Annotated in this window: 44 protein-coding genes and 1 pseudogene (2 of these 45 running past the window's edge); 16 read left to right on the forward strand and 29 right to left on the reverse strand. The window is 66.0% G+C overall.

Features of this window, described 5'->3' with window-relative positions:
* Nucleotides 1–369: the end of an NAD(P)(+) transhydrogenase (Re/Si-specific) subunit beta gene (locus tag EYW47_RS18395; protein ID WP_133196328.1), read on the forward strand. Its footprint begins 1,086 nt before the window's first position; the window shows 369 of its 1,455 coding nt (coding positions 1,087–1,455); its start codon lies off the left edge, out of view; the stop codon is at nt 367–369.
* Between the two features lie 77 nt (nt 370–446).
* Here the strand turns inward: EYW47_RS18395 and EYW47_RS18400 are convergent, their stop codons facing one another.
* Both EYW47_RS18400 and EYW47_RS18405 read right to left on the reverse strand, forming a co-directional pair.
* Complete coding sequence (locus EYW47_RS18400; RefSeq protein WP_133196259.1) at nt 447–1,133, reverse strand: helix-turn-helix transcriptional regulator; 687 nt, start codon at nt 1,131–1,133, stop codon at nt 447–449.
* Between the two features lie 213 nt (nt 1,134–1,346).
* Entirely contained in the window at nt 1,347–1,736 is a 390-nt protein-coding gene (locus tag EYW47_RS18405; RefSeq protein WP_133196260.1) for a VOC family protein, read from the reverse strand.
* A 316-nt stretch (nt 1,737–2,052) separates the two neighbouring features.
* On the opposite strand from EYW47_RS18405, the gene EYW47_RS18410 reads away from it, so the two are divergent.
* A complete protein-coding gene (locus EYW47_RS18410; protein WP_133196261.1) occupies nt 2,053–2,847 on the forward strand; it encodes a glycosyltransferase family 2 protein in 795 nt (264 codons plus the stop codon).
* A gap of 75 nt (nt 2,848–2,922) precedes the next feature.
* On the opposite strand, the gene EYW47_RS18415 is transcribed toward EYW47_RS18410, so the two are convergent.
* The 8 genes and pseudogenes from EYW47_RS18415 to EYW47_RS41905 form a co-directional block, all read right to left on the reverse strand.
* Complete coding sequence (locus EYW47_RS18415) at nt 2,923–4,257, reverse strand: THUMP domain-containing class I SAM-dependent RNA methyltransferase (protein ID WP_133196262.1); 1,335 nt, start codon at nt 4,255–4,257, stop codon at nt 2,923–2,925.
* Between the two features lie 59 nt (nt 4,258–4,316).
* Complete coding sequence (locus tag EYW47_RS18420; protein WP_133196263.1) at nt 4,317–4,604, reverse strand: HigA family addiction module antitoxin; 288 nt, start codon at nt 4,602–4,604, stop codon at nt 4,317–4,319.
* Between the two features lie 10 nt (nt 4,605–4,614).
* Nucleotides 4,615–4,893: a type II toxin-antitoxin system RelE/ParE family toxin gene (locus tag EYW47_RS18425; RefSeq protein WP_133196264.1), complete on the reverse strand. Its 279-nt coding sequence runs from the start codon at nt 4,891–4,893 to the stop codon at nt 4,615–4,617.
* A gap of 194 nt (nt 4,894–5,087) precedes the next feature.
* A complete protein-coding gene (locus EYW47_RS18430; RefSeq protein ID WP_133196265.1) occupies nt 5,088–7,268 on the reverse strand; it encodes a site-specific recombinase in 2,181 nt (726 codons plus the stop codon).
* 296 nt (nt 7,269–7,564) lie between these two features.
* Nucleotides 7,565–8,287, reverse strand: a complete 723-nt coding sequence (locus EYW47_RS18435) for a PqiC family protein (protein ID WP_133196266.1) — start codon at nt 8,285–8,287, stop codon at nt 7,565–7,567.
* The gene (locus EYW47_RS18440) at nt 8,284–9,936 is read right to left on the reverse strand and encodes a PqiB family protein (protein WP_133196267.1); all 1,653 of its coding nucleotides are present in this window, start codon (nt 9,934–9,936) and stop codon (nt 8,284–8,286) included. Before EYW47_RS18440 ends, EYW47_RS18435 begins: the two co-directional genes overlap by 4 nt.
* Complete coding sequence (locus EYW47_RS18445; protein WP_133196268.1) at nt 9,929–10,591, reverse strand: paraquat-inducible protein A; 663 nt, start codon at nt 10,589–10,591, stop codon at nt 9,929–9,931. The genes EYW47_RS18440 and EYW47_RS18445 overlap by 8 nt, the downstream gene beginning before the upstream one ends.
* A 459-nt stretch (nt 10,592–11,050) precedes the next feature.
* Nucleotides 11,051–11,648, reverse strand: a pseudogene (locus EYW47_RS41905) (paraquat-inducible protein A); the annotation flags it as partial.
* 490 nt (nt 11,649–12,138) lie between these two features.
* Between EYW47_RS41905 and EYW47_RS18455 the strand changes: the two are divergent.
* A complete protein-coding gene (locus EYW47_RS18455) occupies nt 12,139–12,708 on the forward strand; it encodes a YceI family protein (protein ID WP_133196329.1) in 570 nt (189 codons plus the stop codon).
* Nucleotides 12,709–12,810: 102 nt separating this feature from the next.
* Nucleotides 12,811–13,380, forward strand: a complete 570-nt coding sequence (locus tag EYW47_RS18460) for a YceI family protein (protein WP_133196330.1) — start codon at nt 12,811–12,813, stop codon at nt 13,378–13,380.
* A gap of 67 nt (nt 13,381–13,447) precedes the next feature.
* Here EYW47_RS18460 and EYW47_RS18465 read toward each other — a convergent pair whose 3' ends face one another.
* From EYW47_RS18465 to queA, 7 genes are all read right to left on the reverse strand, one after another.
* Nucleotides 13,448–14,254 carry a hypothetical protein gene (locus EYW47_RS18465; RefSeq protein ID WP_133196270.1) on the reverse strand — a complete coding sequence of 269 codons (807 nt, stop codon included), beginning with the start codon at nt 14,252–14,254 and terminating at the stop codon, nt 13,448–13,450.
* Nucleotides 14,251–15,309, reverse strand: a complete 1,059-nt coding sequence (locus tag EYW47_RS18470) for a DUF6402 family protein (protein WP_133196271.1) — start codon at nt 15,307–15,309, stop codon at nt 14,251–14,253. Before EYW47_RS18470 ends, EYW47_RS18465 begins: the two co-directional genes overlap by 4 nt.
* Nucleotides 15,310–15,470: 161 nt before the next feature.
* Nucleotides 15,471–16,421: a protein translocase subunit SecF gene (gene secF / locus EYW47_RS18475; protein WP_133196272.1), complete on the reverse strand. Its 951-nt coding sequence runs from the start codon at nt 16,419–16,421 to the stop codon at nt 15,471–15,473.
* Nucleotides 16,422–16,436: 15 nt separating this feature from the next.
* Nucleotides 16,437–18,488: a protein translocase subunit SecD gene (secD, locus tag EYW47_RS18480; protein ID WP_133196273.1), complete on the reverse strand. Its 2,052-nt coding sequence runs from the start codon at nt 18,486–18,488 to the stop codon at nt 16,437–16,439.
* Nucleotides 18,489–18,642: 154 nt separating this feature from the next.
* On the reverse strand, nt 18,643–18,972 hold the full coding sequence (gene yajC, locus EYW47_RS18485; RefSeq protein WP_028216134.1) for a preprotein translocase subunit YajC: 330 nt from the start codon (nt 18,970–18,972) through the stop codon (nt 18,643–18,645).
* 382 nt (nt 18,973–19,354) lie between these two features.
* Nucleotides 19,355–20,554 (reverse strand): tRNA guanosine(34) transglycosylase Tgt, encoded by a 1,200-nt coding sequence (gene tgt / locus EYW47_RS18490; RefSeq protein WP_133196274.1) that lies wholly within the window; start codon nt 20,552–20,554, stop codon nt 19,355–19,357.
* Between the two features lie 96 nt (nt 20,555–20,650).
* Nucleotides 20,651–21,724: a tRNA preQ1(34) S-adenosylmethionine ribosyltransferase-isomerase QueA gene (queA, locus tag EYW47_RS18495; protein ID WP_133196275.1), complete on the reverse strand. Its 1,074-nt coding sequence runs from the start codon at nt 21,722–21,724 to the stop codon at nt 20,651–20,653.
* A gap of 327 nt (nt 21,725–22,051) precedes the next feature.
* Between queA and recG the strand changes: the two genes are divergently transcribed.
* Nucleotides 22,052–24,424 (forward strand): ATP-dependent DNA helicase RecG, encoded by a 2,373-nt coding sequence (gene recG, locus EYW47_RS18500; RefSeq protein ID WP_133196276.1) that lies wholly within the window; start codon nt 22,052–22,054, stop codon nt 24,422–24,424.
* A gap of 199 nt (nt 24,425–24,623) precedes the next feature.
* A complete protein-coding gene (locus tag EYW47_RS18505) occupies nt 24,624–25,583 on the forward strand; it encodes a hydrogen peroxide-inducible genes activator (RefSeq protein ID WP_133196277.1) in 960 nt (319 codons plus the stop codon).
* 61 nt (nt 25,584–25,644) lie between these two features.
* Here the strand turns inward: EYW47_RS18505 and EYW47_RS18510 are convergent, their stop codons facing one another.
* A complete protein-coding gene (locus EYW47_RS18510) occupies nt 25,645–26,436 on the reverse strand; it encodes a hypothetical protein (RefSeq protein WP_133196278.1) in 792 nt (263 codons plus the stop codon).
* Between the two features lie 500 nt (nt 26,437–26,936).
* On the opposite strand from EYW47_RS18510, the gene EYW47_RS18515 reads away from it, so the two are divergent.
* The 4 genes from EYW47_RS18515 (at nt 26,937) to ubiA (ending at nt 30,715) form a co-directional block, all read left to right on the forward strand.
* A complete protein-coding gene (locus EYW47_RS18515) occupies nt 26,937–28,394 on the forward strand; it encodes a catalase (RefSeq protein WP_133196279.1) in 1,458 nt (485 codons plus the stop codon).
* A gap of 318 nt (nt 28,395–28,712) precedes the next feature.
* Nucleotides 28,713–28,889, forward strand: coding sequence for a hypothetical protein (locus EYW47_RS40930; protein WP_165976603.1), 177 nt, complete (start codon nt 28,713–28,715; stop codon nt 28,887–28,889).
* A gap of 174 nt (nt 28,890–29,063) precedes the next feature.
* Nucleotides 29,064–29,552 (forward strand): Dps family protein, encoded by a 489-nt coding sequence (locus EYW47_RS18520; RefSeq protein WP_133196280.1) that lies wholly within the window; start codon nt 29,064–29,066, stop codon nt 29,550–29,552.
* Nucleotides 29,553–29,851: 299 nt separating this feature from the next.
* Nucleotides 29,852–30,715, forward strand: coding sequence for a 4-hydroxybenzoate octaprenyltransferase (gene ubiA / locus EYW47_RS18525; RefSeq protein WP_133196281.1), 864 nt, complete (start codon nt 29,852–29,854; stop codon nt 30,713–30,715).
* A 162-nt stretch (nt 30,716–30,877) separates the two neighbouring features.
* Here the strand turns inward: ubiA and proC are convergent, their stop codons facing one another.
* The 6 genes from proC to EYW47_RS18555 all read right to left on the reverse strand — a co-directional run bounded on the left by proC (nt 30,878) and on the right by EYW47_RS18555 (nt 38,346).
* Nucleotides 30,878–31,693 carry a pyrroline-5-carboxylate reductase gene (gene proC, locus EYW47_RS18530; protein ID WP_133196282.1) on the reverse strand — a complete coding sequence of 272 codons (816 nt, stop codon included), beginning with the start codon at nt 31,691–31,693 and terminating at the stop codon, nt 30,878–30,880.
* A gap of 22 nt (nt 31,694–31,715) precedes the next feature.
* Nucleotides 31,716–32,414: a YggS family pyridoxal phosphate-dependent enzyme gene (locus tag EYW47_RS18535; RefSeq protein WP_133196331.1), complete on the reverse strand. Its 699-nt coding sequence runs from the start codon at nt 32,412–32,414 to the stop codon at nt 31,716–31,718.
* 211 nt (nt 32,415–32,625) lie between these two features.
* Entirely contained in the window at nt 32,626–33,855 is a 1,230-nt protein-coding gene (glcF, locus tag EYW47_RS18540) for a glycolate oxidase subunit GlcF (protein WP_133196283.1), read from the reverse strand.
* Nucleotides 33,856–33,873: 18 nt separating this feature from the next.
* Complete coding sequence (gene glcE / locus EYW47_RS18545) at nt 33,874–34,962, reverse strand: glycolate oxidase subunit GlcE (protein WP_133196332.1); 1,089 nt, start codon at nt 34,960–34,962, stop codon at nt 33,874–33,876.
* Between the two features lie 348 nt (nt 34,963–35,310).
* The gene (locus EYW47_RS18550) at nt 35,311–36,816 is read right to left on the reverse strand and encodes an FAD-linked oxidase C-terminal domain-containing protein (RefSeq protein ID WP_133196284.1); all 1,506 of its coding nucleotides are present in this window, start codon (nt 36,814–36,816) and stop codon (nt 35,311–35,313) included.
* Nucleotides 36,817–36,930: 114 nt separating this feature from the next.
* Nucleotides 36,931–38,346 (reverse strand): FAD-binding oxidoreductase, encoded by a 1,416-nt coding sequence (locus EYW47_RS18555; RefSeq protein WP_133196285.1) that lies wholly within the window; start codon nt 38,344–38,346, stop codon nt 36,931–36,933.
* 262 nt (nt 38,347–38,608) lie between these two features.
* Between EYW47_RS18555 and EYW47_RS18560 the strand changes: the two genes are divergently transcribed.
* Together EYW47_RS18560 and hmpA are read left to right on the forward strand one after the other, a co-directional pair.
* The gene (locus EYW47_RS18560; protein WP_133196286.1) at nt 38,609–39,214 is read left to right on the forward strand and encodes a cob(I)yrinic acid a,c-diamide adenosyltransferase; all 606 of its coding nucleotides are present in this window, start codon (nt 38,609–38,611) and stop codon (nt 39,212–39,214) included.
* A gap of 169 nt (nt 39,215–39,383) precedes the next feature.
* The gene (gene hmpA, locus EYW47_RS18565; protein WP_133196287.1) at nt 39,384–40,589 is read left to right on the forward strand and encodes an NO-inducible flavohemoprotein; all 1,206 of its coding nucleotides are present in this window, start codon (nt 39,384–39,386) and stop codon (nt 40,587–40,589) included.
* A 155-nt stretch (nt 40,590–40,744) separates the two neighbouring features.
* Here the strand turns inward: hmpA and aroG are convergent, their stop codons facing one another.
* From aroG to EYW47_RS18585, 4 genes are all read right to left on the reverse strand, one after another.
* Nucleotides 40,745–41,818 (reverse strand): 3-deoxy-7-phosphoheptulonate synthase AroG, encoded by a 1,074-nt coding sequence (gene aroG / locus EYW47_RS18570; protein ID WP_133196288.1) that lies wholly within the window; start codon nt 41,816–41,818, stop codon nt 40,745–40,747.
* Nucleotides 41,819–42,226: 408 nt separating this feature from the next.
* Nucleotides 42,227–43,693 (reverse strand): metalloprotease TldD, encoded by a 1,467-nt coding sequence (tldD, locus tag EYW47_RS18575; RefSeq protein WP_133196289.1) that lies wholly within the window; start codon nt 43,691–43,693, stop codon nt 42,227–42,229.
* 105 nt (nt 43,694–43,798) lie between these two features.
* Entirely contained in the window at nt 43,799–44,668 is an 870-nt protein-coding gene (locus tag EYW47_RS18580; RefSeq protein ID WP_133196290.1) for a carbon-nitrogen hydrolase family protein, read from the reverse strand.
* Between the two features lie 190 nt (nt 44,669–44,858).
* The gene (locus EYW47_RS18585) at nt 44,859–49,385 is read right to left on the reverse strand and encodes a YhdP family phospholipid transporter (RefSeq protein WP_133196291.1); all 4,527 of its coding nucleotides are present in this window, start codon (nt 49,383–49,385) and stop codon (nt 44,859–44,861) included.
* Between the two features lie 220 nt (nt 49,386–49,605).
* Between EYW47_RS18585 and glnE the strand changes: the two genes are divergently transcribed.
* The 4 genes from glnE (at nt 49,606) to EYW47_RS18605 (ending at nt 56,851) form a co-directional block, all read left to right on the forward strand.
* Nucleotides 49,606–52,428, forward strand: a complete 2,823-nt coding sequence (glnE, locus tag EYW47_RS18590) for a bifunctional [glutamate--ammonia ligase]-adenylyl-L-tyrosine phosphorylase/[glutamate--ammonia-ligase] adenylyltransferase (protein ID WP_133196292.1) — start codon at nt 49,606–49,608, stop codon at nt 52,426–52,428.
* A 516-nt stretch (nt 52,429–52,944) separates the two neighbouring features.
* Nucleotides 52,945–53,679 (forward strand): gluconate 2-dehydrogenase subunit 3 family protein, encoded by a 735-nt coding sequence (locus EYW47_RS18595; RefSeq protein ID WP_133196293.1) that lies wholly within the window; start codon nt 52,945–52,947, stop codon nt 53,677–53,679.
* Between the two features lie 6 nt (nt 53,680–53,685).
* Nucleotides 53,686–55,461 carry a GMC family oxidoreductase gene (locus EYW47_RS18600; protein ID WP_133196294.1) on the forward strand — a complete coding sequence of 592 codons (1,776 nt, stop codon included), beginning with the start codon at nt 53,686–53,688 and terminating at the stop codon, nt 55,459–55,461.
* 16 nt (nt 55,462–55,477) lie between these two features.
* Nucleotides 55,478–56,851 (forward strand): c-type cytochrome, encoded by a 1,374-nt coding sequence (locus EYW47_RS18605; RefSeq protein WP_377785278.1) that lies wholly within the window; start codon nt 55,478–55,480, stop codon nt 56,849–56,851.
* Nucleotides 56,852–56,979: 128 nt separating this feature from the next.
* On the opposite strand, the gene recN is transcribed toward EYW47_RS18605, so the two are convergent.
* Nucleotides 56,980–57,671, reverse strand: partial view of a DNA repair protein RecN gene (gene recN / locus EYW47_RS18610; RefSeq protein WP_133196295.1) — the 3' portion only. The gene runs 988 nt beyond the window's last position; 692 of the gene's 1,680 nt are visible here — the last part of the coding sequence; its start codon lies beyond the right edge, outside the window; the stop codon is at nt 56,980–56,982.

The following is a 57,671-nucleotide window of genomic DNA, read 5'->3' on the forward strand; positions in this document are numbered from 1 at the left end:
TACGCCATTCACCCGGTGGCGGGCCGCATGCCGGGGCACATGAACGTGCTGCTCGCGGAAGCCGAAGTGCCGTACGAGATCGTCCATGAGATGGAGGACATCAACAGCGAGTTCGGTCAGGTCGACGTAGTGCTGGTGCTCGGCGCGAACGACGTGGTGAATCCGGCAGCGAAGAACGATCCGAAGTCGCCCATTGCGGGCATGCCGATCATCGAGGCGTACAAGGCGCGCACGATCATCGTGAACAAGCGCTCGATGGCGGCGGGCTACGCGGGTCTCGACAACGAGCTGTTCTACATGGACAAGACGATGATGGTGTTCGGCGATGCGAAGAAGGTGATCGAGGACATGGTCAAGGCAACGGAATAAGCCTTACCGATCGCCGGAGTCTTCCGGCCCCGTGAAAGCGCGCAGCGATGCGCGCTTTTTTTCGCCCGCATGCGGCGTTATTTCGATGGCGCTTCCACGCGCCGCAGGTAATCGGCGAGGCGCCGTCCGCTCACGTCGGGAAACGGCTCGAGCACTTCCACGTCGTTCATCCGCGCGATGTTGAAGTTGCGGAAGTCCTCGCGCATTTCGCACCACGCGCCCACCGTCCACTGCGCGCCCCAGTACACGAGCCCGAGCGGCCAGATGCGCCGCTCCGTATGCGCGCCGATCCGGTCGCAATACGCGAAGCGCACCACGAGCCGCGAGTCGACGGCGCGATGCAAGGCGTCCACTTTCTCCGAATAAGCCGGGTCGACGTGGTACGACGGCGCGAACACGGCGATGCGCTCGAGCACGGCCCGTTTCTCGGCGGGCATGGCGGCGGCGATCTTCGCCAGCGCGCCGCGTGCGCCGCCCGCCAGCACGGCGCCGCCCCAGGATTCAGCCATGCGCGCGCCCACCGCGAGCGCGGTGAGCTCATCGGCGGTGAAGGTGAGCGGCGGCAGGCTCGCTGTGCGCGCGAGCCGGTAGCCGATCCCCGCTTCGCCTTCGATCGGCACGCCCGAGAGCTGCAGGTCGCGCACGTCGCGATAGACGGTGCGCGGCGATACCTCTAGCCACTGCGCGAGTTGCTGCGCGGTGGTGAGGCGGCGGCCGCGCAGCAATTCGGCGATGCGGAACAGGCGGTCGGCTCGGCGGGTCATGGTTGGGCGGGCCAGAACGGTGGACTGGGTGCGCACTGCGCACTGAGCGCGCCGCGGGCAGAGCCCAGGCGGGCGCGCCAGCGCCGATGCGCCAGCGCCAATGCGTCAGCGCCGATGCACCAGCGCCGATGCACCAGCGCCAATGCGCCAGCGTCGATGCACCAGCGCCAATGCGCCAGCGCAGATGATAGCGCTGCGCGCGTGCCGCAACGCTCAGCCGAGCTTGGCGGCGTGCAGGCCGACCCGGTTGCCTTCGGTATCGATGAAGAAGCCGATATACCCGTAATTGTTCGGCAGCTCCACCGCCGGCCCCTGTTTCTTGCCGCCGGCCTTTTCCACGCGGTCCAGCACGGCGGTGACCGACGGCTGCGCGTTCAGATACACGAGCACGCCTTTCGGGTCCGGCTTGGCGTCATGCGGATTGAACACGATGCAGCCGCCGGTCTCGGCTTCCGTATGGGCGAACAGCGCCATCGGCACCCCGCCGACGACTTCGCGCTGCAACGGCATATCGAAAGCGGCTTCGTAGAAAGTTGCGGCGCGGTCCAGATCGTGCGCGGGGATTTCGAACCACGAGATGACACGGGAAAGTTCGGTCGACATGATGCGCTCCTCGGATGCCAATAGTGTCGATGGCGGATGCGGTGGAATGGCGGCTGCTGGCGGAATGCCGTGGCGCCGGCCGGCCCGCTGCGCGCTTCGCGCCGCGCGGGCTGGCGTAGAGACAGTGTGCGGTGGGGCTACTGACAGCGTGCTGTCAGTAGCCTTGGCAGGACGTTCGCAGGATCGTGGCTTTCGGGTGGAGCATCGGGCAGCCGCAGTGTTTGTGTACGTTTTCGAGAGAGAGGCACGCGCAAATCTGCTGTAATCGACGGGTCTATTCTTTCGAGCCGGTGGCCTGCTGCCAGCCTTGCGCTTCATGTCTCCAAACGTATCCATCATCACGCCCACGGCCAACCGCGAGGCCTTCCTGCCTGCGATCGCCCGTTGCGTGGCGCGTCAGCAAGTCGACTGGGAGTGGCTCGTGCTCGACGACAGCCCGCAGCCCAGCGCCTTCATGCGCCAGCTCGCCGACACCGACCCGCGTGTGCGCTACTACTGGTCGAAAGCGCGCATGTCGATTGGCGCGAAGCGCAATTTCCTCGTGGGCGAGTCGCGCGGCGAGCTGATCGCCCACTTCGACGACGACGATCACTACGCGGCGCACTATCTCTCGGGCATGGTGCGGCTGTTGCGCGAGAGCGGCGCGCAGCTCATGAAGCTTTCGACGTTCTGGATGTATGCGCCGCATACGCAGTTTTTAGGCTACATGGACCTGAACGCGCGCGTCGGCCTGCACTACGTGCTCAAGGGCAAGGAAGTGAGCACGGTAACCTTCCACGAGAAGATGCAGATTGGCGCCGATTTCATCCTCTTCTACGGCTTTGCCTACGTGTACCGCAAGGCGCTCTTCGACCTCGCGCGCTTCGACGACGTCGATCTGGGCGAAGACGAGAGCTTCATCCGCCGCGTAGTGGAGGCGGGCCAGAAAGTGCTTGCAGCCGAGGACACGCAGGCGAGCTGCCTGCATCTGATCCATCCGGCTTCGACCTCGCGCTGTTTCTCGCGCCATTCGCTGCCGGTTTTCCTGCTGCCCAGACTCTTTCCGGAGTACGAAGGATATCCGCTGCCCTTCGAGCCGGGCGGCGAGGCCGTCGGGCCTGCGCGCGTCTGATCGAGGCGCGCGGCATGGAGGCCGCGCCGCCACGAGCGGCCCACGCGCACTGCGGCGCCTGGGCTCGGTTGCGAGTCAGCCGTTGTTCTCGGCGCTGCCTGGGCCCTTGGCCGCTGCGGCGTCCGGGCTGGCGCTCGCGGGACGCTGGCGCACGCTGCCCGCGATCAGGTCGAAGCGGAACAGGCGGCATTCGAGCGCGCCGTTAAAGAGCGGCGTCTTGGCTGCTTCGCGCAGACGCAACTGGCCTGGCAGCTTGCGGTCCGAGGTGAGGAAGAACGCGCGCCAGCCGGTGAAACGCTGCTTGAGCGCGTCGCCGAGCGCCTGGAAGAACTCGGCGTCGGGGGCGTCGGTATGGACGCGGCGGAAGGCTTCCTGCGCTTCGTAGTCATCGCGCATCTCGCGGGGCGCACGGGCCTCGCCGCGCGCATTGCGTCCGCGCACTTCGATACGCTCGCCGTACGGCGGATTCGCCACGAGGATCCCGTTGCCCTCGGCGGGCGGCGTCATGTTGCGCGCGTCGAGCTGCTTGAGCGGCACATTGCCGAGACCTGCGCGCGCGAAGTTGGCGCGCGCCTTCTCGAGCATGACGTCGGAAATGTCGCTGCCGAAGATGCGCAGCTCCGTCGCGCGGCTCATGGCGGTGTTGCGCGCCGTGTTCGCCTCGCTTTTCAGATGGCGCCAGGCGGCGGTATCGGCCTGCTTCAGACGCTCGAAGCCGAAGCTGCGCGACAGACCCGGCGCGATGTCGAGCGCGACCTGCGCGGCTTCCGCGAGAAACGTGCCGCTGCCGCACATCGGGTCGTAGAGCGGCATCTCGGGCGTCCAGCCCGTGAGGCGCAGGATGCCGGCGGCGAGATTCTCGCGCAGGGGCGCTGCGCCCTTGTCCAGACGCCAGCCGCGCTTGAACAGCGGCTCGCCCGAGGTGTCGAGGTAGAGCGTGCAGTCGTTCGCGGTGAGGAAGGCGAACACGCGCACGTCGGGATAGGCGGTATCGACGCTCGGACGCGCACCGGCCTTGTCGCGCATGCGGTCGCAGATCGCGTCTTTCACGCGCAGGGTGGCGAATTCGAGGCTGCGCAGCGGCGATTTGATCGCGGTGATGTCGATGCGGATCGTCTCGTTCGGCGAAAACCACTTTTCCCACTGTTGCTCGCGCGCGAGCGCGTAGATGTCCTGCTCGCCGCGATAGGGCCGCTGGGCGATCTTCAGGAGCACGCGGCTCGCGATGCGCGAATGCAGGTTTGCGGCCATGCCGCCGGCCCAGTTGCCGCGAAAATGCACACCGCCGGGCACTTCGGCGCCGACTTGGAGCGCGCCGGGCGGCAGGCGCAGCTGCGCGGTTTCGGCCAGTTCGGCGGCGAGCGGGGCTTCGAGGCCGCGCGGGCAGGGAGCAAAGAAGTCGAGGGACATGAGGAGAGTGGTGACGCTGCGGGGAAGGCGCTATTGTACGCGGGTTGGCGCCACGGCCTTCAGGCGGCTTGCCGTGCAAGCGGCTTGATTCTCGGGCGAGGCTGCTGGCGGGCTTGCCAGAGATCCCACTGGGTTTGCAGGCCGAGCCAATGCTCCGGCGTCGTGCCGAGCCACGCCGACAGGCGCAGCGCGATATTGGCCGTCACACCGGCCTTGCCGTTCAGCAGATTGGAGAGCGTGACGCGGTTGATCTGCAGGGCGTGCGCGGCTTGCGTCACGTTCACGTCCGGCGGGATCCACTCCCGCAACACTTCGCCCGGATGTGGCGGGTTGTGCATTCTGCTCATGTTCGTTCCCTTAGTGGTAGTCCTGATAATCGACGAGGATGGCATCGGTGCCGTCGAATGTGAACGTGAGACGCCAGTTGCCGTTCACCCAGACCGCCCAGTGCCCGACAGGATCGCCGTGCAGCGCGTGCAATCGCCAGGGCGGGGCGTTCATGTCCTGCGGGCCACGCGCCTGATCGAGCGCACCAGGCAGGATGCGCAGCCGGCCCGCATGATGCGCGAGAATCCCGCCTTTGCTGCCTTCCAGAAAAAACGATGCAAGACCTTTGTGCCGAAAGGTTTTGATCATGATGAACTGTAGCCTATATGACTACACTCTACAACGGCCTGTGGCGGCGTGTCGCGGTGTAGAAAATGATGAGGGACGCCCCGCAATCGAGCGGGTGCGAGCGTCCCTAACCTTGGCACTATGGCTTTGCGCGCTTGCTGGATGACGTCAAATTTGCGGCATCGTTGGCCGAACGAAGTATGGAATCGGCCCGGTCAATCGGTGTCTTCGCGCAACTTGCCTTGCCGGATCGGCCACACGAGATCGATCGGATGGCGCGTCACGCGCCGCCAGAACGCGCGCATGAGCGGGCGCACGTCCTGGCGCCCGAGGTCGCGCGAGCGCAGCGCCATGTGTAGCGCGAGCGCGAAACTCACCGTCACATTGAGCACGGCCATGCTTGCCACGCCCGCCACGGCCCACCAGAGCTCGCCGCTCTTGAGCGTAGCCGTGCCGAGCACACCGAGCGCCACGCCGATCGAGCCCGACGAGAGCGTCACGTGCCGCACCTCGAAGTGGAACGCGACGGCCGAGACGATTGCCGGCACGAGACCGAGCAACATGCCCAGCACGAGGTTGCCCCACACGCCCGCCACGTTCGTGCGGCAGAAGTGCGCGAGGCGCGCCGCGCCCGCGGCCCCCAGCGTCATGCGCAGGCGCCGGTTCCACGCGAGCGCGTCCCCGACGCGGTGCAGCACGAACCAGTTGTCGGCCCAGCCCGCGAACAGGCTCGACGCCCACAGCAGTACGCCCGTCAGCGCGGCGTAGAACGGCGTCGGGCCGATGAGCGAGAACGATTGGAGCGTGGCGTGCGCCTTCGCTGGCGTGATCAGGTTCGTGTGAAAGAGCCAGCCGCACACGAGCTGGATCGTGAGGCAGGCCGGAAACACGAGCAGCACGTTGCCGAGCACGGCGGCGGCCTGGGTGCGGATCAGCGCCACCACCGACGACACGAAGCGCGCGCGCCCCGCGCTCTCGTTGGCGCCGTCGAGCTCGCGCGCGAGCGTGGGCGCCGTCATCGCGGGCTGCTTGGTCGCGAGCGAGAAGTGGCAGAAGTGCATGACGAGGAAGCTCAACGCGTAGTTGATGCCCGCGAAAAGCCCTTCGATCATCGAGGGCAGGTGCGCGCCCGTAATGCCGAATTTCACGTAGACCGTGACGGCCGTGACGAGGCCGCCGCCCGCCGCCATGCGCAGCATCGTGAGGTATTCGGCGCGGTCGCGGGCGATATAGTGCTCGCCGGTATCGGCGGAGAGCTCCACCACCTTGCGCGAGAGCAGCGCGAAATTGCTGCGCATGAGGTACGCCACGCTCTGGCTCTTCTGGTTAGCCTTGACGAGCTCGGCGACGAGGCGCGCCTGCGTCGAGGGATCGTCGGCGGCCATCCACGCGTCGAGCAGACGCTCAGCGCGCATGATGCGCATGCGCATGCGCTCGACCTGGAACACCGTGTCCACGCGCACCCCGTGGCGGTAGAGGTGCGCGAAGACGTCGTCGGTGGCCTTGCGGCAGTCGTCGAGCAAGACGCGCAGCCACGTCACTTCCTGCAGCAGGCGCGCGGGCTCGCCCGCATCGCGCGCGTCCTCTACCGCGAGCATCGCGCGGGTGAGGCGGAAGAACGACAGCTTTTCGACGGCCACGCGCGCGTCCTCGCTGGACAGGCGGCTGCGCACCGTCGGCGAGAGCCCCGTCGAGCTGATCTGGCAGGTCAGGTTGTGCAGCGCCGTGAGCAGGCCGAGCGAGAACTCGTTGGGCAGCGCCGCGGGCGCAGCGGCGCGCGCGCCTGGCGCGCTGTCGTCGGCGGGGCTGCAAGCGGATACGGCGGCGGCATCAGCGCCAGGATGCACCGCGTCGGGCTCGGCGATCAGGGCCTGCAGGCGCGCGAGCAGGTCGCGCGGCAGCGTCGCGATCCACTCGGGATCGTGGGTGGCGGGGAACATCAGCGTGACGAGCGCCGCCAGGTCGCGGCGGTTCGGCGCCGGCGGGATCAACTGCGCCTGCACGCGCTCCATCAGCGAGCCGAACAGGCCCGAGTGAACCGGCATGCCCGCGTCGCAGAGCAGCGTGATGCTGTCACTCTCGCGCAGGAGCTCGCGCACCATCGCGCCCACGTTGGCCTTCCATGCCGGATTGCGGTCCAGCACGTGCAGCAGGTAGCGCACGCGCGCGTGCTCGGGCGGCGCGCGCAGCGGGGTCTCCGGCGCCGGGGTGGAAGAGGGCGCGTCGGCGTCGAGCTTGCCGCGCCGGTGGATCCAGTGCGCGAGCTCGATCAGCCAGTCGCTGCGCTCCGCGTAGGGCGCGTCGGCGTCGGCGGTGGCAAGCAGTGCGTCGAGCTGACGAACCGCGCTGCGCGAAGCGCGCCATTTTTTCCAGAGCGTCGTGAACGAACGAAACATACAAAAACGTCAGGCGATAGGGTAAAGCGGCATTATCGCGGCTCGCGCGGATTTGCCTGATCGAGTTGGGCCGCCGGGATGGGCGATGCGCGTTGTGTGGGACGTGGGGGTGGCTCGGGAGAGCCTGGTGAAAGGGGCGGCGGTTGGTGTTTCACGCGGGCTCGCCGGGACCGGAAGCCGGTGCCTGGGTGCCGCGGTGACGCCAGCGCTTGGGATGATCGACGAGCACCCGGAACGGGATATGGACGCGGCGCGCAGTGCGCGCCACGTCCATCGAGAGGTCTCTTTCCAGGGTGTCAGCCCGCCGTAGCGGCAGGCATGGCCTGCGGGCAGGCCACGCTGGTCACGGGCTTCATGTGCACGTTCTTCGCGCCGTTCTTCGTGGTGGCCGGCGCGCTCGCCTGCGGTGCCGCGGCGAGCGTGCGCACGCCGCTTGCAATGGCCTGCGAGAGGGCCGCCACCGCGCGCCGGTGGCCGACCACGAGTGCGTCATAGCCATCGCCCACGGGCTCGTTGAGCACGCTGCGGCAGGTCATGACCGCCTGCGAGTCCAGCGAGCGCACACTCCAGACCGCGTCGATGAGGGCGTGCGAGCCCGGCCACGATTCGAAGCGCTGCACTTGCACGCTCACGCGGTACACCGGCACGCCTTCGGGATGCGGCGAGCCATACACGTCGATGGTGCCGAGCTGCTGCGTGAGGTCGCCCGAGAGCGCGCGGCGGATCTCGTCGCCGGGCAGCGAAGCCCAGCGCTCCTGCTCGAGCACCTTGACCTGGGTGGCGTCGTTCTGCACGACGAACTGTAGCTTCGCGACTTGCGGCGGCACGTCGACCGGCGCCAGCGCGACGAGCAGAGCCGGGTTGCCCGTGGTCGCGGCGACCGGCGCGCGTGCGGCGTCGTCGGTCGGGCTCAGCGTGTAGAAACGGCTGCCGGGCGAGGCGCAGCCCGCGAGCGCCGCCGCAAGGGCAAGTGCCGCAAGGGCTGCCGGGAGCCGCAGGGGTAGCCGGCGAAACGTCATGGCTTGTCTCCTGATTTGCCGCGCAGCAGCGATTCGGGATGGCGCTCCAGATAATCCGAGAGCGCGTTGAGGGACTGCAGCGTGCGCGTGAGCTCCTGCAGCGCCTGATGCACGTCCGTTTGCATCGGCGAATCCTGCTGCAGCGTGGTCTGCGCGGCGTTGAAGGTCTTCTGCGCCTGGTCGAGCGTGCCACGCATCTGCGGCAGGATTTCGTCGTTGACCTTGCCGAACAACTGGTTCGCGTTCTTCAGCGAGTCGTTCAGATTGTTGCCGATCTGGTCGAACGGAATCTTGTCGAGCTTCTTCGCGATGTCGGCGAGCTGCAACTGCAGTTCCTCGAGCGAGTTCGGAATCGTCGGCAGCTCCATGGGGTCGCGGTCGAGATCCACCTTCGCGGGCGGCGCCTTCGGGAAGACGTCGAGTGCGATGTAGAGCTGGCCCGTGATCAGGTTGCCGGTGCGCAACTGGCCGCGCAGACCGCGCGCGACGAGGCGCTTGACGAGCTCCTGGCTTTGCACCGTGTGCGGAGCCGGCGCTTCGCCGTGGATGCGCCGCGAGAGGCGCTGCGGATACAGGTTCATCGCCACCGGCATCGTGAAGTTGTGCTCCTTCGGGTCGTACTCGATGCCGATGTCGGTCACCTGGCCGAGCACGATGCCGCGGAAGTCGATCGGCGCGCCCACCGAGAGGCCGCGCAGCGACTGGTTGAAGTACATCACCACGCGCACCGGCGCGCCGTCCGGCTCGCGCATCGCTTCGGTCTGGTCGGACGCGAGCGTGAAGGTCGAGTTGTCGGGCGCCTGCGGACCCATGGCCTGGCCCGACGGCGCCTCGAACGCGAGGCCGCCCACCACCACGGTCGCGAGCGACTGCGTGTTGACCTTGATGCCGCTCGAATCGAGCTGCACGTTCACGCCGCTCGCGTGCCACCAGCGCGTGTTGGTGCCCACGTACTGGTCGTAGGGCGCGCTCACGAACACTTGCACCGTGACGCCGTTGCCGTCCTTGTCGAGCGAGTAGCCCGTCACCTGGCCCACCTGGATGCGGCGATAGAAGATGGGCGTGCCGATGTCGAGCGAGCCCAGATTGTCGCTATGCAGCGTGTAGCGGTGGCCCTTTTCGTCGATGGTCACGGCGGGCGGCGTTTCCAGCCCGACGAAGTCGCTGGCGGTTTCGCTCGAGCGGCCCGCGTCGGCGCCGATATACGAGCCCGAGAGCAGCGTGCCGAGGCCCGAGACGCCGCTCGCGCCGATGCGCGCGCGCACGACCCAGAAATGGCTGTCCTTCTTGGCGAAGTTCTCGGCGTCCTTGGTGAGCTCCACGGTCACGAGCACGCGCGAGAGATTCGGCGAAAGCTTGATGGCGCGAACCGAGCCGATATCGACGTCCTTGTACTTGACCTTGGTCTTGCCAGGCTCCAGGCCCTCGGCGGTCATGAAGCTGATCGTGATGGTCGGGCCGCGCGAGGCCACGGACTTCACCACGAGCGCAACGCCGATCAGCGCCGCGACGAGCGGCACGATCCAGACGAGCGAAGGCAGCCAGCGCCTCGGCTTGACGATGTCCGGTTCGGGCAGGTCGGGCGGTAGCGAGCCACCACCCGAGGGCACGCCGCCGGAGGGCGGGGTCGGTCCTTTCGGACTATTCATGAGGGTGATCCTGAGAGTGTTGCGAGGGTTGCTGTTTGTCTTCGTCTACCGGATCCCAGATGAGGCGGGGATCGAACTGCATCGACGCGATCATCGTCAGGATCACGACCGAGCCGAACGCGATCGCGCCGGGCCCCGCCGTAATCACCGCAAGCGACTGGAAGCGTACCAGCGCGACCGTCAGAGTGACCACGAACACGTCCAGCATCGACCAGCGGCCAATGAACTCGACGAGCCGATAAAGCTTCGTGCGCTCGACTGGGCGCCACGTGGAGCGGCGCTGCGCCGTGGTGCAGAGCAGGGCGAGCACGGAGAGCTTGAGCATGGGCACGAGAATGCTCGCGATGAAGACGATCACCGCGAGCGGGGCGTCGCCCGAGGTCCAGAAGTAGGCGACGCCGCTCATGATGGTGTCGTCCTCCTCGCCAACGAGCGAGGCCGTGTGCATCACCGGCAGCAGGTTCGCGGGGATGTACAGGATCGCGGCGGCGAAGAGGAGCGCCCAGGTGCGTGTGAGGCTGTCGGGGTGGCGCTCGTGCATGGGCGAGTCGCAGCGCCCGCAGCGCTCATGCACGCCCGGGCGCGCGCGCGGTTGCACGTGGCCGCAGGCGTGGCAGGAAATGAGGCCGGCGTCGGTGGCAGTGGTGAATTTCATCGTGATGCCTCGGTGCGCTGGGCGTTCATTGCGGGGTCCAGCCAGGCGCGTTCGCGCTGCCGCCGTGCTGCTTCGGCGCGGCCGGATCGAGGATCTCGGGGCTGGCGAGCGGGCCGATCGCGTCGGGCGGGCGAGGTGCGTCTTCTCGAGATGCGGGATCGGCGCCGCCGGCAGCATCGCTCGCTTCGCGCACGTCCTCGGCGAGCACTGCGGGCACGCCGGGGTCGAGTGCGCCGACGGGGTCGATATCGAGTCCGCCGTGGCTCGAGGTTGCGCCGGGCAGTCCGGTGCCGCTCATGTCGCTGACGTCACGGGTGAGGCCATGCGCGGCGGAACCGCTCACGCCGTGCGGGCCGCCCGAACCGTCAAGGCCGCCCGGACCGCCTGGCCCACCCGAACCCGTCACACTGCCCGCCGGACCCGCACCGCCGCGGCGCGCGGCGCGCGCGCTTTCGCGCAGGGCGTCGGCCACATCCCATAGCGTGCGTGCGTCGAAGGTCAGGACCACAGTGATCATGAGTGTGAGCGCACCGAACGCGAACAGCGCGGTCTCGGGAATCACGCGTGCGAGGCTCACCATTTTCACGATGGTGATGAGCACGCCCAGCATGAAAACTTCGAGCATGCCCCAAGGCCGCACGAACTGGATCGTGCGCAGCACGAGGTTGAAGCCCGGTGGAATGTAGCCGCGCCGGATAGGCAGGAGCACGTAGAGCAGCGCGACCAGCTCGGTGAGTGGGCAGAGAATGGTTGCGAAAAAAACCATCACCGCGACGATCTCCATGCCTTCGTTCCACAGCACGATGAGCGCGCCGAAGAGGCTCGACTGCGAGATGATGCCGTTGGCATCGAGCTCGATGATGGGAAACGACTGCGCGATGACGAACGTGACGAGCGCGGCGATGGTGATCGCGCAGATGCGGTCGAGCTGCGATGAAGCGCTGTTATAGAGCGTGGCGCCGCAGCGCGTGCAGCGCGCGCTTTGTCGCCCGAGCAGGCGAGGCTTGTGGTAGAGCGCGTCGCATTCGTGACACGCGATCAGATTGTCCTGGGCCATGCGGGCAGAAGACGCAAAACGACGTGAACGGAACGAAAAGGTGCTGGCGACGCAGCGGCGTTGCCAGCCATGTTACCAAAGGGGCCGATAGCACGCGTTTCCTTCGTCAGCGCGCGCGGCGAGCCGCGCGTTCGATGGGACGGCGCCGCCCTGGCAGCCCGAACGGCGTGGGAGTGTGCCACGTTTGCTGCACCTGCGTGCGCCACCCGCGCAGCAATCGTGCGCTAGCGCAGACTGGCGGGCCGGCTTTGCACCGCGGGCGTTGCCGCGCGCCGGTTTTGCGCTGGCGCACGATTGCTGCGCGCTGCCCTGGCGCCGGATGTTTGTATTCTGTTCGCATACACGCCGCCAGGTTATCGTTCCTTCTGAGCGGCCGATTGACCGGCCATCCCTCCATGGGGCCCGCGCGGGCGGCGGGTGCGATTAGCGGAGGTGCACGACGCCTGGGCTGGGGAAAAACATGAAAGCATTGGCTGGACTGGCGCGTTTGATGAGAAGCCGGGCGCGCGTGACCAGGGCGGGGGCGGCGCTCGCAGCGCTGACGATATGGGCGGCAAGCAGTGCAGTCTGGGCGCAAATGGATGCGGGCAAGAGTACGCTCGTGGCGATCTCGCGGCAAATGAGCGTGCCCGTGGAGGGCAGCTTCACGAAGTTCGACGCGCAGATCGACTTCGACCCGGCGAAGCCGGCAGCGGGCACGGCGCGCCTGACGGTCGATACCGGCAGCTACGACCTTGGCGACGCAAGCTATAACGACTCGGTGCGCGGCCCCGAATGGTTCGACGCCAAGGCGTATCCGCAAGCCACGTTCGTTGCCACGTCGATCGCCTCGACCGGCCCGAACCAGTACAGCGTGAGCGGCAACCTCACGATCAAGGGGCATACGGAGCGCGTCGTGGCGCCGGTCGTGCTCACACAGCAGGGCGCGACGCAGACCTTCGACGGCACGCTGCCCATTCATCGGCTCGCGTTCGGCATCGGCACGGGCGAGTGGAAGGATACCTCGACCGTCGCGGACGAAGTGCTGATCAAGTTTCACATCGTCGTCGCGCACAAGTAATGGGCAACGCGTGCGGCGGCGCGTTTCTCTCACGGCGTTGCCGGCGATTTGCCACGCAGCGTTTGCGTACGGATCACAAAGGAGGCGTACTTGAACCGATTCGTGTTGATGGCCGCAGGGGCCGCAGCGGTGTCGCTCGCCGCGTCGCTGGCGCATGCCGCGGATACCTACCAGCTCGACCCGAACCACACCTTTCCGAGCTTCGAGGCCGATCACTTCGGCGGCCTGTCGATCTGGCGCGGCAAGTTCACCAAAAGCACAGGCACGGTCACGCTCGACCGGGCGGCGAAGACCGGCACCGTCGACGTGACGATTGACGCGGCCTCGGTGCAGACCGGCAATCCGCAGCTCGACAAGCATCTCCAGGGCGACGACTTCTTCGACGTCGCGAAATATCCGACTGCCACGTACAAGGGCACGCGAATAGTCTTCGACGGCGACAAGCCCAAGGAAGTGATCGGCACCTTCACGCTGCATGGCGTGACGCGGCCGCTCAAGCTCGAGATCGAATCGTTCAAGTGCATGCAGCACCCGGTGCTCAAGCGCGAGGTGTGCGGCGTGGAAGCGGAAGCGGAACTCAACCGCGACGACTACGGCATGGACTCGGGCAAGAAGTACGGCTTCAAGATGAAGACCACGTTGCACATTCAGGCCGAAGGCATCAAGCAGTAGTGGGGGCCTGACAAAGCGCGCGCGGCGCGCCCGCAACAAGGCCCGCCGAAGGCGGGCCTTGTTTGATCTACCACTGAGTCATTCGCCAATAAAGCGCATTGATGCGGTCGTAGAGCGAGGGGGGCAGCATGACAAGATCGTCATCGTCGCCGCCAATCTGAAACTGAACGTAGTTGTCGGTCCACATTATCTTCGGCGACGGCGTAGAAAATGTTCGTCGGGCGATTAGCTTGCCAGAAGCACCATCATAGACGCGGCCAACATACTCCGGGTTATCACGGTGGTTCCAATCCAGTCGGCACTCCTCGGCAATATAGAGCCCGTCGGGCGATGTGCTGCGAACGCAGCTGCTCGCGTTCGAGTCCGATCGATGCGTGACGAAGAAATAGAGTAGTGCCAGCGATATGCCTGCAATTAGCAGCTTCTTCATAACTTGATCCGTATCCGCGTGCGAAATCGACAACGTTTCCGGTCTGAAATCTGAGTCTGCCTCTGACGGGCCTTGTTTGATCTGCCACTGAGTCATTCGCCAATAAAGCGCATTGATACGGTCGTAGAGCGAGGGGGGCAGCATTACAACGTCGTCATCGTCGCCGCCCCTCTGAAAAAAGACGTAGTTGCTGGCCCACATTATTTGCGGGACCGGTGTCTGGAGCGTTCGTCGGGCGATCAACTTGCCGGAGGCGGCATCATAGACGCGGCCAACATACTCGGGGTTATCACGGTGGTTCCAATCCAGCCGGCACTCCTCGGCAATATATAGCCCGTCGGGCGATGTGCTGCGGACGCAGCTACTCGCGTTCGAGTCCGATCGATGCGTGACGAAGAAATAGAGTAGTGCCAGCGATATGCCTGCGATTAGCAGCTTCTTCATAACTTGATCCGTATCGGCGTGCGAAGTCGACAACGTTTCCGGTCTGAGAAGATGATGAAGTCGCCGCCCCTCTGATGCTTGATGGCCCACTGCCGGAAGTCGCTGTTATGAACCGGATAGTAGATATTTCCCTTCACCCTCATATCGCCGCGCGCAACCGGATAAGGCAGATACAAGGATGGGACATTGAGTTGTCCCACCAGGCCGTTGTACGGCACGACGATTACACCCTTGCTGCTCCAGTGACCGAGGTACTGTGATACCGATCCGGGTTTGTCCGTGAAATCATAGCTGTCCTTGATGTATACAGAGACACTGGATACTACGGCTTCCCCCTTGATGTATTCGAGTTTCACGTCTGCTGGAGCAGCGTAGAAGTTGAAAGAGCCGAGTGCGCCGGTAAGATCATCGGGAACACCGTTTCTTTGAAACTGTGATTCGATGAAGTCGTCAATTTTTTGCGAAAGCGAACTTCCAACGCTTGCAAACTGGAATTGAAAGTGACGATGAAGTATCGACATACTGTTCCTGCAAACGCTCCATGTGTCGAAAGGCGAGATTGCATCTCTGTATGGCGTCAGTATGTCTCTGAGTACATCAATTGCTTTGTTTCCGTAAATTTGATTGCTCAGGAGTTTGAGATACTTTTCTTCCGCACGCTTGAATCTCAGAACCCAATCCATCTTGATGGTGGTGGTGTCGTACATGCTCGGAGGATAGGGTTTGCCATTCTGATTGATCTCGGCAGCAAGGTCGTCGTCAGTCGGTGCATAGTTCAGGACACCTGCGAACCATCGCTTCATGAGCTTCGCAGCAATGGGCATGCCTTCAAGCCGCATCGCGTCCGGTATCTCCTGAATGTCGAAGGGCGGGACCTTGATCACCTCCTTCTGCTGTGCGGATTGCTCCTTGGGTGGCTTGGGCAGCGGCGGTGGCGGTTTGTCAAACGAAATACCTTGCACGCTGACTGGTTTGCAGCCTTCACAATGGTTCCATCGCTGTGTCCAGAAGCCTGTTTTGTAGTACGGGATTTCCTTGTCGGTGAGATACAACACGGCAGCCCTCCCAAAGAATTGGCCGTAGCGATGCTACATGCGGCCACGACCCATCAATCTCATAAAGATCGAAGTGTCCTGAGGGAGGCATAAAAACAAAAAAGCCGGTTCGCGAGAACCGGCTTTTTCATTCGATTGCGTCCGATGGAACGCAGGGCCTATTAAACCTGGGCGCCCGCGTTCGGATCGTTCGGATCGAACTTGTCCTTCTTGTCCTTGATGAGGTCCTCGCGCTTCACGCCGAGCCACATCGAGATCGATGCCGCGACGAACACCGACGAATAGATACCGAACAGAATACCCACCGTCAGCGCGAGCGCGAAGTAGTGCAGCGTCGGGCCGCCAAAGAAGAACATCGAGAGCACCATCATTTCCGTACAGCCGTGGGTGATGATGGTTCGCGACATCGTGCTCGTGATCGCGTGGTTGATGACTTCCGTGACGGTCATCTTGCGCTCGCGCCGGAAGGTCTCGCGAATCCGGTCGAAGATAACGACCGACTCGTTCACCGAGTAGCCGAGCACCGCGAGCACCGCCGCGAGCACGGAGAGCGAGAACTCCCACTGGAAGAACGCGAAGAAGCCCAGAATGATCACCACGTCGTGCAGGTTGGCGATCACGCCGGCCACGGCGTACTTCCACTCGAAGCGGAACGACAGATAGATGATGATGCCGGCGACCACGCACGCGAGCGCCATCAGGCCGTCGGTGGCGAGCTCCTTGCCGACCTGCGGGCCGACGAACTCCACGCGCTGCAGTTGCACCTGCGCATTGTCGGCCTTGAGCGTGGACATCACCTGATCGCTCTGCTGCGCCGAAGAGAGGCCCTGCTTGAGCGGCAGGCGGATCAGCACGTCGCGCGAGGTGCCGAAGTTCTGCACCTGGGCGTCGCCATAGCCGATCTTCGCGAGCGAATCGCGCACGGGTTCGAGCGGGACCGCCTGCGGGTACTGCACCTCGATGACCGTGCCGCCTGTGAATTCGACCGACAGGTGAAGGCCGCGGTGAAACAGGAAGAACACCGCCGCGATGAACGTGATGAAGGAAATCGCGTTGAAGATCAACGCGTGCTTCATGAACGGGATGTCTTTGCGGATGCGGAAAAATTCCATGATCTTGACTCCGTATCAGCGGGACGAGCCCGTGTTGTCGGGGCTGTTGCGCCGGCGCACCGTGGGTTTGGCGCGCGCGGCACCCTTGGCGCCGGCCTTCGCGGTTTCGCGCGGTTTCGTGGACTGCGCGATGGCGCGGCCCGTGTCGGTGCCGGCATCGGCCGCGCCCAGTGCGGGCGCACCGGCCGCGGCCGTGCCAGCTTCGGGCTCCGGACGCCACACCTGGCCCACGGCGAGGGACTTGAGTTTCTTCTTGCCGCCGTACCAGAGATTCACGAGACCGCGCGAGAAGAACACGGCCGAGAACATCGAGGTGAGAATGCCGATACAGTGCACGATCGCGAAGCCGCGCACCGGGCCCGAGCCGAACGCGAGCAGCGCGAGACCGGCAATGAGCGTGGTCACGTTCGAGTCGAGAATCGTCGCCCAGGCGTGCGCGTAGCCGTTCTGGATGGCCAGTTGCGGCGGCGCGCCGTGGCGCAGCTCTTCGCGCACGCGCTCGTTGATGAGCACGTTCGCGTCGATCGCCATACCGAGCGCGAGCGCGATAGCGGCGATGCCCGGCAGCGTGAGCGTGGCCTGCAGCAACGAGAGCACGGCCACGAGCAGCAGCAGGTTCACCGAGAGGCCGATCATCGAGATCAGACCGAACAGCACGTAGTAGGCGATCATGAACACGGCGATCGCGGCAAAGCCGTAGACCACCGAGTCGAAACCCTTGCGGATGTTGTCCGCACCGAGGCTCGGGCCAACCGTGCGTTCTTCGATGATGTCCATCGGCGCCGCGAGCGAGCCCGCGCGCAAGAGCAGCGCGAGGTCGGCGGCGGCCTGCGGCGTGGGCTGGCCGGTGATCTGGAAGCGGTCGCCGAGCTCCGACTGGATCGTCGCGACGGTGAGCACTTCGCCCTTGCCCTTCTCGAACAGCACCATCGCCATCGGCTTGCCGATGTTGTCGCGCGAGACGCTGCGCACCGAGCGTCCGCCCGCCGAGTCGAGGCGGATGTTGACCGACGGACGGTTGTGCTCGTCGAAGCCCGCCGAGGCGTCGATGATGCGGTCGCCCGTGAAGATCACCTGCTTGCGCAGCAGCACGGGCCCGACGTTGCCTTGCGTGAAGAGCTCGTCGCCCGGCGGCACCGGCGCGGCCGGGTCCGGATGCAGGCCCAGCGGGTCGGCCAGACGCGCTTCGAGCGTGGCCGTGCGGCCGATGATGTCCTTCGCCTTCGCGGTGTCCTGCACGCCCGGCAGTTCGACCACGATGCGGTCGTCGCCTTGCTGCTGGATCACGGGCTCGGCCACGCCGAGCTCGTTCACGCGGTTATGCAGCGTGGTGATGTTCTGCTTGAGCGCGGCGTCCTGAACCGACTTCTTCACGGCCGGCGTGAAGGTGCCGACGAGCTGCGAGCCGCCGTCGGGCGCGTTCTGCGTGGCCCACACGAGCTCGCTCACGCCGCCCGAGCCCGAGAGCACCTTGCGCGCCTGTTCGGCCACGGCCGGATCGGCGAAGTTGATCACGACGCTCTGGCCGACGCGGTTCACGCCGCCGTCGCGGATGTTCTTGTCGCGCAGGATCGTGCGGGCGTCCGAAGAGTCGGAGTCGAGCTTCTTGTTGAGCGCGCCGTTCATGTCGACCTGCAGCAGGAAGTGCACGCCGCCGCGCAGGTCCAGACCGAGGTACATCGGCAGCGCGTGCAGCGCCGTCAGCCAGCGGGGCGAGGCGCTTTGCAGGTTCAGCGCGACGATGTAGCTCGGGTCGCTCGGGTCCGGGTTCAGCGCCTTCGTTAGCGCGTCTTTCAGGCGCAACTGCGTGTCGGTGTCGGCAACGCGCACGCGGATGTTCGCGTTCAACGTCGAGTTGTCGAACGTGACGTCGTCGGCCTTGATGTTGTTCGCGGGCAACGCGGCTTCGATCTGCGCGAGCGTGCTCGAGTCCAGCTTGACGGTGGCTTTACCGCTCGATACCTGGACCGCCGGCGCTTCGCCGAAGAAATTGGGCAATGTGTACACGAGGCCGATGGCGAGCGCCACCAGCATCACGACATATTTCCAGAGGGGGTAACGGTTCATTGCTTGGCCCAACGGGGGAGGGGAATGGCCTGCACGATGTGCGCGCGTCCGACCGAGCCTTCATGATGCCCTTCGCGGGCGATGCAGTGGCGGGGCCGGACGCGCAAGGCCGCGCGTTTGTGCGGCGGCCTGGGGGAAATCGATCGCTTCAGGCTTACAGCGACTTGATCGTGCCCTTCGGCAGGATGGTCGAGACCGCCGACTTCTGCACGGTGATTTCCGTGCCGTCCGAGATTTCGACGCCCACGTAGGCTTCGCTGACCTTGGTCACCTTGCCGACGATGCCGCCGCTCGTAATGACTTCGTCGCCCTTGGCCATGGCGGCGAGCATGTTGCGGTGTTCCTTCTGGCGCTTCATCTGCGGACGAATCATGATGAAGTACAGCACGGCGAACATCAGAATGAGCGGCAGGAAGCTCATGAGGCTCGATTCTGCGCCACCGACTGCGGAGCCTTGGGCGAAGGCATTGGAAATGAACGACACGTTGGTCTCTCCGTTTATACGATCACTACGATCAAAGATACGATCAAAGATACGATCAAAGATACGATCAAAAAGCGAGCCGATTATTCTACCACCGGCAAGATACGCGACGACGACGCAAAATGGGCTTTCCGATCAAGCTGTTATCACGTATTTGCCCGCGAGAGCGGGGTTCGACGTGGCTCGCTCGGGGGCGAAAGCGCCCATGAAGCATGGATGATGCGCCCCTGAATCGTCGTCGAAGCGAAAGGCAATTGTAAAGTTTGGCGACACTTATCGCGGCCCGATATCGGAAACCTTCGAAAGCGCCGTCGGCAAGCGCCGTTGTTACGAGGCGATGCCCGACGGCCTGCGTGATGGTGCCGGGCCGCCGGGCGCGTGTTCAGTCCACGCCGCGCGCGCGTTGCTCGGCAAAGCGCTTCCTGAACGCCCCGAACGTTTTCGTCTCGATCGCCGTGCGCATCTCGCTCATCAGCTCGAGGTAGTGGTGCAGGTTGTGGATCGTGTTGAGCTGCGCGCCGAGGATCTCGCCCACCCGGTGCAGGTGGTGCAGATAGCCGCGCGTGAAGTTGCGGCAGGTGTAGCAGCCGCACTGCTCGTCGAGCGGGCGCAGCGAGTTGCGGTGCACGGCGTTGCGGATCTTGACGTCGCCAAAGCGCGTGAAGATCCAGCCGTTGCGCGCGTTGCGCGTGGGCATCACGCAGTCGAACATGTCGACGCCCGAGGCCACGCCCGCCACCAGATCCTCGGGCGTGCCCACGCCCATCAGATAGTGCGGCTTGTCCGCGGGCAGCTTCGGTGCGATGTGCTCGAGCACGCGCATCATGTCTTCCTTGGGCTCGCCCACCGAAAGGCCGCCGATCGCGTAGCCGTGGAACGGCATTTGCGAGAGGCCGGCGAGCGATTCGTCGCGCAGGTCCTCGAACATGCCGCCCTGCACGATGCCGAACAGCGCATTCGGGTTGCCTAAGGCGTTGAACTCGTCGATCGAGCGCTGCGCCCAGCGCATCGACATGCGCATGGAATCGGCCGCTTCCTTGTGCGTGGTGGGCACGCCGTTGGTTGCGTAGGGCGTGCACTCGTCGAACTGCATGACGATGTCCGAGTTCAGCACCTTCTGGATCTGCATCGACACTTCGGGCGAGAGGAACAGCTTGTCGCCGTTCACGGGCGAGGCAAAGCGCACGCCGTCTTCCGAGATCTTGCGCAGGTCGCCGAGCGAGAACACCTGGAAGCCGCCCGAATCGGTGAGGATCGGCCGGTTCCAGCCCATGAAGCGGTGCAGGCCGCCGTGCGCCTCGATCGTCTCCAGACCCGGGCGCAGCCACAGGTGGAAGGTGTTGCCGAGGATGATCTGCGCGTGCATTTCTTCGAGCTCGCGCGGCTGGGTCGCCTTGACTGTGCCGTAGGTGCCCACCGGCATGAAGATCGGCGTTTCGACCACGCCGTGGTTGAGCGTGACGCGGCCGCGCCGCGCGAGGCCGTCGGTGCCGAGCAGCTCGAATTTGAGGCCGTTTTGCGGGCGTTCGCCCAAATATGCGCCGTGTTCGGCGCGTGCGTTGTTTTGATGACCGTCGGTCATGCGTTGACTCCTGTGCTACCGGAAAACAGTCCGGCGCAATGGGTGAAACGCCGTCGCGCACGCTGCGCGGCGGCGGGGAAAGGGGGCTTGGGCGCCTCAGGTATTGAGCGCGTCTTCAGTTCTCGTCAACAGCATCGCGTCACCATAGCTGAAGAAGCGATAGCGCTCTTCAATCGCGTGACGGTACGCCGCGCGAATCGTCTCGATGCCCGCGAACGCCGAAACCAGCATCAAGAGCGTCGACTTCGGCAGGTGAAAGTTGGTGACGAGCCGGTCCACCACGCGGAACTGGTAGCCCGGCGTGATGAAGATGTCGGTCTCCGCCGACGTGGCCGCGAGTTCGCGGCCCGCGTTTGCGGCGTCGCGCGCGGCGGCTTCGAGCGCGCGCATCGAGGTCGTGCCCACCGCGATCACGCGGCCGCCGCGCGCACGCGTGGCCGCGATCTTGTCGACGAGCGACTGCGGCAGCTGATACCACTCGCTGTGCATCTTGTGCTCGGAGATGTTCTCCACGCGCACCGGCTGGAACGTGCCTGCGCCCACGTGCAGCGTGAGCGTGGCGCGCTCCACGCCTCGCGCGTCGAGCTGCGCAAGGAGTGCGTCGTCGAAATGCAGGCCCGCCGTGGGCGCGGCCACCGCGCCGGGATTTTGCGCGAACACAGTCTGATAGCGCTTCTCGTCGCCTGCGTCGGCGTCGTGCGTGATGTAGGGCGGCAGTGGCAGACGCCCAAATTGCTCGATCAGCGTGAGGCAGTCGTCGGGGAAATGCAGCGTGTAGAACGGCTCCACGCGCTCGCCCACCGTGACGTCGAACGCGTCGGCCAGACGCAGCACCGTGCCCGGGCCCGGGCTCTTGCTCGCGCGGATCTGCGCGAGCGCCGTGCGTGCGCCGGTCAGGCGCTCGACGAGCACCTCGATCTTGCCGCCGCTGGCCTTCTGGCCGAAGAAGCGCGCCTTGAGCACCTTGGTATCGTTGAAGACGAGCAGGTCGCCGGGCGCGACGCACGCGGGCAGTTCCGCGAAGCGGCGGTCGGTGAGGCGCGCGGGTTGACCTGGCAATGGTGCGCTGTTGTCCACCTCCAGCAGACGGCTCGCGCTGCGCTCGGGCAGGGCGGTTTGCGCGATCAATTCGGGAGGGAGATCGAAGTCGAAATCGGAAAGCTTGAACATACGGCCTGATGAAACGGAAATACGGCTGAGACCCGGCGTGTGGCGGCTTTGAGCAGGCGAACCACTGGGCGATAGCGCCCGGTTGTGCCCCAAAAAGCGGTCGCAGTGCCCGCCCGTGCACAACGCGCAAGCAATCTGCATGGGGCCGGAGTCAGTGCTGAAGCACTAACTCCGGATCGACAGCAGCTATGATTGCGGGACATGCCCGTTTGGGACATGCCCGTCCGGGACGTGCCCGTTACGCGGCGTGCCTGGATTGGAGCGGGCTGCCGCGCTTCACGCGCTGCGCCTTGCCGGAAAGCCGATATTGTACTTGCGAAGCTGCTCATGCCCTCGTCCGTTAGCCGATTGATCTCCGAAGCCGATGCCGCGAACGAAGCGCACGACGACGTGCGTGAGCTCGACAAGGTGCGCGAGGCCAGCGCGACGTCAGGCAGCGCGCGCGCTCGCGGGCGCGCCGCGGCGCTCGAGCCTTCGGATGCGGCGCTGCCCGCGGATCGCGAGGCTCAGGCGCCGAAGGCGTCGGCGCCGCGCAAACGCGCCGCCACGAAGCCATCCGCCGATAAAGCCGCCGATAAAGCCGCTGATAAGGCCACGTCGAAAGACAAGCCCAAGCTCGCCAAAACCGCCGACCGCCTCGCCAAGCTCGGCCTCACGCGCGACATCGACCTCGTGCTGCATCTGCCGATGCGCTACGAAGACGAGACCACGCTCACGCCCATCGGCGAACTGTTGCCGGGCGGCGTGGCGCAGACCGAGGGCGTGGTGTTCGACAACGAGATCGCTTATCGCCCTCGCCGCCAGTTGCTCGTGAAGCTGCGCGACCACAACGGCGACGAACTGCATCTGCGTTTTCTGAACTTCTACGGCTCGCAGGTCACGCAGATGGCTGTGGGCAAGCGTCTGCGCGTGCGTGGCGATGTACGCGGTGGCTTCTTCGGCATGGAGATGGTGCATCCGGCGGTGCGCGTGGTGGAGGGCGACACGCCGCTGCCGCAGGCGCTCACGCCGGTCTATCCGTCGACGGCGGGTGTGAGCCAGGCGTATCTGCGCAAGGCGATCGACAACGCGCTCTCTCGGGCTTCGCTGCCCGAGTTGCTGCCCGAAGCCGTCGCGCACGAGTTCATGGCGCCGCTCAATCTGCCGCCGCTGATGGACGCGGTGAAGACGCTGCACCACCCGCCCATCGATGCCGACGAGCATGAGCTGATCGACGGCACGCACCCCGCATGGACGCGCATCAAGTTCGACGAGTTGCTCGCGCAGCAGCTCTCGCTCAAGCGCGCGCACGAGGAGCGTCGCACGCGCGCCGCGCCTGCGATGGCGCGCCACGTGGCCGGACGCGATACCAGCACGGCATTGCTTGCGCGTCTGCGCGAAGCGCTGCCGTTCAAGCTCACGGGTGCGCAGGAGCGCGTGGTCGGGGAAATCGCGCACGACCTCGAACAGCCGCATCCGATGCAGCGCCTGCTGCAAGGCGACGTGGGCAGCGGCAAGACCGTGGTGGCGGCGCTCGCCGCCGCGCAGGCCATCGACGCCGGCTATCAGGCCGCGCTCATGGCGCCCACCGAAATCCTCGCGGAACAGCACGCGCGCAAGCTGCGCGGCTGGCTCGAACCGCTCGGCGTGCAGGTGGCCTGGCTCTCGGGCAGCCTCAAGGCGAAGGAAAAGCGCGCCGCGATCGAAGCTGCGGCGCTCGGCACCGCGCAGCTCGTGATCGGCACGCACGCGATCATTCAGGACGCCGTGGAATTCGCGCGGCTCGGTCTCGTGATCGTCGACGAACAGCATCGCTTCGGCGTGGAGCAGCGCCTTGCGCTGCGCGCCAAGGCGCAAAACGCAAAGGCGCCGGAACACGGCGCCGCCGCGCGCGAGTTCCAGCCGCATCAACTGATGATGTCCGCGACGCCCATTCCGCGCACGCTCGCCATGACGTACTACGCGGACCTCGACGTCTCCACCATCGACGAGTTGCCGCCCGGCCGCACGCCCATTCTCACGAAGCTCGTCTCCGACGCGCGCCGCGAAGAAGTGATCGCCCGCGTGCGCGCGGCGGCGCTCACGGGGCGCCAGATCTACTGGGTGTGTCCGCTGATCGAGGAAAGCGAGACGCTGCAGCTCCAGACCGCGGTAGAAACATACGAAACGCTCGTGGCCGCGCTGCCGGAGCTCACGGTCGGGCTGGTCCACGGGCGCCTCGCGTCCGCGGACAAGGCTGCCGTCATGGACGCGTTCTCGCGCAACGAAGTGCAGCTGCTGGTTGCTACGACCGTGATCGAAGTGGGCGTGGACGTGCCCAACGCCTCGCTGATGGTGATCGAGCACGCCGAGCGCTTCGGGCTCGCGCAGCTGCACCAGCTGCGCGGGCGGGTGGGGCGCGGTACTGCGGCGTCGGTGTGCGTGCTGCTCTATACCGGGCCGCTTTCGCTCACGGGGCGCGCGCGTTTGCAAACCATGCGCGAGACCACCGACGGTTTCGAGATCGCGCGCCGCGATCTGGAGATTCGCGGCCCCGGCGAATTCCTCGGCGCACGTCAGTCGGGCGCGGCCATGCTGCGCTTCGCGAGCCTCGAAAACGACGCCTGGCTGATCGACCCCGCGCGCGACGCGGCGGAGTGCCTGCTGCGCGAGTGGCCCCACGTCGTCATGCAGCATCTGAATCGCTGGCTCGGTGCGCGCGAGCAGTATCTGAAGGCTTAGCGTCCGCTTACCGCATCCGGTGGCCAGGGCGCCACGCTGTCAGCGCAAAAGCTGCAAGCGCGGAACCTGTGCGCCGCTACGCCGTCTGACCCCTCATGTGATCCCGCCCCGCATAGGGGCGTTGATTATTGGCGAATCGCTGCCATAGGTGTATAAGTACAAACTATTGATTCACCCTTTTTGATTGGTCCCCAAAGAAATGACGCTCACTGAATTGAAATACATCGTTGCGGTTGCCCGCGAGCGCCACTTCGGCCGGGCCGCCGAGGCGTGCTTCGTGAGCCAGCCGACGCTCTCGGTCGCGATCAAGAAGCTCGAAGACGAGCTGAACGTACAGATTTTCGAGCGCGGCACGAGTGAAGTCAGCGTGACTCCCATCGGCGAGCAGATCGTGACGCAGGCGCAGCGCGTGCTCGAGCAGACGCTCGCGATCAAGGAAATCGCCAAGCAGGGCAAGGACCCGCTCGTCGGTCCCCTGCGCCTGGGCGTGATCTACACGATCGGGCCGTATTTGCTGCCCACGCTCGTCAAGCAGATGATCAAGCGCGTCCCGCAGATGCCGCTGATGCTGCAGGAGAACTACACGCTCAAGCTGATCGAGCTGCTCAAGCAGGGCGAGATCGACGTGGCGATCATGGCGCTGCCGTTTCCCGAAACCGGGCTCACGCTGCGCGCGCTCTACGACGAGCCGTTCGTGGTCGCGCTCCCTTCGGGCCACGCGTGGGAGCAGCGCGAGAAGATCGACCCGGATGACCTCAAGCAGGAAACCATGCTGCTGCTTGGCAGCGGCCATTGCTTCCGCGATCACGTGCTGGGCGTGTGCCCCGAGCTCATGCGCTTTTCGCAGAACGCCGACGGCATTCAAAAGACCTTCGAAGGCTCGTCGCTGGAGACCATCCGCCACATGGTGGCGAGCGGCGTGGGCATTACGGTGCTGCCGCGCATGTCCGTGACGGAAGTGAAGCCGCATGCGGGCGGCGTGGATTCGGGGCTGCTCTCGTACGTGCCGTTCGACGAGCCGGTGCCGGACCGCCGCGTCGTGCTCGCGTGGCGCAAGAGCTTCACGCGCATGCCGGCGATCGAGGCCATTGTCGATGCGATTCACGCCTGCGAGCTGCCGGGCGTGAAGAAGGTCGAGGCGCCTGCCGAGGTGGCTTGAGGGATGCGATGTTCGGGCTGCACGAGTGAGGCAGGGCTTGCGTCCGGCCTCACTCATGGGCTTACTGGGCGTAGCCGGTCATCGTGTAGTTGTTGAATGGAACTGGGCCACTCGAATTGCCCTTGACTGAGTCCGGGAAAAAGTAATACGTCTTTCCGGCAGTTATTGGCAGCATCATTGATGTTCCGGATGTGTAGGCCCGGCTGAAATCTGTCAGAGATTCAGTCTCCAGAAGTTGCGCGTTACCGTCACCGGCGGTGAGTGATACGCCGAGCTGCGATGCCCCCGCAGGTACATTGAAAGTAAAGTAGACCCTGTTCGCCGGTCCACTCAGCCCGGACATGGGCTCGCCAATATTGAGCGGAATGACCTGGTTGGGCTGCGGACCCGCAAAGGTGTTCAGCGTGACGTTGCTATACGACGATCGCGTGCCGATCAGGATGTAGATCGTTTTCGTCGCGGTGAGCGGTGCGAACGCCCACTGGCAGGTGCGACTGCTCACGCAAATCATGTCACTACTCCCGGACCCGAAATTTGGGTCGGAACTGAGCGTGACGGCCGGGCTGCCGGTTCCTCCCGCCGCTTCGATCTTGACGGCAGTCGTGCCCACGGGCAGTGTCAGCGCAAAACGTGGTTCGGTCTCTCCTGCCGAGAGTGACAGATTCGAAGCGGATTGGCCGGGCTGGATCGTTGTGGGAAATGGGCTGTAGGCGCTCTTCGCCGTCGCTTTCGCGACGGCATCTATTGCATCCGATCCGCCACCACAAGCAGTCACGACGAACGAACCGCAAAGTGCTGCCGCAAGCGCCATGGGGCGTATGCCCGAAAATGAGCGTTGTTCGGTGTATTTCATCAATACTCCTTATTAAATATTATTGACTCTCAGGTTCATTTCGCCTATCAGGCGAACCCTTTGCCGATCGGAGTTGTAAAAAACTTTCGACCCCAGATTGACCTTCTCGAAGGTATTAGTGGTGCTGCCGACGTGTCAATCGGAAGGTCGGTGAAGGACGCGCTGGGACAAAGACGCGTATGACCCCAATAAATCTCGCCTATACGATAGATTAAAATAATCAAATTACTATAATTGATAGTTATTGATATAGTCTCTCCAACCGATCCACCCCGAGATCAACTGGAGAAAGCGATGCAAACCAACGTTCCGAATACCGCCGCCGCCACCAGCACCAACGCTCCAGCGCGCGTCGTTACGAGCCTGCGCACGGTCGCGTTTTCGTTGCTCGTCGACCGGGCGCTGTCGGCCTGAAGGCGCCGGCTGGCGCGTACCCGCCAGCTTCCCCGCACCGAACGCCGCTTCGCCGCACCGATCACCGCTCTTATCAGGAGTCCAGAATGACCGACCGTACCCTTACCTCCGCAGCAGGCGCACCCGTCGTCGACAACCAGAACTCGCTCACCGCCGGCTCGCGCGGCCCGGTCATGTTGCAGGACGTGTGGCTCATCGAAAAGCTCGCGCACTTCGACCGTGAAGTGATTCCCGAGCGCCGCGTGCACGCGAAGGGCTCGGGCGCGTTCGGCACGCTCGAGGTCACGCACGATATCTCGCGCTACACGAAGGCCAAGGTGTTCAGCGAAGTCGGCAAGCAAACGCCGCTCTTCATGCGCTTTTCGACGGTTGCGGGCGAGCGTGGCGCCGCCGACGCCGAGCGCGACGTGCGCGGCTTCTCGATCAAGTTCTACACGGAAGAAGGCAATTGGGACGTCGTCGGCAACAACACGCCGGTGTTCTTCATCCGCGATCCGCTCAAGTTCCCGGACTTCATCCATACGCAAAAGCGCGACCCGCGCACGAACCTGCGCAACAACGTCGCGGCGTGGGACTTCTGGGCGCTCCATCCGGAGTCGCTGCATCAGGTCACGATTCTTATGAGCGATCGCGGCATTCCGAAAAACTACCGGCAGCAGCACGGCTTCGGCTCGCACACGTTTTCGTTCATCAACGCGAATAACGAGCGCTTCTACGTGAAGTTCCACTTCAAGTCGGCGCAGGGCGTGCAGAACTACACCGACGCCGAAGCGGCGCAGGTGGTCGCGCAGGACCGCGAATCGGCGCAGCGCGATCTCTACGACGAGATCGAGAAGGGCAACTTCCCGAAATGGCATTTCCGCATTCAGGTGATGCCCGAGGCCGATGCCGCGAAGGTGCCGTACAACCCGTTCGACATCACGAAGGTGTGGCCGCACAAGGATTACCCGCTGATCGACGTGGGTACGATCGAGCTGAACCGCAATCCGGAGAATTATTTCGCGGATGTCGAGCAGGCCGCCTTTACGCCCGCGAACGTGGTGCCGGGAATCGGCTTCTCGCCGGACCGTCTGCTGCAGGGGCGTTTGTTCTCGTATGGCGATACGCAGCGCTATCGGCTCGGCGTCAACCATCACCAGATTCCGGTGAATGCGCCGCGCTGTCCGTTCCACTCGTTTCACCGTGACGGCGCGCTGCGTACCGACGGCAACCTCGGCGGCACCGTGAACTACGAGCCTAGCCGCACGGGCGACTTTGCGCAGCGTCCGCAGGCCGGCGAGCCGGCGCTCGCAGCGGGTGCGGTCGATCACTACGATCACCGCGAGGACGACGATTACTACAGCCAGCCGGGCGCGCTGTTTCGCCTGTTCGATGCGGGGCAGCGCGAACGACTCTTCGCGAATATCGCGCGCGCCATCGCGGGCGTGCCGGACGAGATCGTGCAACAGCAGATCGAGCATTTCCGCCGCGCCGATCCGGCGTACGCGCAAGGCGTGATCGCGGCGATTGCCGCGTTCGCCGAGGTGCAGAAGGTTGCGAAGTAAGCGGTGGAACAAGCAGTGAAACAAGCGGCGCAACGTTGCGTCGGGCACATGGCCGCCGTCTGCGGGCAGGGCGAACACACGCACGCAGGCAATACAGGAAGTCGCGGCGGTGGCGCCCAGGCGCGCTACCGCTGAGGCAACGTCAAGCTTTGCATGGGAGTGCGAAGCATGGGACCGCGCTAAGAGCTTTGCTTCAAGTGCGGTCGACCACGAAGCAAGGGGCCGCACTAAGAGCTTTGCATGGGACCGGAGTAAGTGCTGAAGCACTAACTCCGGTCGACAGCTAAAGCGCTAAGTGCGGTCGACAGGAGCACGAACATGACCAGGACGATGACGATGACACTCAAGACCGTGGGCCCGGGCCGCGCAGCCGCAATGGCGCGCACGCGCGCCGAGGGTACGCAGGTGGTGCGCCGCGTAGTGGGCTTCGCGATCGTGGCGAGCGGCTTCGTGGCACTCGCCACGCAAGGGCTCGCACACTTGATGGGCCATTGAGCCCGTACGGCCCTGCACGTTGCATCTGGCGTACCGAATCGAAGGGCCGGGTGAGCAGCCGCACGAAATGATTACGCTACAGCGCCCCTCCGATCTGACGTTCGCGTGTCGCGGGCCGCATCGGCACGGCCGCATTGAAAGACCGGTAGTTTTTTTGCCAAAAAAGGAGTTCGCATGGACAAGAAATCTGTTGTGCAGCACGTGAATATCGGCATTAGCGACCACGACCGCGAGAAGATCGCGCAAGGGCTCTCGCGCCTGCTCGCGGACACCTACACGCTGTATCTGAAGACGCACAATTTCCATTGGAACGTCACGGGGCCGATGTTCAACACGCTCCATCTGATGTTCGAGACGCAGTACAACGAGCTGTCGCTGGCTGTGGACGCCATTGCCGAGCGCATCCGCGCGCTGGGCGTGCACGCGCCGGGAACCTACAAGGATTTCGCGAAGCTCTCGTCGATTCCGGAAGCCGATGGCGTGCCGGCCGCTGAAGACATGATTCGCCAGCTCGTGGAAGGTCAGGAAGCCGTCGTGCGCACCGCGCGTGCGATCTTCCCGTCGACGGAGGCCGCCAACGACGAGCCGACCGCCGACCTGCTCACGCAGCGCATGCAGACGCACGAGAAGACGGCGTGGATGCTGCGCTCGATGCTGGCGTGATACTGGCTTGATGCCTGCCTGCCGGCACAGGGTGGGGTTACGCGCTCTCACGCCTTCGTGTTTTCGCATCGGTGCGGCGACTGATGTGCCAAGCCCGCTGGCAGGTCCGGCGGGCATTTTTTTGCGGCGTGGCGTGTTTCACGGCGTGCTCATTGTGCCAACCCATCGCGCCCATGCATCGGGCCCACTCATCGCGCCCGCCCATCGCGCCCGAATTTCCGCCCACGACGATGATGACCCGGCGGCGAAGCACCTCGGCTCTCGCCTACAATAGCGGCATCGTTTTTCGCGCTCCCATCATGTTCGCCCGACTCCCGCTCTATCTGCGGCTCGTCCGCATGGACAAGCCGATCGGCAGCCTGCTGCTGCTGTGGCCGACGCTCAACGCGCTGTGGATCGCCTCGAATGGCCATCCCTCGCTGTCTCTGCTCCTCATCTTCACGGTGGGCACGGTGCTCATGCGTTCGGCGGGCTGCGCGATCAACGATTACGCCGATCGCGACTTCGACCGCCACGTGAAGCGCACGGCCGAGCGCCCCATCACCTCGGGCCGCATCCGCGCATGGGAGGCGGTCGCGATTGCGGTTGCGCTCGCGTTCGTCTCGTTCCTGCTGATCCTGCCGCTCAATGCGCTCACCAAGCAGCTTTCGGTGGTGGCGCTGTTTGTGGCAGGCTCGTATCCGTTCACGAAGCGCTTTTTCGCGATTCCTCAGGCGTATCTGGGTATCGCGTTCGGCTTCGGCATTCCGATGGCATTCGCCGCCGTTCAGGACCATGTGCCGATGCTCGCGTGGATCATGCTGGTGGCGAACGTGTTCTGGTCGGTGGCCTACGACACCGAATACGCGATGGTCGACCGCGACGACGACATCAAGATCGGCATCCGCACGTCGGCGCTCACCTTCGGCCGTTTCGACGTGCTGGCGATCATGCTCTGCTACGCGCTCACGCTCGGCATCTACGTCTGGGTGGGCGTGACGCTGCGCTTGGGCGTGCTGTACTGGCTGGGCTGGGCGGCGGCGGCAGGTTGCGCGATCTATCACTACACGCTCATCAAGGACCGCGAGCGCATGCCGTGCTTCGCGGCGTTCCGCCACAATAACTGGCTGGGCGGCGCGCTCTTCGTCGGGATTGCGGCGCACTACGCCGCCGCGGGGATGTAAGCGATCCGGCTGCGCCGGGAGCAGTCGTAAAAAAAGCGCCTTTGGGCGCTTTTTTTACGTGCGCGACGCGGCAACGCACGTCGCATGCCTACCCGGCGGGATCTACCCGGCGGGATCTATCCGGCGGGATCTATCCGGCGGGATCTACCCGGCCTGACCGAATTACTGCTTGCCGAACTCCTCGCCCATCTCCTTCGCACGCGCATCCGCGGCCAGCGCGCCGCGCACGATCGCGTCCTTGATGGCCGATGCGTCGAACGAAGCGAGCGCCGCCGCGGTGGTGCCGCCCTTGGACGTCACGCGCTCGCGCAGCACCGCGGGCGGCTCGTCGGACTGCAGCGCGAGTTGTGCCGCGCCCGTGAAGGTGGCGATGGCGAGCGCGCGGCCTTGCTGCGCGTCCATGCCGAGCTGGCGGGCGGCTTCTTCGAGGGCCTCGATGAAATAGAACACGTAGGCCGGGCCGCTGCCCGAGATGGCCGTGACGGCGTCGATCTTGCTTTCGTCATCGAACCAGACTGTCTGGCTGACTGCGCCGAGCACGTTCGACGCGAGTTCGCGGCCCGCCGCGTCGACGCCGCTGCCGGCGCAGAGGCCCGTCGCGCCCATGCCGATCAACGCGGGCGTGTTGGGCATCGTGCGCACGATGCGCGCGTGGCCGCCCAGCCAGCGCGAGAGGTCCTCGATGCGGATGCCCGCCATGATGCTGATCACGACCTGATGCGCGCCCAGATGCGCTGCGATCGATTGCGCCACCGCCTTGGCGATCTGCGGCTTCACGGCGAGCAGGACCGCGTCGTATTCGGCGAGCGCGCCGTCGGCGGCTGCACCGGTACGGATGCCGAACTGATCTGCGCTGCGCTTGCGCGCGTCCTCGTTGGGGTCGATCGCGTACAGGTCGCCGGCGGAGACGCCCTTGCGGATCAAACCGCCGATGATTGCAGCGGCCATGTTGCCGCCGCCGATGAAGGCAATTTTCATGGTGATGGAGTGCGTCAGTGGATCAGTGAGAGTAATCGCGTGCACCGAAGATGGCGGTGCCGACGCGCACGATGGTCGCGCCTTCGAGCACGGCGGCCTCGAGGTCCGCCGACATGCCCATCGAGAGCGTGTCGAGTGCGAGGCCATCTGCGCGCAGGGCGTCGAAGAGCTCGCGCAACTGGCGGTGCGGCGCGCGCTGCGCGTCGAGCGTCTGCTCGGGCTCGGGAATCGACATCAGCCCGCGCAGACGCAGGTTGGGCAACGCGGCGACGGCGCGCGCGACCTGCGCGGCTTCCTGCGGAGCCACGCCGCTCTTGGTCGCCTCGCCGCTCACGTTCACCTGCAGGCAGACGTTGAGCGGCGCCATGCTGGCCGGGCGCTGCTCGGATAGGCGCTGGGCGATCTTGAGACGGTCGACGGAATGAACCCAGTCGAAACGCTCCGCCACGGGGCGCGTCTTGTTCGATTGCAACGGTCCGATGAAATGCCATTCGAGACTCGTGCGCAGGTCGGCGAGCGTCTCGATCTTGTCCACGGCTTCCTGCACGTAGTTCTCTCCGAAGGCCCGCTGGCCCGCCGCGTGTGCGGCGCGCACGTCTTGCGCCGGAAAGGTCTTCGATACCGCGAGCAGCGCAACGGATTCCGGCACGCGGCCCGCATTGCGTGCGGCGGCCGCGATGCGCTGGCGGACGGCTTCGAGATTGTGAGCGAAATCGGTCATCGGCATGGAGGCCGGCTGTGGCATTGCCGCGCTTGCGCGCGTGCCGCGGCCGTAGGAACGTGAAACGAACGAGGGCCATTATACGGACTATGCGGACCGTGCCCGGCGCTCAAAACCCGGTTCGCGGTCCGCCGAAAGCCCTATGCCGAATGGCCGACTGTTGGCGAAAGCGGCGATTCGCTACGCTGGTACGACATCGAAACCCTTCGGCTCAGTTGGCCGCCAGCATATGTTCCACGAGCTCGATCCAGTGCGTGACCGGAATCGTCGTGCCGCTTTGCAGGTGCGCGATGCAGCCGATGTTCGCCGAAACGATCAGTTGCGGCTCCAGTGCCTTGAGCCGTTCCACCTTCTGGTTGCGCAGCGTGTAGGACAGGCGCGGCTGCGTGATCGAATAGGTCCCGGCGGAGCCGCAGCACAGATGGCTGTCGACAGGCAGGCGCACCTCCAGCCCGAGCGCGGCGAGCACCTTCTCCACGCCGCCACGCAGTTGCTGGCCGTGCTGCAGCGTGCAGGGCGGGTGATACGCCACGCTGTGAATGCCGCGTCTGCGCGTGGCCGCTACGAGCTGGTCCTGGAACGCGGGCAGGATCTCCGAAAGATCGCGCGTGAGATCGGCAATGCGTCGCGCCTTGTCCGCGTAGGCCGGATCGTTGCGCAGCAGGTGCGCGTATTCCTTGACCGTCGCGCCGCAACCGGAGGCGTTCATGACGATCGCTTCCACGCCTTGCTCGACGTAGGGCCACCAGGCGTCGATGTTCGCGCGCACGTCGTGCAGCGCATCGTCCACGTAACCGAGGTGCAGGCGGATCGCGCCGCAGCAGCCGGCTTGCGGCGCCACCACGGTTTCGATGCCGAGCGCGTCGAGCACGCGCGCCGTGGCCGCGTTGATGTTCGGCATCATCGAAGGTTGCACGCAACCCGCGAGCATGAGCATCTTGCGCGCGTGCTTCGCCGTGGGCCACACGAGCGGCCGCTGGCGCACCGGCACCTTGTCGCGCACGCGCCGCGGCAGCAGGGCGCGCACCTGCTGGGCCACGCGCATGACCGGCGAAAACAGCATGCGGTGCGGCAGGAAGCCCGCGAGGAAGCGGCGCATGAGGCGCTGGCGCAACGGGCGCGGCACCATCTGCTCGGCGTGCTTGCGGCCCACTTCCACGAGCCGGCCGTATTGCACGCCGGAAGGGCAGGTGGTTTCGCAACTGCGGCAGGTGAGGCAGCGGTCGAGATGCGTGAGCGTGCTTTTCGTGACAGGGGCGCCTTCCACCATCTGTTTCATCAGATAGATGCGCCCGCGGGGGCCGTCCAGCTCGTCGCCGAGCAACTGATAGGTCGGGCAGGTCGCGGTACAGAAGCCGCAGTGCACGCACTTGCGCAGGATCGCGTCGGCTTCGTCGCCGTCGGGAGTGTTGCGAATGAAGTCCGCGAGGTTCGTCTGCATTGCCGCGTGAAGGTCTCGTCAGAAGTCGGAATAGAGGCGCCCGCGATTGAAGACGCGGGCCGGATCGAACGCGGCCTTCAGGCCGCGGTGGATCTTCATGAGCGGCGCGGGCAGGGGCGTGAACACCCCGGCGCTGCGGTCGTAGTCGCGGCCGGTGCGGAACATCGTGGCATGGCCGCCGGCTTGTTTTGCACTGATGCGCACGGTTTGCGCGTCGGTTTCGGTGATCCACCAGCGTTGCGCGCCGCCCCATTCCATCAGCTGCGCGCCCGGCAACTGCAATGGCTCGGCAATCGAGGGCAGCGCGAGACGCCACAGCGCGGCGCCGGGCGTGATCGAGCCGAAGAACGGGTCGGTCTGCTCGCGCAGTCCCGCCCAGAAGCGTTCCGCTTCCACGGCGTCCACGACTTCACCGCCAAGCGACGCGCGCGCGGCCTTCACGCCCGCCTCGGCACCCGCGAGCCGCACGGCGAGCGTGCCGTTGCGCCAGGCGCTGGCCGTCATCGGCAGCGGACGGCCGCCCCATTCGTTGAGCTTGCGCACGGCGTCCGTGCCGTTCATGTCGAACTTGAGCGTGGTCTCCGCTTGCGCCACGGGCAGCACCTTCACCGAAAGCTCGAGAATGAGGCCGAGCGTGCCGAGCGAGCCCGCCATCAGGCGCGAGACATCGTATCCGGCCACGTTCTTCACGACCTGGCCGCCAAAGTGCAGCACCTCGCCGTGGCCGTTCATGAGCACCGCGCCCAGCACGAAATCGCGTGCGGCCCCCGTGCTCGCGCGGCGCGGCCCGGCAATGCCGGCGGCGATGCAGCCGCCGAAAGTCGCCTGGGGGCCGAAGTGGGGCGGCTCGAAGGGCAGCATCTGGCCGTGCGACGCAAGCGCGTGCTCGATCTCGAGCAGTGGCGTGCCGGCTCGCGCCGTGATGACGAGCTCGGCCGGGTCGTAGGCAACGATGCCCCGGTGCGCGCGCGTGTCGAGCACTTCGCCTTCGAGCATCTGGCCATACCAGTCTTTCGTGCCGCCGCCGCGTATGCGCAGCGTGCGTCCGTCTGCGGTCGCCGCGCGGATGCGCTCGGACCAGACCGCGACGATGTCTTCCTCTTCCATGATTTCCATGGCGCGTTTGTCGTTGTGGTTCGTTCGATTGTACTGGCGCGCCTCACTCTGGCAACCCGGGGCAGGCCCGCATGGTGGCGCGGCGCAAACGAGGGGCAGAGGCAAGGGCGACTGGCGCGGGCACGCAGTGGGCTATGGAACCGGGTGAAATTGGGTGTGATGCCGGGAATGGCATGCAAAACGCACGATTTCGCGCGATATTCGCCAGGCGGTTACGCAAAACGCATGCGCTGTGCACAACAAAGGACGCATGCATCGGCATTTGCATGGCCCATGCGTTTGGCGTTCCAGCTTGCGCACCGCTTCGCGCGGTGCGCAAGCGCGGTTCAGGAGCGGGGTTTAAAAGCGCGGCAGGTCCGGATGCGGCAGCAGATTCCCGCGCACGTGCATCTTGCCGTATTCGGCGCAGCGCGCACGCGTGGGGATGCCCTTGTCGGGGTTCAGCAGGCCGGCCGGGTCGAAGGCATGCTTCACGGCATGAAAAGCGTCGCGCTCCTCTCGCGAGAACTGCACGCACATCGAGTTGATCTTCTCGATGCCCACGCCGTGCTCGCCCGTGACCGTGCCGCCCAGCTCCACGCAGGTTTCGAGGATGTCCGAGCCGAACGCCTCGGCACGGTGCCACTCGTCGAGATCGTTGCCGTTGAAGAGGATGAGCGGGTGCATGTTGCCGTCGCCCGCATGAAATACGTTGATGCAGCGCAGCCCGTATTGCGCTTCCATTTCGTGGATGCGCGCGAGCAGCCGTCCGATCGCGCGGCGCGGCACGGTGCCGTCCATGCAGTAATAGTCGGGAGAAATGCGGCCCGCGGCCGGAAACGCGTTCTTGCGGCCAGACCAGAACCGCAGGCGCTCTTCCTCGGTGCGCGAGATCTGGATGCGCGTGGCGCCATGCTCGCGCAGCACGGCGGTCATGCGCGCGATCTCCTCGGCGACCTCCTCGGGAGTGCCGTCGGATTCGCACAGCAGGATCGCGGCGGCGTCGAGATCGTAGCCCGCGTTGACGAACTCTTCCACCGCGCGCGTGGCGGGCTTGTCCATCATTTCGAGGCCAGCGGGAATGATCCCCGCGGCGATGATGCCCGCCACTGCGTCGCCGCCTTTCACGACGTCGTCGAAGCTCGCCATGATCACCTGCGCCGTCTGCGGACGCGGAATCAGCTTGACCGTGACCTCGGTGACGATGGCGAACATGCCCTCGCTGCCGATCATCACCGCGAGCAGATCGAGGCCCGGCGCGTCGGGGCCGAGCGAGCCGAACTCCACGATCTCGGCATCCATCGTCACCGCGCGCACGCGCAGCACGTTATGCACGGTGAGGCCGTATTTGAGGCAATGCACGCCGCCCGAATTCTCGGAGACGTTGCCGCCGATCGTGCAGGCGATCTGCGAGGACGGGTCCGGTGCGTAATAGAGGCCGTAAGGCGCGGCCGCGTCGGACACCGCGAGATTGCGCACCCCGGGCTGCACGGTGGCCGTGCGCGCGTAAGGATCGACTTCGAGGATGCGCTTGAAGCGCGCGAGCGACAGCACGATGCCATGGCGGATCGGCATGGCGCCGCCCGACAAACCCGTGCCCGCGCCGCGCGGCACGATGGGTACGTCGAGGCGCCGGCAGATTTGCACGATGCGCTGCACTTGCGACTCCGTCTCCGGCAGCGCTACGGCAAGCGGCAGCCGCCGGTATGCCGCGAGCCCGTCGCATTCATAGGCGACCGTGTCTTCTTCCCGATGCAGCAGGCAGTGCGCAGGCAGCACGGCCATCAACGCCTGAACGACTTCGCGCTGCCGTTGCGCGAGGACTTCCGGCGTCAGGTCCGGCAAATTCGCCTCCGGTGCGTTCATGTCTCCTCCGGTCCCATGCATGATGATTTTGGCCCGACGGTTGTCCGTCTGGGCCGTTGTTGCCGGCGTGGCGCCCCCAACTCGAGCGGGGCGCTCAAACCCGGACGCCCCGGACTACGCCGCCCAACTGAAGATCTTGCCGGGGTTCATCAGATTGTGCGGATCGAGTGCGTGCTTGATGGCGCGCATCGTGTCGACCGTGTCGGCGCCGTGCTCCTCCACAAGGAAGCCCATCTTGTGCAACCCAACGCCATGCTCGCCCGTGCAGGTGCCGTCCATCCGGATCGCTCGCTGCACGATGCGGTGGTTCAGGCGTTCGGCTTCCTCGATTTCCTCGGGCTTGTCCGGATCGATCAGGATCGCTACATGGAAGTTGCCGTCGCCCACGTGGCCCACGATCGGGCAGGGCAGCGGCGAGGCCTTGAGATCGGCCTCGGTTTCCACCACGCATTCGGCAAGGCGCGAGATCGGCACGCAGACGTCCGTCGTCACGGCGCGGCAGCCGGGCTTGAGCTGCAACATGGCGAAGTAGGCGCTGTGCCGCGCGTTCCACAGGCGATTGCGGTCTTCGGGGCGCGTCGCCCATTCGAAGCCTTCGCCGCCGTTTTGCGCGGCAAGCTCCTGCACGAGCTGAGCCTGTTCCGCTACGCCCGCTTCGGTGCCATGGAACTCGAAGAACAGCGTGTGCTTTTCGCGCAGCGTCAGGTTCGAATGGCGATTGATCGCGCGCACCGCGAGCGAATCGATGAACTCCACGCGCGCAATCGGCACGCCCATCTGGATTGTCTCGATGACCGTGCGCACGGCTTCGGCCATCGAAGCAAACGCGCAGACCGCCGCGGATACCGCTTCTGGCTGCGGATAGAGCCGCACCGTGATTTCGGTGATCACGCCGAGCGTGCCCTCGGAGCCCACGAAAAGGCGCGTGAGGTCGTATCCCGCCGCCGACTTGCGCGCGCGCGCGCCGGTTTTGATGACGCGGCCGTCCGCGAGCACGGCGGTGAGGCCGAGCACGTTCTCGCGCATCGTGCCATAGCGCACGGCGTTGGTGCCGGAGGCACGCGTCGCCGACATGCCGCCGATGCTCGCATCCGCGCCCGGATCGATGGGGAAGAAGAGGCCGGTGTCGCGCAGCGCTTCATTGAGCGCCTTGCGCGAGATGCCGGGCTCGACGGTGACGGTGAGATCTTCGGCGTTGATCGCGAGCACGCGATTCATCTGCGAGAGGTCGATCGAGACGCCGCCCTGTACCGCGAGCAGATGGCCTTCGAGCGACGAGCCGTTGCCATAGGGAATGATCGGCACGCCATATTGCGCGCACAGTCTCACGATGGACTGGACCTCTTCGGTGTTTTGCGCGAAGACGACGGCGTCGGGCAACTGCGGATCGAAGCGCGATTCGTCGCGGCCATGATGCGCGCGCACGGCTTCGGAAGTGGAAACGCGTTCGCCGAACGCGCTGCGCAGCTGGTCGAGGAGATCGGCGGGGAACGGGCGGCGTGCGATGGCCGGCGGCGCGGGATGATTCACGCGGATGTCTCCTTCGTTTGAACGTAATATTCGGCGCGCTTCATTTTACGCTCAACGTTCGCACGCGCGTTCCGCTGGCTGCGGCGGGGCTGGAACGGGCAAGCGCCGGCAGGGTTCGGCTTGTGCGTGGCGGGCCGAGCTGTACGCAACCGCAGCACGAAACCGCAGCACGAAACATTCAGGGCGAAATCTATAGTCCCCGCCGGCGCTCGCGCACGAGACAATGACGATTCAACCTGTTCGCCATACGGAGAGACATACCATGGGCAACCGCCTGAGCAAGATCACCACGCGCACGGGCGACGACGGCACGACGGGCCTCGGCGACGGCAGCCGCGTGCGCAAGGACGACGTGCGCATTGCCGCGATCGGCGAAGTCGACGAGCTGAACTCGCACATCGGCGTGCTGCTATGCGAGACGCTGCCCGACGACGTGCGCGCCGCGCTTACGGTGATTCAGCATGACTTGTTCGACCTGGGCGGCGAGTTGTGCATGCCCGGCCACACTATCGTCACGGATGCTCACCTCGCGCGTCTGGACGGCTGGCTCGCCGAGTACAACGCGACGTTGCCGCCGCTCAAGGAATTCATCCTGCCCGGCGGCTCGCGCGCGGCGGCGCTCGCGCATGTCTGCCGCACCGTGTGCCGACGCGCGGAGCGCCTGATCGTCGCGCTCAGCGCAGAGCAGGGCGAGACTGCGTCACCCGCACCGCTTGCGCAAGCGCCGCGCCGCTACGTGAACCGGCTCTCCGACCTGATGTTCGTGCTCGCACGCGTGCTCAACCGGGCGGCAGGTGGCGCCGACGTGCTCTGGCGCCACGACCGCGGTGCATCAAATGGCCAGCCCGAAGCCGGTTCCAACGAATAAAGGGATCGAAGCGAAGCGGTAGAGGAGCGGCGTCCGCCCTGTAAAGCCGGACCGCCGGTGCCGCTCTCATCCCGCAATCGGGACAATGCTGGGGTGCGACAAAATGCCTGGGTCGGCTTGTCTCATTAAACATGTATCGTGTTTGCATGTTTAACAAGGAGAAGCCGCAATGACTGCGCTCACCGCCGACCAGATTGCCCGCGTCAAGGCCACCGCGCCTGTTTTCGCCGAACACGGCACCACCATCACGAAGCACTTCTACAAGCGGATGTTCAACGCGCATCCGGAACTGAAGAACCTCTTCAACCAGACGCACCAGCAGAGTGGCAGCCAGCCCGAAACGCTCGCTCGCGCGGTCTACGCTTACGCGGCGAACATCGACAATCTCGGCGCACTTGGCGGCGCGGTCTCGCACATCGCAAACAAGCACGCCAGCCTGAACATCCGTCCGGAGCACTATCCGATCGTCGGCCGTCATTTGCTGGGTGCGGTGGTGGACGTGCTCGGCGACGCCGTCGATCAGCCCACGCTCGACGCCTGGGCGGTGGCTTACGAGCAGCTCGCGAACATCATGATTGGCGCCGAGGCGAAGCTCTATGAAGCGGCGCCGTGGAGCGGCTTCCGTCCGTTCAAGGTGCTGCGCAAGCACGTCGAAAGCGACGAGATCACCTCGTTCTACCTCGCGCCCGCCGACGGCGCGCCGGCCGGCGGCTTCGAGCCGGGCCAGTACGTGAGCGTGACGCGCTATGTCGACAAGCTCGGCGTCGACCAGCCGCGCCAGTACAGCCTCTCCGACGCACCGCACGGCCGCTGGCTGCGCATCTCGGTCAAGCGCGAAGACGGCCGCGGCGAAGTGGAGCCGGGTCACGTCTCGAACCTGATGCATGACGGCGTGGAAGAAGGCGCGGTCGTGCACGTGAGCGCGCCGATGGGCGAATTCAAGCTCGATCGCAAGAAGACCACGCCGGTCGTGCTGCTGAGCGGCGGCGTGGGCATCACGCCGATGGCGTCGATGCTCACCACGCTGCTGGCCGAGCGCAGCGCGCGCAAGGTGACCTTCGTGCACGCCTGCCGTAACCGCAGCGTGCACGCGTTCGGCGACTGGATGCGCCGCAGCGCGGCCGAGCATCCGAACGTGAAGCTCGCGGTGTTCTACGAAGAGGTGGGCGCCGAAGACCGCGTGGGCATCGACTACGACTTCGAAGGCCGCGTCGAGCTCGAGCGCATTGCCGCCGACGCGATTTTGCCGGATGCCGACTACTACGTTTGCGGGCCGGTGGCGTTCATGCGCGCGCAGCGCGATGCGCTGGTTGCCCGCGGTGTCGATCCTGCGCGCATTCACACGGAGATCTTTGGTTCGGGCGTGCTCGACTGAGGCTTCGTTTTTCCGCGGTTGTGTCCGACGCGGACGAAAAAACGCCCGGCAAGCCATGCCGGGCGAACTGGAGAATTCGATTCGTCTGACTCAGCGGATCGACGCAACGCCCCGGTTCTCGCCGGGGCGTTTTTCGTCGATGAACAAAAAACCGCTCAGTTGCCGCTGCCGCGCGCGACGCGGCGCTGCTTGACCGCCTCGGCGAGCCCTTCGAGCACGCCCACGCTTTCATCCCAGCCGATGCATGCGTCGGTGATGCTCTGGCCGTAGGTCAGCTCGCAGCCTTCCTTGAGGTCCTGGCGGCCCGCCACGAGGTGCGACTCGACCATCACGCCGATAATGCGCTCGTCGCCCGCCGCGACCTGGCGGCCGATGTCCGCGCACACGGGAATCTGGTTTTCGTGCTTCTTCGAGCTGTTCGCGTGGCTCGCGTCGATCATCAGGCGCGCCGCGAGACCCGCCTTGCCGATATCGCTGCACGCGGCGTCCACGCTTTGCGCGTCGTAGTTCGGCGTCTTGCCGCCGCGCAGGATCACGTGGCAGTCCTCGTTGCCGGCCGTCGAGACGATGGCCGAGTGGCCGCCCTTCGTCACCGAGAGGAAATGGTGCGGCTGCGAGGCGGCCTTGATCGCGTCCACGGCGATCTTCACGTTGCCGTCCGTGCCGTTCTTGAAGCCGACCGGGCACGAGAGGCCCGAGGCCAGCTCGCGGTGCACCTGCGACTCGGTCGTGCGTGCGCCGATCGCGCCCCACGAAACGAGGTCGGCGATGTACTGCGGGCTGATCATGTCGAGGTACTCGGTGCCCGCCGGCAGGCCGAGCTCGTTGATCGAGACGAGCAGCTCGCGCGCGGTGCGCAGGCCGTCGTTGATCTTGAAGCTGTTATCCATGTACGGGTCGTTGATGAGACCCTTCCAGCCCACCGTCGTGCGCGGCTTTTCGAAGTACACGCGCATCACGATCTCGAGCTCGTTCTTGAAGCGCTCGCGCTGCTCCACGAGCCTGGTCGCGTATTCGAGCGCGGCCTTGGTGTCGTGAATCGAGCACGGGCCGACGATGACGATCAGGCGGTCGTCCATGCCGTGCAGGATGCGGTGCAGGGCGCGGCGCGACTCGAAGATCAGCGTCGAGGCGGCTTCCGAGCACGGGAACTCGCGGATCAGGTGTGCGGGCGGCGTGAGTTCCTTGAGTTCGCGAATGCGGACATCGTCGGTGTTGTGCGGGGGCATGGCTGTTTCTCCTGATCCTGTGTAGCGTGCAACGCGCGTGCGATGCGTCGAAAATCGGTTAGATGAAAGTGAGGCTCGTATGGGGTAAGGACGAAAAAAAACCGCCAGACTCTGCTGGCGGTTTCTCGTGTATTCGGGTTCCTGCGCGTACTGTCAACCCTCTCGATCCGCCAGCGGTCTGAGATACCAAAAGAAGTAAAAGTAAAACTTCGTGGCGAACATGGCGGGTTGCTGTCTGCTACGTCGAAAAGGGTGATTGCCTTTATAACCCGAGCTTCTCGTGGCTGGCAAGCCGGGTCGTGAAAAAACGCGGATTATCCGCGAGTTCAGAGTGTTCGATGCGGGAAATTCGCGCGGCGGTGCGGATTTTCCGCATCGCCCTGCATGAATCCTGCGCTCAGGCGGACCTCAAACCGTGCCGCCCACCGTCATGCGGTCGATGCGCAGCGTCGGCTGGCCCACGCCTACGGGCACGCTCTGCCCCTCTTTGCCGCACACGCCCACGCCCGAGTCGAGGCGCATGTCGTTGCCGATCATGCTCACGTACTTGAGCGATTCCGGGCCGCTGCCGATCAGCGTCGCGCCCTTCACGGGGTAGGTGATCTTGCCGTCCTCGATCATGTACGCCTCGGAGGCCGAGAACACGAACTTGCCATTGGTGATGTCGACCTGGCCGCCGCCGAAGTTCACGGCATAAAGCCCGTTCTTCACCGAAGCGATGATCTCCTGCGGATCCTTGTCGCCGTTGAGCATGTAGGTGTTGGTCATGCGCGGCATCGGCAGCGCGGCGTACGACTCGCGGCGCGCATTGCCGGTCACGGGCATCTTCATGAGGCGCGCGTTGAGCGAGTCCTGGATGTAGCCCTTGAGAATGCCGTCCTCGATCAGCGTCGTGCACTGCGTGGGGTTGCCTTCGTCGTCGATGTTAAGCGAGCCGCGGCGGTTGGGCAGCGTGCCGTCGTCGACCACGGTGACGCCCTTGGCGGCCACGCGCTGGCCGATCTGGCCTGCGAACGCCGACGAGCCCTTGCGGTTGAAGTCGCCCTCGAGCCCGTGGCCGATGGCCTCGTGCAGCAGCACGCCGGGCCAGCCCGGGCCGAGCACGACGGACATTGCGCCGGCCGGGGCCGGGCGTGCTTCGAGATTGACGAGCGCCGCGTGCACGGCGTCGTCGACGTACTTCGAGAGCACGTCGTCGGTGAAATAAGCGTAGTCGAAGCGGCCACCGCCGCCGCCGTTGCCAATCTCGCGGCGGCCGTTTTGCTCGGCGATCACCGTAACCGAGACGCGCACGAGCGGGCGGATGTCGGCGGCGAGGGCGCCGTCGCTGCGCGCGACCAGCACGACGTCGTATTCGCCCGCGAGCGCGGCCATCACCTGGGTGATGCGCGGGTCGCGCGAGCGCGCCATCTGCTCGATGCGCTCGAGCAGCTTCACCTTCTCGGTGGCGTCGAGCGAGGAAAGCGGGTCGGAAGGCAGATAGAGGTCGCGGCCCGCGATGCCCTTGAGCGAAGTGGCCACCTTGATCTTCTGCTTGCCGCCGCCCGCCTGCGCGATCGAGCGCGTGGCGATGGCCGCCTGCCGGATCGCCTCGGGCGAGAGGTCGTCGGAGTAGGCGAACGCGGTGCGCTCGCCCGAGACGGCGCGCACGCCTACACCCTGGTCGATGCTGAAGCTGCCCGACTTGACGATGCCTTCCTCGAGGCTCCAGGCCTCGCTGCGCGTGGTCTGGAAGTAGAGGTCGGCGTAGTCGACGCGGTGCGTGAAGATCTCGCCGAGTGTGCGCGTGAGCACTGCCTCGTCGAGGCCGTAGGGCGTAAGGAGCAAGTCCTTCGCGGTCGCCAGATTGCGGATGCCGGGTTCGATGATGTTCATGCGCTCAGTAAGCTTGGTAAGCAATCTCGGTAAGCAGTGTCTGTCAGGATAGATTCGGGCGAAACGCCTTGAAATCAAGCGCTTCAGTTGCGGTTCAAGGGCATATCAGGGGCAGTCCAGTACGCGATGCCGCCACGCGGGCAGGCTCGCGCGCACCGCGGCAATGCGTTCGAGGTCGATGTCGCCGATCACCGCGCCGGGGTTTTCGTCGCGCACGTCGACGATCTCGCCCCACGGGTCGATCAGCATGCTGTGGCCCCAGGTGCGGCGGCCGTTCTCGTGCTGGCCGCCTTGCGCCGCCGCGAGCACGTAGCACTGGTTCTCGACCGCGCGGGCGCGCAGCAGGGTTTCCCAGTGCGCGCGGCCCGTGGTGTACGTGAATGCGGACGGTACGACCATCAGCGCGCAGTCCCCCATACGTCGATAGAGCTCGGGAAAGCGCAGATCGTAGCAGACCGACAGGCCGACGCGCCCGAACGGCGCGTCGAAGGTGCGCACCTCGGCGCCGGGGCGGATCGTGCGCGCCTCGTCGAACGATTCGGCGCCTTTTTCGAAGCTGAACAGGTGGATCTTGTCGTAGCGCGCGCGCTCTGCGCCGCTCGGGTCGAACACGAGCGTGGTGTTCAGCACGCGTGTTTCCTCGGGCGCCTTCAAAGGCAGCGTGCCGCCGATGATCCAGACACCGTGACGCTTCGCGGCATCGGCGAGAAAGCGCTGGATCGGGCCGTCTCCGTAGGCCTCGCGCACGGCGAGCTTGTCGCTGTCCTTGTGACCCATGAAGCAGAAGTATTCCGGCAGCAGCACGAGGCGCGCGCCTTGCCTCACGGCCTCTGCGATCAGGCGATCGGCGTCGGCCAGGTTGCGTTCGCGATCGGGCGTGCTGACCATCTGCAACGCCGCGACGCGAAACGGCGTGTCGGCCGATCCACGGGATCCATTGGAGGCGGGCGTTGCGGGAGAGGGCGTATCGCTCATCGACGGCTCTTGAATGAACAGAAGAGGGTGGTCCCGGGAACAGTGCGTTGTGCGGCGCAATCGTGAGCACTGACACGCATGCGCCGTGCCCGGCAGGCGGCGGCCTCGGCTATCTCGGCCGCATCGACCGCATCGACCGCATCGGCCAGCGGGGTCCGGCGCGAGGCCGCGAAGCGAGCCGCTGCGACTCTCAATGCGCCACCGCCGGAGCCGGCGCATTCATCTTACCCTGATCGCCGGGCAGTCGCTCGACCAGCGGTTTGGACCACGAGCCCGTGATTGCGTAGGTGCGCGCGAACGTCGTTTCGACGGTATGCAGGAGCGCGAAATCGGCGATCAGCGCGCCAAGGCCGAAGAGCGGGTTGATGATCGCCGCGGCGATCACGCCCGCGCCCGCGCTCACCGTGGGCACGACGTGCACGCGCAGGTCCTGGGTCTTGTGGGCGAGATCGATGGTGCCCGTCATCTGGGCGAGGCCGGGCGCGGTCACGATCTTGAAGTCGTCCGTGCGGCCGATGCCGTTCTGGATCTGCGCGGTGCCTGCGACGCTCGTGAAGGGCAGGCCCGTGCCGATCACGTCGCGGAAGTCCATGTCGGGAAAATGCGCGAGGCTTTGCAGGCTCAACACGCCGAGCAGCGACGCCACGCCCGGATTGACCTTGAGGATCTGGCCGTGGTGCAGGTCGAGCGCGAGGCTGCCGTCGAGCGTCGGATAGTCGAGCACCGTCGGGCCGCCGCGCCACGCGAGCTTGCCGCTGAGCGTGCCTTGCCCGCCCTTGACCACATGCAACACACCGGCGCGTTCGAGCAGCGCGCCCGCGTCCTTGATGTCGAGGTGGAAGTCGACCGCGGTGCGCCGCGGCGTCTCGCCCGTGCTGCCTGCGGTGTCGGCGGCTGGCGCCTCGTCGCCGACGGCGCGCCAGTTCTCGGTCGCGGTGAGGTGCGCGGCTGGGTTGACGATGTCGAGCGTGTCGAGCTGCCAGACCGGCACGCCGTTGTCGACGTAGTTGTGGGCGTTCATCTGCAGGCGGCCGAGGTCGTGGCCGCGCACGATGAGCTGGTTCACGACGAGGTCGATCGACGGCATGTTCTGGGCGCGCTGCGACATGGCCTGGCCGAGCAGATCGTTCTCGGTCGCGGCGGGCACGACGAGGCGCGCGAGCCGCGCCTCGAGCGTGCCGGGCGAGCCGGCCACGGGGCCCGGCTTCCACGAGACGTGGCCCGAGACCTGGTTCGACGCGACGTTGGCCTGCCACTCCTTGCCGGTGCGCGTGGCGCCCACGATCACGTTTTCCCAGTGACGCTTGAGCAGCGTCAGCGTGCCGACGTGGACCGCGAAGCGCGAGGGCACGTAGGACGCGAACGCGCCGCCGGGCACTGCCGGGTTGTTTGCGTCTGCCGTTGCCGTCGCTGGCGTTTGCGATGCGGCTTGCGCCGGAGCGGCCGTTGCCAACGTTTGCGATGCGGGTAGCGCGGCGGTCGTTGACGCTTGCGCGGCTTCAGCGGTTTCGGGCGTGGCGCTCGCCGCGTTTGCCGCTGGAGGCGTCGCTGCGTTTGCCGCTGGAGGCGTCGCTGCGCTGGCCCCCACGTTTGCCGCTGCAGGCGTCGCCGTGCTGGTCGCCGAGTTTGCCGCCGCATTCGTCGCCGGGGTTAGTGCCGCGGCAACGCTCGCCGCCGCCGTGCCGCGCAGTTCCTGCGCGACGCGCCGCCATGCGTCGGCGTCGAAGGTGGGGACATCGACCACGGCGACCACGCCTTCGGTGGGCAGATCGGCGGGCCGGTTCATGGCGATCACGCCGCGTATGACGTCCGGCACGTGGCCCGGATTGCGCCGCAGCACGTAGCGCGCCGCAAAAGGCCCGAGCGCGAGTTCGGCGTGCTCGTACTTCGAAGTATTGGTGGGGGCGGCCACCGTGCCGGCGTCGTTGCTGTCACCGGTCCCGGGTTGCAGCTCGAAGCGCAACGGCATCGCCATACCGGCGGTCTTGCCGAACGGCGCGGGCAGGTCGATGGCGAGATCGGTCAGATCCGAGTTCGCCTTCACGTCCGGCAGGTGGCCGCGCATGCCCGCCACGGAGAGCGACCAGGGCGCCGAGCCCGAGAAGCGGCCGAGCACCGCCGCCGGCGTGCCGCGCAGGTTCAGGCTGCGCGCGGTATCGGCGCCCACGGCTACGTTGCCCGCGACGTTCACGGTAAAGCGGCCGTCCTCGCTCAAGCCGCCGTTCGCGCGCACGTCGCCGCCAAGGAAGTGCCCGGTGAGCCGCTCGACCTGCGCGCTGCGGTTCGTGAAGCGCACCTTGCCGGTGAGGCTGGACAGCGGCGGCACGTTTTGCGCGCTGAGCGTGTCGTTCTCGAACCCGACTGCGCCCGCGACTTTCACCTTCGGCATCGGCTTGCGCGGAATCGTGAGCTTGAGCGCGAACGTGGCCGGCCCCTGCGCTTGCACCTTCGCGACGGCGTGCTTCGACATCGCGCCAATCGAGCTGTTGTCCGCGTAATCGAGCAGGTCGGCGAGCGGCCCGCTCCCGGCGCCTTCGATCACGAGATCGGAGCCCTTGATGCCCAGCTCGTCGATGCGGCCGCTCACGTCGCGCAGCACGAAGTTGCGGTAATGGCCGCGCGCCACGTCAAAGCGCAGCTTGTTCTCGTGGAGCTGGAACACGCCGTCGATGCCGTCGAACGCGGGCCAGACGTTCGGCGCCCCGTTGCGCAGATTGCGCGGCGGATACGGCGACGGGTCGAAGCGCCCATTCTTGAACGGCGCGACGATGCGGAACTGGCCCGCCTGCGGGTCGCGCGAGTAGGGGAATAGCGCGAGATCGCCGTGAATCTCGAGCGTCGCGCCCTTCGAGATGCCCGCCTGCAGTCCGTGGCCCAGATAGGTGCGGGTTTTCTCGGAGATGCTGGTGGGCAGGTAGCGCGGGATGGCCTTGACTTGCGCCGAATCGAACTTCGCGACGAGGTCGAGCGCGCCGCGCCCGTGTCCGGGGTTCGTGTAGTGCGCGGTCATGGTGGCGTGCGCGTCGGCGTTCTGCACGCCCAGCTTGCTCACGTCGACGGCGAACGCCTTGAGCTTGTTGCCGGGCTGGCGCTGCGCGGCGACCGTCCAGCTCATGGCGCCCCACAGGCGGTCGAACTTCAGGCGCGGATCGTCGAACACGCCGGGCAGCGTGAGGGCGGTCGCGACCGTGTCGAGGTGCAGCGAGCCGTGCGATTCGTCGGCATCGATGTGCCCCCAGAGGTTTTCGATGCCGGGCAGGCCCGCGCGCGGGTGGCCGCGCGGCGTGAGGCCGGGGCCCGGCTCCTGGGCCGCCACGCTGATGCCCTGCAGGTCGCCCTTGAAGCGATAGCGGATGATGGGCTCGACGCTCGTGGTGCGCTGCTCGACGGCGGCTTCACCCGACTCGGGCGAGGCGCGCTCCATGGCGAGCTCGTAGTTGGCGATGAGCCCTTGCGGGTTGAAGCGCACGAGCGCGTTTTGCACGCGCGCAGGCAGCGGCAGCGCGCGCATGAATTCGGCGAGGATGCCCAGATCGATGCGGTCGCCGTGCACGGCAAAGAGTTGGCCGTGCTGCAGCGACTGCTGGCGAAACCGCCCGTCCAGTGTCGTGAATGCGAGCGAGCGCGTGAGCGGCGTGCCGTCGTCGAGCGGCGGCTGGCCGAGTTCGGCACGGAAGTCGTGCATCTGCAGCGTGTAGTCGCTGGGCTCGATCCCCAGGCGCCAGCTGAACTGGGCGACCGGCAGGTCGAGGCGCGGCTGGCTCGGCTTCACGCGCAGCGCGATGTCATTGCCGCTCAGCACGCCGTCGGCCGATTTGATCCGGCCCGTCTCGAAATGCGCCCAGATCGTGTTGTCGATGCGTCCTGCATAAGTGGTGAGCGGCAAGCTGATGTAGCGCGCGAGCGTCGGCAGGTCGACGGGGCCGGTCGAGACATAGACGTCGCCGCTCCAGGTGAGCGGCTTGCCCGCTTGCGCATAGCGCGCGTGCTTGAAGTGCGCGCGGAAGTCGAGCGGCCCGTGCAGCACCGTGCCCTCGGCGGGCGCCTGGAGCGCGATGCGGTGGTCGTAGCCGTCGTTGAGGATGGCGACGCGAATGTCCGAGAGCTTGAGCTCGGGCACGTCGCGCGTGGCGTCGCTCCAGCGCAGCGTGCCGCCGCGCAGCACGATGGCCTGCTGGCGCATGAGCCAGGTCATGAAGGTCGCGTTGCCCGTGTGCGCCGTGGGCACGGGCACGCCGGCGACCGTGAGCGTGCCGTCGTCTTCGCGTGTGAGCAGCACGTCGGGGCGCTCGACCACGACGCTGGAGAGCAGCAGCTCGAAAGTGACGAGCGAGCGCCAGGAGACCGCCGCCGTGGCGTGCGGCACGTTCAGCGCGACGTTGCCGTGGCGGTCGCGGATCGTCAGCCCCGTGATGCCGATGCCGGGCTGGAAGCCCGACCAGTGCGGCGAGAGCTTGTCGATGCGGAATTCGGCGTGGATCTTGTCGGAGACGAGCTTTTCGATGCGCGGACGAAAGTCGTCCACGTGGGGCAGCACGACATAGCGCAGCCCGAGCAGCAGCACCGCGACAATGAAATAGAGGACGAGCGCGATGGCGGCCAGTACGCGAAACGTGTGGCGCAGTACCGGATGATGATGATGTGAGTCCGCGTCGGCGCTCTCCCGGCTGGCATGTCCGGTTTGATGCGGGCCGGCGGGGTCGTTACGCTCGGACATGCTGCGGCGGGTGGGGTATGGTAGCGTTGCGTTCTGACGTCGAAATGTATCACAGGGGGCCGTGGGGCCGGCCATCCGGGGAACCCGGGATGGCTTGCGGCGCGCTGATGCACGGGGTACTTCGCACGGCGGCGGGGGCGGCTGAAGCAGTTGATGCGGCTTCAAGCAACGCCCAGGCCTATCCACCCACCCCCGCTCAACGAGCCGGGCAAGATCCTACATGACTAACGTTCCCCTTCTGAGTTCCAGCTATTCGCGGTATGCGGCGCGTGCTTACGGCGCTCGCCCGGGCCTGGCTGCCCAAGTCGAGGCACTTGCCGCCTCGCCGCTCGCGCGCGCGGCGTTGTCCGCGCGGCTCGATACGCTGTGCGACGAGGCGCGCGGCGCAGCATCCACCAACCCCGGCCAGGCCGCCGCGCCGCTCACCGACGAACAGTTGAAGAAGGCGCTGCGCCAGCTGCGCGCCGAGGTGATCTGCGCGGTGATGGAGCGCGACCTTGCCGGCGTGGCCGATGTCGGCGAAGTCACCGGCGCCATGACCGATCTCGCCGAAGTGACGATCCAGCGCGCGCTCGCGGTCGTGAGCGCGGACCTCGAAACGGTCTTCGGCGAGCCGCGCGGGCCGAACGGCGAGCGCCTCACGCTCGGCGTGGTGGGCATGGGCAAGCTCGGCGGGCGCGAGCTCAACGTGTCCTCGGACATCGACCTGATCTTCGTCTACGAGGACGACGGCGAGACCACAGGCGGCCAGCGCTCGCCCATCGCCACCCAGGACTTCTTCGCGCGCGTGGGCAAGCGCTTGATCGGCGCGCTCTCCGACGTGACGGCGGACGGCTTCGTGTTTCGCGTCGACATGCGGCTGCGGCCCAATGGCGACTCGGGCACGCTCGTGTGCAGCCTCGGCATGCTCGAGGAATACTTCTACGTGCAGGGGCGCGAATGGGAGCGCTACGCGTGGATCAAGGGGCGGCTCGTCTCGGAGGAGGCGAGCGAGAGCGCGCTGCGCCTCGCCTCGCAGCTCGAAAGGCTCGTGAAGCCCTTCGTCTACCGGCGCTACCTGGACTTCGGCGTGATCAGCGCGATCCGCTCGCTGCACATGCAGATCCGCCACGAGGCCCAGCGCCGGGCCACCATGCGTCCCGATAAAGCCGACGACATCAAGCTCGGGCGCGGCGGCATCCGCGAAATCGAATTCAGCGCGCAGGTGTTCCAGCTGATTCGCGGCGGCCAGGACGCGGGTTTTCGCGTGCGCCCGACGCTCGCCGTGCTCGGCTACGCGGCGGCGCGCGGGCTGATCGCGTCCGAGGTTTGCGGCGAGCTCACGTGCGCCTACAACTTCCTGCGCGAGCTCGAGCATCGGCTGCAATACCGCGACGACGCGCAGACTCACGCGATGCCCGTCGACCCCGAAGAGCGCGCGGCGCTTGCGAAGTCGATGGGCTTTGACGACTACGCGGCGCTCATGGCGGTGCTCGACACGCACCGCGAGAACGTCGAGTGCCAGTTCGACCAGATCTTCTCCGACAAGGTGGGCGGCGAGACCGGCTGCGCCGCGCCGGAGGACGGCGCGGCGGCGTGGGTCTGGAGCGACGCGCTGACCGAAGAGGGCGCCGACGGCGCCTTGCTCGAACGGCTCGCGGACCTCGGCATCGACGACCCCGCGCCGCTGCTCGCGCGCCTGCGCGGGCTGTGGCAGTCCTCGCGCTATACGGGCCTGCCCGAGAAGAGCCGCGAGCGCTTCGACAGCGTCGCGCAGCGCGCGCTCGAAGCGGCACGCACGCTCGAGCCGCGCGAGCGGCGCGGCGACACGCTCGCGCGCATGTTCGACCTGCTCGAAGCCGTGATCCGGCGTGGCGCCTATCTCGCGCTGCTCACCGAATATCCGGATGCGCTCAACCGCGTGCTCAAGGTGCTGGGCGCGTCGCGCTGGGCGGCGGGCTATCTGATTCGCCATCCGCAACTGCTCGACGAGTTGCTCGACGACGAAGCGGTCGCCACGCCGTTCGACTGGCCGGAGTTCTCGCGCCTGTTGCGCGTGCGGCTCGCGACGGCCGCCGACGTCGAGCAGCAGATGGACCTGCTGCGCCACGCCCACCAGGCCGAGGTATTCCGCATCCTGCTCAACGATCTCGCGGGCCGGCTTTCGGTCGAGCACGTGAGCGACCGGCTCTCCGAGCTCGCGGATGCGGTGCTCGACGTGACCATCGAAACGGTGTGGAAGCAATTCGCCAAGCGTCACCGCGAGGTGCCGCGCTTCGCGGCGATCGCCTACGGCAAGCTCGGCGGCAAGGAGCTCGGCTACGCGTCGGACCTCGACCTGATCTTCCTCTACGACGACGAGGACGAGCGCGCTTCCGAGATCTACGCGACGTTTGCGCGCCGCCTCATCACGTGGCTCACGACGTCCACGGGCGCGGGCACGCTCTTCGACGTGGACTTGCGGCTGCGGCCCAACGGCGAATCGGGGCTGCTCGTCACTGATCTCGGCTCGTTCAGGCGCTACCAGCTGCGCGAGGGCGATGCCGCGAACACGGCATGGGTCTGGGAGCATCAGGCGCTCACGCGCGCGCGCTTTTCGGCGGGCGACGCGGCCATCGGCAATGCGTTCGAGGCGATTCGCGTGCAGGTGCTCACGACGCCGCGCGACGCGGCGCCGCTCGCCAAAGAGATCGTCGAGATGCGCCAGCGCGTGGAAGACGGCCACCCGAACCGCACCGAGCTCTTCGATCTGAAGCACGACCGCGGCGGCATGGTCGACATCGAATTCCTCGTGCAGTACTGGGTGCTGCTGCACGCGGCGCAGGACCCCGAGCTGATCCGTAACACGGGCAATATCGCGCTCTTGCGCGAGGTGTCGCGCTTCGGGCTGATGGGCGAGGAGGAGGCCGACACGATCGGCTCGGCGTACCGGCTCTATCGCAAGCTCCAGCACCAGTTGCGCCTCGACGGCATGGAGACGGCGCGCGTCGCTCCCGCGCGGATCGAGCGCGAGCGCGAGGCCGTGCTGGCGCTGTGGAAGCGGGTGTTCGGCGAGCGCGGTTGATACCGTGCGCGGCGCCCGTGCGTGGGCGCCGTTTTTCGCGCAGCGGGTTCGGTCCCTGTTGCGCGTGTCTTGCTTGAGGCGGGTCCGGCCGGCGCATTGCTCGTGCGCATGATGCCGCCCGCTGGTTTGCACCCACCCATTCGTTTCATATATTTAGGTATCCAATGCAATCGCATTGGGCGTGCGATTGGGATGTCTACATTTGGGGCGTCTACATTCGATTCCGATATTTAACGATTTTCCGTCGGAAAACGAGCGCTACTGTCGAGTGTTTTGTAGGCATCGGTCTGACTTGTATCAATTCATCTGAATGAAACTCCCGGTGGGCCCCTCGCAGGGCCTGGCGCATCGTTTAAGGTGCACATTCAAATTGCATATGAGCATCTTCTGACGATAGTTGCTTGCGCATCGAAATCGAGCGAGGCCGTGCAGGTGAGTGCGTCTCGCCTCGCGTCGCCCTGACGTCGCGGTGGTGGCGTCGATTTCCCCACGCCGCAGGCCCAACCGGAACAAGTCATGTCAAACAATCACGAACCGCGTCGCCGCTTCTTGCGGCAGATGCTGGCCGTCGTGCCCGCTGCCTCGGTCACGTCGGGCGCCGCACTTTCGCTTGCGGCATGCGACGGCGCCGCGCCGCCCCATGCCGCCAGCAGTGAGAGCGCGGGCAACGCCTGGCGTCCCGACTACTTCACCGCCGACGAGTGGCGCTTCCTGCAAGCCGCCGTCGATCGCCTGATTCCCGGCGATGCTTCGGGCCCCGGCGCGCTCGAGGCCGGCGTGCCGGAGTACATCGATCGCCAGATGGACACGCCTTACGGCCACGGCAAGCTCTGGTACATGCAGGGGCCGTTTCATCCGGACCTGCCAGCGGACCTGGGCTTCCAGTTGAATCTCGCCCCGCGCGATATCTATCGCCACGGCATCAAGGCCTGTGACGACCACTGCCGCCAGCGCTACGACGGCAAGCCATTCGCGCAGCTCGCACCCGACGACCAGGACGCCGTGCTCGGCCAGATGGAGCATGGAAAGATCGATTTCGATGCCGTACCCGCAGCGACGTTCTTCGCCAGTTTGCTGGGCAATACGAAGGAGGGCTTCTTTGCCGATCCGATCTACGGCGGCAACAAGGGCATGGCGGGCTGGAAAATGATCGGCTTTCCGGGCGCGCGCGCGGATTTCGCGGACTGGATCGATCAGCCCGGGGCGAAGTACCCGTATGGGCCGGTCTCGATCGACGGCAGACGGGGGTGAGGCGCGATGACCATCAAGAAGAAAAAAGTTGACTGCGTGATCGTGGGCTTTGGCTGGACCGGCGCGATTCTTGCTCAGGAACTGACCGACGCGGGCCTCGATGTCGTCGCGCTGGAGCGCGGTGCAATGCGCGACACGCCCACCGACGCCGCCTATCCGAAAGTGATCGACGAGCTCAAGTACGCCGTGCGCGGCAAGCTGTTCCAGGATCTCTCGAAGGAAACGGTCACGATACGGCACGGCGTGGACGATCTCGCCGTGCCGTATCGCCAGCATGGTTCGTTCTACCTCGGCAACGGCGTGGGTGGCGCGGGCTTTCACTGGAACGGCATGCACTATCGCGTGTTGCCCGAAGAGCTGCAGCTGCGCACGCGCTACGAGGAACGCTACGGCAAGCGCTTCATGCCTGAAGGCATGCAGGTGCAGGACTTCGGCGTCACCTATGACGAGCTCGAGCCGCACTTCGATTTCGCGGAGAAAGTGTTCGGCACGTCAGGCAAGGCCGGCAATCTGGACGGGGCGATCCAGCCGGGCGGCAACCCGCTCGAAGGCCGCCGCGCGAGCGAATATCCCACGCCCGCGCTGAAGAACGGCCTCGGCGCGACACTGTTCGAGCAAGCCGCGCGCGAGGCGGGCTTTCATCCTTATCCAGCGCCCGCCGCCAATTGCTCGCAGCCGTATACGAACCCGTATGGCGTGCGTCTCGGACCGTGCAATTTCTGCGGCTTCTGCGAGGACTTCGGCTGCTATATGTACGCGAAGGCATCGCCGCAGACCACCATCCTGCCGGTATTGCTCAAGAAGCCGAATTTCGAACTGCGAACGAATGCGTACGTGACCAAGGTGTTGCTCGATTCGGACAAGAAGCGTGCAACCGGCGTGACCTATATCGATGCCCAGGGCCGCGAAGTCGAGCAGAGTGCCGACCTCGTGATCGTCGCGGCGTTCCAGATGCACAACGTGCGTCTTTTGCTGCTCTCCGGCATCGGCAAGCCATACGACCCGAAGACCGGCGAGGGCGTCGTGGGCCGCAATTACGCGTACCAGATGAACGGCGCGGTGAACGTGCTGTTGCCCAAAGGCACGCTGCTCAATCCGTTCATTGGCACGGGCGCGGGCGGCGTCTGCCTCGACGACCTGAACGGCGATCAATTCGACCACGGCCCGCTCGGCTTCGTCGGCGGCGCGAACATTCGCCATGCCCGCTCCGGCGGGCGTCCGATCCAGCAGGCGGCGACCGTGCCCGGCACGCCCTCATGGGGCGCGAAGTGGAAGGAAGGCGTGACCGATGCCTATCAACGCTTTTTGTCGATCGGCATTTCGGGCTCGGTCATGCCGTACCGCGATGCGTATCTCGATCTCGATCCGACCTATCGCGACGCGCATGGCCTGCCGCTCTTGCGCATGACCTTCGACTGGCACGACAACGAGTACGCCATGCTTGGCTATATGGGCAACCGGATGGAAGAAGTCGCGAAGGCAATGAAGCCCGAGGCGTATTTCAAGGCGGTCCGCACGAAGGGGCAGCACTACGACACGCGCGTCTATCAATCGACGCACACGACGGGCGGGGCGGTGATGGGCGCATCGCCGCAAACGAGCGTGGTCAACAAGTACCTGCAGAGCTGGGACGTGCCCAATGTGTTCGTGATGGGCGCATCGGCCTTTCCGCAGAACATGGGCTACAACCCGACGGGCCTCGTGGCGGCGCTCGCCTGGCACTCGGCGAAAGCGATCCGCGAGCAATACCTGAAGCACCCGGCGCCGCTGGTGCAGGCTTGAGGAGCAGGCCATGACGATGAAAAGACTGACGATGGCCGTTGTCTCATCCACGCTGCTGGCGGCCGCCGCGTGGACCGTGCATGCGGCAGCCGAGGATCAGCAGGCGAGCGCGCAGCCCGATGCGCCGGTCAAGGCGCAGCCACCCGTCGCGCCGGCAACGGGGGCGCAAGCGCAACTGATCGAACAAGGCCGCTACCTCGCGACGGCCGCCGACTGCGTCGCGTGCCATACGGCCACGGGCGGCAAGCCGTATGCGGGCGGGGTGGGCATTGCCTCGCCGATCGGCACCATCTACTCGCCCAACATCACGCCCGACAAGGCGACGGGCATCGGCGGCTACAGCTTCGATGAGTTCGATCGCGCCGTGCGCCGCGGCATCGCGAAGGACGGCTCGACGCTGTATCCCGCCATGCCTTACGTCTCCTACGCGAAGATGAAGCCATCGGACGTGAAGGCGCTGTACGCGTATTTCATGCACGACGTCGAGCCGGTCGAGCAGCCTAGCAAGGCCACGGACATTCCCTGGCCGCTCTCCATGCGCTGGCCGCTGCGCTTCTGGCGCATGGCGTTCGCGCCCAACGCCGTGAAGGAAGGCGCGCCCCCCGCCACGGGCGCAACGCTTGCGCGCGGCCGCTATCTGGTGGAAGGGGCCGCGCACTGCGGCACGTGCCACACGCCGCGTGGCTTGGGGCTGCAGGAGAAGGCGCTGACCGATCACGACCGGGTCTTCCTCTCGGGCGGCGTGGTCGATGGCTACGTCGCGAAGAACCTGCGCGGCGACCGCAAGGACGGGCTCGGCGAATGGACGCCGCAGCAGATCGTCGCGTTCCTCAAGAGCGGGCGCAATGCGCATGCGGCGGCGTTTGGCGGCATGGCGGAGGTCGTCCAGCGCAGCACGCAGAACATGAGCGACGCGGATCTCGAGGCGATTGCAGCTTATCTCAAGACGCTTTCGCCCGCCGATCCGGACGAGTCGGCACTGGCGGCGGACGCCACGGCCACGGAGAAGCTGCGCGCAGGCACGGACCGCAGCAATGGCGCGCTGACCTTCGTGGACAACTGCGCGGCTTGCCACCGCACGAGCGGCAGCGGCTACGAGAGCACGTTCCCGACGCTCGCGCTCAGCTCGGTGGTCAACAGCGACGATCCGACCTCGCTGATCCACATCGTGCTCAAGGGTGGCCAGATGCCGTGGACGAAGGCAGCGCCGACGCATTACGGCATGCCCGGCTTCGCAACGCGCCTCACGGACCGCGATATCGCCGATGTGCTGACTTTCGTGCGTTCGAGCTGGGGCAATCGCGCGCCGGCGGTGAGCGCCGACGAAGTGGCCAAGGTGCGCAAGGCAGTGCGCGCGGCACCGCAGCCGGTGCGGCCGGAAAACAGCTAGGGAGGGATGCTCGCGGGCGCGGCGATTGCCGCCACGCCCGCGGGGGGGCCGTGCGCTTGCGCCTGGAGAGGCGGGTATTCGGGCGTATACCCGGGCCGGTGCACGTCGCGCCGGCCCTTTGGGTGACCTCAAGCCGCCAGCATCTCCTTCGCGTGCCGGCGCGTAGTGGCGGTGATCTCCAGCCCGCCGAGCATGCGCGCGACTTCCTCCACGCGACCTGACTTGTCGAGCGGCGTGACGACGGAGACGGTGCCGCCGTTGCCGTCGCCGGACTTCGAGACCTGGAAGTGGTGATCGCCACGCGCGGCAACCTGCGGCAGGTGCGTGACGCACAGCACTTGGCGCTCGTGGCCGAGCTGATGCAGCAGCCGCCCGACCACTTCCGCGACACCGCCGCCGATGCCGGTGTCCACTTCGTCGAAGATCAGCGTGGGCGTGGGGCTCGCGGCGCTCGCGATCACGGCGAGCGCGAGGCTGATGCGCGCGAGCTCGCCGCCCGACGCGATCTTCGCGAGCGGGCGCGGCGGCACGCCCGCGTGGCCCGCCACGCGAAATTCGATTTGCTCGAGACCGTGCGCGCCGCCGATCGGCTCGCCGTTCGCGCTGCTGCCGAGCGGCACCAGCGCGACCTCGAAGCTGCCGCCCGCCATCGACAGTTCCTGCATCCCTTGCGTGACCGCTGCGCCAAGCGTCTTGGCGGCCTTGCCGCGCGCCTTCGAAAGCTGGCGGGCCTCGGCGAGATACGCTTCGTGCGCCTTGTCGGCGGCGGCACGCAGCACGTCGAGATCGGAGGCGGCGTCGAGCGCGGCGAGCTGAGCGC

Source organism: Paraburkholderia silviterrae (genome assembly GCF_004353915.1).
In the GTDB taxonomy this organism is placed as follows: domain Bacteria; phylum Pseudomonadota; class Gammaproteobacteria; order Burkholderiales; family Burkholderiaceae; genus Paraburkholderia; species Paraburkholderia silviterrae.

Bases quoted from the DNA above. Each gene is read 5' to 3' on its own strand.
- EYW47_RS18400 (WP_133196259.1), bottom strand. From the start codon at position 1,133: ATGACCCGCCGAGCCGACCGCCTGTTCCGCATCGCCGAATTGCTGCGC.
- EYW47_RS18405 (WP_133196260.1), bottom strand. From the start codon at position 1,736: ATGTCGACCGAACTTTCCCGTGTCATCTCGTGGTTCGAAATCCCCGCG.
- EYW47_RS18410 (WP_133196261.1), top strand. From the start codon at position 2,053: ATGTCTCCAAACGTATCCATCATCACGCCCACGGCCAACCGCGAGGCC.
- EYW47_RS18415 (WP_133196262.1), bottom strand. From the start codon at position 4,257: ATGTCCCTCGACTTCTTTGCTCCCTGCCCGCGCGGCCTCGAAGCCCCG.
- EYW47_RS18420 (WP_133196263.1), bottom strand. From the start codon at position 4,604: ATGAGCAGAATGCACAACCCGCCACATCCGGGCGAAGTGTTGCGGGAG.
- EYW47_RS18425 (WP_133196264.1), bottom strand. From the start codon at position 4,893: ATGATCAAAACCTTTCGGCACAAAGGTCTTGCATCGTTTTTTCTGGAA.
- EYW47_RS18430 (WP_133196265.1), bottom strand. From the start codon at position 7,268: ATGTTTCGTTCGTTCACGACGCTCTGGAAAAAATGGCGCGCTTCGCGC.
- EYW47_RS18435 (WP_133196266.1), bottom strand. From the start codon at position 8,287: ATGACGTTTCGCCGGCTACCCCTGCGGCTCCCGGCAGCCCTTGCGGCA.
- EYW47_RS18440 (WP_133196267.1), bottom strand. From the start codon at position 9,936: ATGAATAGTCCGAAAGGACCGACCCCGCCCTCCGGCGGCGTGCCCTCG.
- EYW47_RS18445 (WP_133196268.1), bottom strand. From the start codon at position 10,591: ATGAAATTCACCACTGCCACCGACGCCGGCCTCATTTCCTGCCACGCC.
- EYW47_RS18455 (WP_133196329.1), top strand. From the start codon at position 12,139: ATGAGAAGCCGGGCGCGCGTGACCAGGGCGGGGGCGGCGCTCGCAGCG.
- EYW47_RS18465 (WP_133196270.1), bottom strand. From the start codon at position 14,254: ATGAAGAAGCTGCTAATCGCAGGCATATCGCTGGCACTACTCTATTTC.
- secF (WP_133196272.1), bottom strand. From the start codon at position 16,421: ATGGAATTTTTCCGCATCCGCAAAGACATCCCGTTCATGAAGCACGCG.
- secD (WP_133196273.1), bottom strand. From the start codon at position 18,488: ATGAACCGTTACCCCCTCTGGAAATATGTCGTGATGCTGGTGGCGCTC.
- tgt (WP_133196274.1), bottom strand. From the start codon at position 20,554: ATGACCGACGGTCATCAAAACAACGCACGCGCCGAACACGGCGCATAT.
- queA (WP_133196275.1), bottom strand. From the start codon at position 21,724: ATGTTCAAGCTTTCCGATTTCGACTTCGATCTCCCTCCCGAATTGATC.
- recG (WP_133196276.1), top strand. From the start codon at position 22,052: ATGCCCTCGTCCGTTAGCCGATTGATCTCCGAAGCCGATGCCGCGAAC.
- EYW47_RS18505 (WP_133196277.1), top strand. From the start codon at position 24,624: ATGACGCTCACTGAATTGAAATACATCGTTGCGGTTGCCCGCGAGCGC.
- EYW47_RS18510 (WP_133196278.1), bottom strand. From the start codon at position 26,436: ATGAAATACACCGAACAACGCTCATTTTCGGGCATACGCCCCATGGCG.
- EYW47_RS18515 (WP_133196279.1), top strand. From the start codon at position 26,937: ATGACCGACCGTACCCTTACCTCCGCAGCAGGCGCACCCGTCGTCGAC.
- EYW47_RS40930 (WP_165976603.1), top strand. From the start codon at position 28,713: ATGACCAGGACGATGACGATGACACTCAAGACCGTGGGCCCGGGCCGC.
- EYW47_RS18520 (WP_133196280.1), top strand. From the start codon at position 29,064: ATGGACAAGAAATCTGTTGTGCAGCACGTGAATATCGGCATTAGCGAC.
- ubiA (WP_133196281.1), top strand. From the start codon at position 29,852: ATGTTCGCCCGACTCCCGCTCTATCTGCGGCTCGTCCGCATGGACAAG.
- proC (WP_133196282.1), bottom strand. From the start codon at position 31,693: ATGAAAATTGCCTTCATCGGCGGCGGCAACATGGCCGCTGCAATCATC.
- EYW47_RS18535 (WP_133196331.1), bottom strand. From the start codon at position 32,414: ATGACCGATTTCGCTCACAATCTCGAAGCCGTCCGCCAGCGCATCGCG.
- glcF (WP_133196283.1), bottom strand. From the start codon at position 33,855: ATGCAGACGAACCTCGCGGACTTCATTCGCAACACTCCCGACGGCGAC.
- glcE (WP_133196332.1), bottom strand. From the start codon at position 34,962: ATGGAAGAGGAAGACATCGTCGCGGTCTGGTCCGAGCGCATCCGCGCG.
- EYW47_RS18550 (WP_133196284.1), bottom strand. From the start codon at position 36,816: ATGAACGCACCGGAGGCGAATTTGCCGGACCTGACGCCGGAAGTCCTC.
- EYW47_RS18560 (WP_133196286.1), top strand. From the start codon at position 38,609: ATGGGCAACCGCCTGAGCAAGATCACCACGCGCACGGGCGACGACGGC.
- hmpA (WP_133196287.1), top strand. From the start codon at position 39,384: ATGACTGCGCTCACCGCCGACCAGATTGCCCGCGTCAAGGCCACCGCG.
- aroG (WP_133196288.1), bottom strand. From the start codon at position 41,818: ATGCCCCCGCACAACACCGACGATGTCCGCATTCGCGAACTCAAGGAA.
- tldD (WP_133196289.1), bottom strand. From the start codon at position 43,693: ATGAACATCATCGAACCCGGCATCCGCAATCTGGCGACCGCGAAGGAC.
- EYW47_RS18580 (WP_133196290.1), bottom strand. From the start codon at position 44,668: ATGAGCGATACGCCCTCTCCCGCAACGCCCGCCTCCAATGGATCCCGT.
- EYW47_RS18585 (WP_133196291.1), bottom strand. From the start codon at position 49,385: ATGTCCGAGCGTAACGACCCCGCCGGCCCGCATCAAACCGGACATGCC.
- glnE (WP_133196292.1), top strand. From the start codon at position 49,606: ATGACTAACGTTCCCCTTCTGAGTTCCAGCTATTCGCGGTATGCGGCG.
- EYW47_RS18595 (WP_133196293.1), top strand. From the start codon at position 52,945: ATGTCAAACAATCACGAACCGCGTCGCCGCTTCTTGCGGCAGATGCTG.
- EYW47_RS18600 (WP_133196294.1), top strand. From the start codon at position 53,686: ATGACCATCAAGAAGAAAAAAGTTGACTGCGTGATCGTGGGCTTTGGC.
- EYW47_RS18605 (WP_377785278.1), top strand. From the start codon at position 55,478: ATGAAAAGACTGACGATGGCCGTTGTCTCATCCACGCTGCTGGCGGCC.